This is a genomic window from Streptomyces sp. TOM-9 (assembly GCF_056858595.1).
Genome location: NZ_JBXEQB010000001.1, coordinates 397,452 through 450,545, shown reverse-complemented (window position 1 = coordinate 450,545; position 53,094 = coordinate 397,452). Strand labels below are relative to the sequence as shown.

The window sequence follows — 53,094 nt, the reverse complement described above, 5'->3', positions numbered from 1 at the left end:
CCGAAGCCGGCGTGGACACCGTCGCGCTCGCCGATGACGCCGAAGTCGTACCGGCCTCGTACCGGCGTGCCGTCGACGGTCAACTCCTCGTCGTCGCCCAGCTCGACCACCACATGGCCGTCGGCGACCGACCAGGTGCCGGGGGCGTCCTCGAAGCGTTCCGGTCGCGGTCCCAGCCAGCGCAGGCTGGTGATCGCCAGGAAGCCGTGCGGACCGGCGAGCACCTCCTCCTTGGCGCGGTGCCAGCGCTCCCACTGCTCGGTGAAGCCGGTGCGTTCGACGTCCTGAGCGGTCATGTCCGCTGCTCCCTCGCGTGGCGGTGTACTTCTCCGCCCCGTACAACCGCCGCGGCCCGCGAGGTCATCCCGGCTGCCCCCCGACGCAGCGGCCCGCCCGGTCGGCGTGCGAGGACGACCGGGCGGGCTCCGCTTCCCAGGCTGCCCTGTGGCTGATCGCCGCGCAGGCCGGAAGCCGCCGCGATTGCGCCGGACGGGGTGGGGGCCGCCGCGTGGCGCGAGCGCGGCGTCAGGACGGGCAGGGGCCAACCTCCGCGCCGCGTGGGGAAGGTGCGCGCGGGGGACGTGCGCCCCTCGCGCAAGGACGTCGGATCAGGGGGCGACGAGCTGCCGTACCGACTCCACGACGACCCGCCTGCGCTCCGGTGCCGGGACCAGGGAGCGGACGTCCTCCCCTTGGCGCTGCCACATGTTGGCGACGACGAGGACGAGGGCGAGGAGTTCGCCCGCGCCCATGCGGTCGGTGACGGTGCCGCGCCGCTGCGCGTCCTCGACCGCGGCGACCTTGTCGGCCATGGAAGCAGCCACGACGGGCCGGACCTCGCGGTCGTCGCCGCGTTCGAGGGCGTACCAGGCCACGAAGCGCATGACCTCGGGGTGGTCGAGGCCCGCGTCGTGGAGGCGGCCGGCGTAGCCGGGCAGGTCGTCGGCGTCGATCGGGATGCCGGCCACGGCCTGTTCGACGACGGCGTCATAGACGGCCTCGAACAGGCCCTCCTTCCCGTCGAAGAAGGAGTAGGTCAGGCCGGGGCTCACCCCGGCGCGTCCGGCGATCCGGTCGACCCGCGCCCCGGCGACGCCGTACTCGGCGAACTCGGTAAGCGCCGCCTCCAGCAGCAGCCGCCGCTTCAGCTCCGGATCACGTGTGCGCATGCACGCATCCTCGGCTATTGAACGTTCATTTGACAACTCGGTCAGGGCGGGGCACTGTCGAGCTATTAAATGAACGTTCACTTGATAGGAGCCCGAGCATGCCCGCCACCACCGCCCCCACCCCCCACTGGACCCCCGACGCCATCGCCGACCAGCGCGGCCGCACCGCCCTCGTCACGGGCGGGAACAGCGGCATCGGCCTGGAGACCGCACGCGTGCTCGCAACCCACGGCGCCCGCGTGATCCTCGCCGGACGCCGCCAGGACACGCTCGACGCCGCGGCGGCCGCCCTCGCCGCCGAGCAGCCCGGAGCCGACGTCGGCACGGTCGTCGTCGACCTCGGCAGCCTCGCCTCGATCCGGCGGGCGGGCGAGCGGCTTGCCGCGGGGCCCGGGGCGGTCGACCTGCTGATCAACAACGCGGGCGTCATGAACGTGCCCGAGCGCCGCACCACCACCGACGGCTTCGAGCTGACCTTCGGCACCAACCACCTCGGCCACTTCGCCCTGACCGCCGGGCTCATGCCGGCCCTGCTCCGGTCGCCGGCGGCCCGCGTCGTGACCGTCAGCGCCGTCGCCGCGCGATGGCGCAGCGGCCGGCTCGACGACCTCAACAGCGAGCGCCGGTACGGAGCGATGGGCGCCTACGCCAAGTCCAAGCGCGCCAACGTCGTGTTCACCCGGGAACTGGCGCGCCGCCTGGCGGGCACCTGCGTCGAGGCGGTCGTCGTCCATCCCGGTTCCGCGATGACGAACCTGCAGCGGCACAGCAGCGGCCCGCTCGCCCGGATGGTCGTCGCCGTCGCCTCGCGGGCGCTGATGGGGTCGTCCGAAGGCGCGGCCTGGCCGTCGCTGTACGCCGCCACCAGCCCCGACGTCCGCAGCGGGCAGTTCATCGGCCCCGCCGGGCGCGACCAGACCTCCGGAACCCCCGTTCCGGTCCGGCTGCCGCGCGGCGCGGACGACCCGGCCGAGGGCGAGCGGTTGTGGACGGAGAGCGAGCGGCTCACGGGCGTACGGTTCCCCGCCTGAGCGCCGCCGCGTCGCGCCGTCGGCCCACCGGCGCGTCGCCCGCCGGGGTCCGTCAGCCCGGCGGGTCCTCGCCGACGAGCCCGTCGACGGACTCCCGGATGAGGTCGGCGTGCCCGACGTGCCGGGCGTACTCCTCGATGAGGTCGACGAGGATGCGCCGCAGGCTCGGTGACCGCCCGTCAGCGGTGGTCCAGCGGCCCAACTGCCCGAGGTCGCCCACCGCCAGGGCCTCGCGGACCACGCGGCGGGAGCGGGCGACCGCGCCCTGCCAGAGCGCCATGAGCTGTTCGGGGCCGTCCTGCGCCGCGGAGTGCCAGTCCCACTCGGGGTCGGCGCGCCAGTCCACCGTGTCCCACGGCGCACCCGGCTCCCGCCCGAGGAACTTCCGGGAGAACGTGGCGTCCTCGCAGTGCGCCAGGTGCTTCAGCAGGCCGCCCAGCGTCACCGACGAAGCACCGACCGTCGCCCGCAGGCCCGCCGCGTCCAGGCCGCCGCACTTCCACGCGAAGGTCGCGCGCTGCCGCTCCAGCGAGCCCAGCAGCGTGGCCGCCTCGCCCCCGGCGACCGGCGGCTCCGGCCCCCCGGCCGGGCTCCGGCCGATCTCCCACGTGTCGTCGTCGGTCACGGCAACCGAACCTACCGGGCGCGGGTGCCGCCCGAGAACCCGTTCCCCGGGTGAACTACCGTGGCCGGCCATGGACACCGACGACTGGCTCGCGGACACCCGGACGTCTTACGACACCGTCGCCGAGGACTACGCCGACCAGGTCCGCGGCCTCCTGGACGAAACACCCTACGAACGCGCGGTCCTGGCGCTCTTCGCCGGCCTGGTCGGGAGCAGTGGCGGAGGGCCGGTCGCGGACGTCGGATGCGGACCCGGGAGGATCACGGCCCACCTCAACGGACTGGGCGTGGACGCCTTCGGGATCGACCTGTCGCCCGCGATGATCCAGGTGGCCCGGCGCGAGCACCCCGGCGTGCGGTTCGACGTCGGTTCCATGACGGACCTCGACCTCCCCGACCGCTCGGTGGCGGGCCTGGTCGCCTGGTACTCCCTGATCCACGTCCCCGACGACGCGGTCGGCGCCGTCCTCACGCACTTCCGGCGGGCCCTGCGGCCGGGCGGCCCGCTCCTGCTCGCCTTCCACGCAGGCGAAGGGACGCGACTGAAGACGCAGGGTTACGGCGGCCACCCGATGAAGGTCCGCGTCCACCTGCGCCGTCCCGAGCGGATGGCCGCGTGGCTCGGCGACGCCGGGTTCACCGTGGAGGCGCAGATGACGCTCACCTCGGCCGAGAGCAGGCTCGGGGCGATCCTCTTCGCACGCCGCGACGGGTGAGTTTCAGTGCTCGCGGTTTCCGCACTCGGCGTCGTAGAGGACGCACCCCGGCGACAGCACGCCGGACGGCGCGTGCGCCAGTCGTACGTAGGCCGCGCCGGAGGCATCCGCCGTCAGCGCCTCGATACGCACGGCCGGAAACGTCCTCTCCGGCGCCGTCGTGTGCACTTCTGCTTCGGCCCGTGTGTCGAAGGGCTTGCCTTCGAGGACCGCCAAGGCGGTCGTGGTGCCGTCGGGTTGTGGCTCGGTCTCCTCGACGGCCAGCCGCCAGTGGAGTGCGGCCTGCGCCAGTAGGCGCTTCCCGTGGATGCCGTGCGCGAGGAGGGCGCCGGCACGGCTGCGGATCTGCCGCGCGATGGCGCAGCAGAGCGGGACGTCGGTGCCGTAGGGCGTGTCCACGCGGTTGTGGCCGGCGAGCGGGGAGAAGCACAGTGCGTCGAACACGAGGGAGAGTGCCACGTCTTTGATGCGCGGGCGTCGGCCGTGCTCGACGAGGTCCAGCAGGATCGCCGTGGCGGGGTAGGCCGCGGGGAACACCATGGCGGCGTGGCCGCAGGTGAAGCCGCTGTCCCCCAGTGCCGCCGCCGCACTCCCCGTCTCGTTGGCCGTGGTCGACACGGTCAGTCGCCGCAGTGCGTCGGCCACCCGTGCGGGTTCGTCGCCCGGCCACGACGTCGGGTTGGGTATCGCCGACCAGTCCACGGCGTCGATGGCGTCCAGGATCACGCCCGCATTGTGCCGGACGGGGTGGGGTCAGAGGGACAGCGCACGCTCCAGCGCGGCCCGGTCGGCGGGTGCGCCGTGTGCGGGGAGCACGAGCTCGACCGGGAGGGCGAGCAGCGGCCGCAGGCGCTGGACGACCTGCTCGCGCGTGACGCCGTCCCGCAGCCGGTCGTTGATCTGCAGCCCGCGGCCGAAGTCGACCAGGGTGTCGCCGGGGATGACGGCCCGCACACGGCCGTCGCACAGGACCGTGTCGTTGTGCTCCCTCCCGGCGAACGCCTCGATCCCCGCCGGGAGTCGGTCGCCCGCGGCGTACAGGTGGCCACGGCCGCCGTCGCCGGTGTGCAGCCAGGCGAGGTCGGGGCTGCCGTCACCGGCCTGTTCGCGCGTGACGCCGAACTTCCGCACGAGGTCGCCGGAGGTGTCAGGCGGGGGAGTGAACACCGGTGCGTCGAGGCGCTCGACCAGGCTTCGTGTGTCGCGCTCGTGCCAGGGAGCGGTGAGCACCACGACCGGATCCCGGTCGGCGGCGAGCGCGAGCAGCCCGGCCGGCACGGACAGCGGGTCGAGGAGGAGCAGCCGGGTGCCGTCGTCGACGGCGTACGACGACACCTCCCGCGGCCACCGCTCGTCCGGCGTCCACTCCGGATGCGGCGTCTGCCGGTGCCAGACGCCGGTCGCGACTTCACGCATGCGCGGACCCCACCGGCGCACCCCTCCCGGGCGCCGGGGTCAGTGGTCCGTGGCCGGGCCCAGGTTCCGGGTGAAGAAGCCGGCGAGCTTCTCGACCGCGGGGTCGACGTACCGCTGCCGGTCGTAGAGGTCGACGTGGCCGGCGCCGTCGATCCAGTGCAACTCCTTGGGGCCGGTGGCGCGCTGGAACGCGTCGACGCTCATCCAGGCGGTGACCGCGCGGGACCCCACGACCATCAGCAGGGGGCGCGGGCCCATGAGCGGGACGGGGGCGAAGGCGTCGAAGGCCGCCATCCTGTCGATGCTCGACCAGGTGAAGAAGTCGGCCGCCCTGGGGTGCCGGGCGCGCGGGGTGCGGTAGTAGTCGAAGCCCTCGGCCCCGTGTTCCCCGCCCAGTGCACGGGCCTGGTCCGCGGTGTCGGGGAACAGGGTCAGGACGGGCGGCTCCTCGCCGCGGGCCTCGGCGGTACGTGCGCCGGCAGCGGCCTCCAGCATGCCCTGGAACACGGCCGCGTCCTGGGTCCCGTCCGCGCCCAGGCGGAACTGGCGGGAGACGTCGACCGCGCTGACGGTGCCGACGGCCTTGATCCGCCGGTCACCGGCCGCGGCGGGAAGGACGTAGCCGCCGGAGGCGCAGATGCCGAGGGCGCCGATGCGTCCGGTGTCGACGTCGTCGCGGGTGGTGAGGTAGGAGACGGCCGCCTTGAGGTCCTCCACCCGCTGGGCGGGGTCCTCCAGGCCGCGGGGTTCGCCGCCGCTCTCGCCCTGGTGGGCCGCGTCGAAGGCGAGCGTGACGAAGCCCTTCTCGGCCAGGCGCCGCGCGTAGAGTCCGGCGGTCTGCTCCTTCACGCCGGTGCCGGGGTGGCCGACGACGATCGCGGGCCGCGGGGCCTGCGCGTCGGGGGCGTCGGGGGAGTGGCCGGGGGTGTAGAGGTGGCCGGCGAGCGGGATGCCGGCGCTGTCGAAGGTGACGGTGGTCTTGGCCACAGGGTGCTCCGTGTTCGCTGTCGTGGCGGGCCGCGCCCGTTCGGCGGGCCCTCTGCCGCCCGGGACCGTGCCGGGCACTTTCGACCCTCCGTCCCGGCCGGGGTGGGCAAAAGAGGCGGGTTCCTGCCGGGGGAGAAACGTGCCCCCTCACAGCAGGGGGAGCGCGCGGGAGAATGGGGCACATGACTGCGGCATCTGGTCCTCGCGAACTCGGAGCCTTCCTCAAAGCCCGCCGGGCGCAGCTGGCACCGGACGAATGCGGTCTGCCGCCGGCGGATACCGGGCGCAAGGTCGCGGGTCTGCGCCGTGAGGAGGTCGCGCAGCTCGCCGCGATCAGCGTCGACTACTACACGCGGCTCGAGCAGGGCCGCGTCCGGGCGTCGGCTTCGGTCCTCGCCCCCCTGGCCCGTGCGCTGCGCCTCGACGACGACCAGCAGAGGTACCTGTACGAGCTCGCCGGCAAGGCCGACGCGCAGCCGCGGCGCCGCCGTCCCGCGCAGGGCGTGAGGCCCGCGATGCGGCGTCTGCTCGACCAGCTCACGGCGACGCCCGCCGTCGTCCTCGGCAAGCGGCTGGACGTCCTGGCCTGGAACGACGCCGCCGCGGCCCTGTACACCGACTTCTCGGCGGTCCCGCAGGGCCGGCGCAATTACGTGCACCTGCTCTTCACGCACCCGACCGTCCGCGGCATGCACCGGCAGTGGGAGCACGATGCCCGCGACGCCGTCGCCGCCCTGCGCATGCAGGCCGCCGCGGAGTCCGACGATCCCGAACTGGCTCGTCTCGTCGGCGAGTTGTCGGTCCAGGACGCCGACTTCCGCACCTGGTGGGCGGAGCACCGCGTCATCACCACCAGCTACGGCACCAAGCACTACCGGCACCGCCTGGTCGGTGACCTCACGCTCGACTGCGACACCTGGAGCAGTCCCGACGGCTCGGGTCAGCGCCTCATGGTGCTGACCGCCGAGCCCGGCAGCCCGTCGTACGACGCCCTGCGCATCCTGGCCTCGTGGACGGCCGGGCAGCCGGGCGCGAACGAGGCCGGGGACCGGGCACACCAGCGGGGCGGGATCGACCCGCCCCGGCCAGGGCGCCTCTGAGCCTGCGTCAGCCGTCCGCACCGGACGCACCGGACGCACCCGATGGGCCGGACGCACCGGCGACCGACGCCCGGACCTGCCGGGCGAAGCCCGCGACGGTGTAGTCCGCGGGAAGACCGTCGATCAGCACGAGGTCGGAGATCGCGTTGCGGGTGCGCAGCGGCAGGATCTCCTGGTACTCGGGCGAGTTGTACCAGTCCTGGGCCGCGGCCCGGTCGGGGAACTCCAGCAGGACGACCAGGCCGGGCCAGGCGCCCTCCACCACGGTCGGCTCGCCGTTCGCGAGCCACGTGCCGCCGTAGGGCCGCAAGGTGGCGTCGACGCGCTCCAGGTAGGTCAGGCCCTCGTCGTTCGGGACGTCGCCGGGGATGCGCAGGTGGTTGATCAGGTACGTGCTCATGTCGGGCCTTCCGGGTGGGTGCCGTCGCCGGTCGTCGTGACCAGGCGACGTGACGGACCGGCCGGATCGCCGCGCGACGCGCCGCACGGACGCCGGGATGCGTCCTGGCGGGTGAGGTGGCTGGTCCCCTCACCCCCAGGAACAGCGGGGCACTGCCACCCGCGCCGCACGCCGCGCACAGTGGAGGGCGGCCGGAGCCGGCCGGTTCGTCACTCCCCCCCACACCACTGCGCGAAAGGCGACACATGAGCAATGCCAGGAATCTCCCCGGCGGTGCGCTGCGGCTCGCGGACGACCTCGTCATCAGCCGCATGGGCTACGGCGCCATGCAACTGGCCGGTCCCGGTGTCTTCGGTCCCCCGAAGGACCGCGACCAGGCCCTCGCCGTGCTGCGGGAGGCGGTCGAGCTGGGGATCACCCACATCGACACCAGCGACTTCTACGGTCCCGCGGTGGTCAACGAGCTCATCAAGGAGGCGCTGCACCCCTATCCTGACGCCCTGCGCATCGCCACCAAGGTCGGCGCACGCCGCGACGGCACCGGCGGCTGGATACCCTCCCTGGAGCCCGACGACCTCAAGGTCCAGGTGCACGAGAACCTCCGGCGCCTGCGGCTCGACACCCTCGACGTGGTCTACCTGCGCCTCGGCTCCGTGGAGGGCACCGGCGACGACCCGATCGCCGAGGAGTTCGGCGCCCTCGCGGAACTGCGCGAGCAGGGCCTGATCCGGCACCTCGGCCTCAGCGGGGTCTCCGACGCCCAGCTGACCGAGGCGCAGTCCATCGCCCCCGTCGTGGCCGTGCAGAACCTCTACAACCTGGTCAAGCGGCAGGACGACGCCCTCGTCGACCGGTGCGCGGCCGAAGGCATCGCCTTCGCCTCCTTCTTCCCGCTCGGCGGCTTCACCCCGTTCCAGTCGGGCGAACTCGCGGGCGTGGCAGCCCGGTTGGGTGCCTCGCCGCAGCAGGTCGCGCTCGCCTGGCTGCTCCGCCGGTCGGCGACCACCGTCCTGATCCCGGGTACGTCCTCGCTCGCGCACCTGCGCGAGAACGTCGCCGCGGCCGCCCTGGAACTGCCTGCCGACGCCGTCGCGGAACTCGACGGCATCGCCGGCTGAACGGCACCCCACTCGCGCCACCCCGCCCACCCCCCACCGTTTCCCACCACACCCCCCGACACGCCGGCGCGCGGTCACCCGCGCGTCGCGAGCACCAGCAAGGGAGCACCCCATGACCATCACGCTCGTCACCGGCGGCAACAAGGGCCTCGGCCGCGAGACCGCCCGCCGTCTGATCAAGCTCGGGCACACCGTCTACATCGGCTCCCGGGACGCCGCCCGCGGACGTGCGGCCGCCGACGAGCTCGGCGCGGAGCTGCTCCTGCTCGACGTCACCGACGAGGCCTCCGTGACCGCGGCGGCCGAGGAGCTGCGGCGCCGCGAGGGCCGGCTCGACGTCCTGGTGAACAACGCGGGTGTCTTCGAGGGCATGGTCGGCGCCGCGGAGGCCTCCGGCGCCCACGTGGCGACCGTCCTCGACGTCAACGTCGTCGGCCTGGTGCGCGTGACGCACGCCTTCCTCCCCCTCCTGGGGGAGTCCGCCGAGCCGGTCATCGTCAACGTCAGCAGCGGGCTCGGCTCCTTCGGCACGGTCCTCGACCCCGGGAAGAACGAGTCGCGGTACGTCACGCCCGTCTACTCCGCGTCGAAGGCGGCGGTGAACATGCTCACGGTGCAGTACGCCAAGGGCCTGCCCCACATGCGCGTCAACGCCGTCGAGCCCGGGTTCAGCGCCACCGACCTGCACGGTCTGAGCGGGCACGGCATCCAGACCCCGGAGGAGGGCGCCGAGGCGATCGTGCGCTACGCCACGGTCGGCCCGGACGGCCCGACCGGCACCTTCGGCGACCTGACCGCGCAGTTGCCGTGGTGATGATCTCCGCGCCGGCCGCCGGGGCCGGCGCGGAACCCACGGGCGGTGGGGGCCGCCCGTGGGCCACCCGCCCGCGCCCGGGGTGAGCCGGGGTCCCGGTCCGGCCACGGCCGTCCGGCCCTCGGACGGGAACGAGGTGCGCGCGCGGCGCGCAGTAGCATGCGAGGACGGCCCCGCCGCACGCACCGCCCACCGATCCGGAGATACCGACGCGCACATGGTGACCATCGCCTACCAGGGAGAACCCGGATCCAATTCCGCCGCCGCGGCCCGCAGGCTGTACCCCGAGAGCCGGGAGCTGCCCTGCACGACGTTCGAGCAGGCGCTGGAGGCAGTCGCGGTGGGGAGCGCGGACCTGGCCGTGATCCCCGTGGACAATTCCGCCGCCGGTCGCGTCGCGGACGTCCACCACCTGCTGCCGGAGGCGGACCTCTCGATCATCGCGGAGTACTTCCTGCCGATCCGCTTCGACCTGATGGGCGTGCCCGGGGCCACGCTGGAGGACGTCGTGTGCGTCCGCAGCCATGTGCACGCCCTGGGGCAGTGCCGGAAGATCATCCGCGAGGGCGGCTGGCAGACGCTGGTGAGCGACGACACCGCGGGCGCCGCCCGCGAGGTCGCGGAGCTCGGCGACCCGCGGCACGCGGCGCTCGCCCCGCCCGGCGCGGCGGACCTGTACGGGCTGCAGGTGCTGCGCGGCGGCGTGGAGGACACCTCCGACAACACCACCCGCTTCGTCGTCCTCTCCCGCGAAGCCGTGTTCCCGCCGGACTCGGGCACGCCGATGATGACCAGCCTCTTCTTCTCGGTGCGCAACATCCCGAGCGCGCTCTACAAGGCGCTCGGCGGCTTCTCCAGCAACGCGGTGAACCTCACCAAGATCGAGAGCTACCAGGTGGGCGCGGGGCTGAAGGCCAGCCGCTTCTACATCGAGATCGAGGGCCACCCGGAGGAGAGCAGCGTGGCCCTGGCCCTGGAGGAGCTGCGCTTCTTCTCCTCCGAGGTGCGGATCATGGGCGTCTACCCGGCACATCCGCACCGCTTCCTGGACCACGACTGACGCAGGATCCGGCTCCGCGGCACGAGGACTCCGCCGATGGCGCGGAGCGTCCCGGCGGCCGCGTTGTAGCTGCGCTCCGTTACCGCGATGCGGCGGCCGGCGGTCGACGTACCGAGCAGGAAGAGCGTCGCCAGGCCGGTGCCGCGGCAGCCCCCCGCGCTCCCTCATGTGGCCGGGCGTGAGACGGGAGATGAGATGGACGAGGCCGTCGCCGTCCGACCCGGAACCGCCCTCGCGGCCGGGCCGCGCGGTGCGTCCAGCGGGCCGCACACCCCCTCGGGGCGGCCTTCACCCCGACGGCCCATGGCCGTGACCCGGTCGGCATACGCGGCCGGGCCTGTCGCCGCCGAGCCGTGAACACTCAGGTGCCGTAGGGCCCCCGCCCTGAGCACCGAGGAAAGCGAGATACGGCATGGCGGCAACTCTGGATTCCCGCTCGCGGCGTCGCATACGCCGCGCCCCCGTCGCCGCGGCCGGCTGCGCCCTGGCCTTCTGCGCGTCCGCCGCGGCCCCGGCCGCCGCGGACGGGGACACGACCGGGACGAAGCCGACGGTGGTCCTGATCCACGGGGCGTTCGCGGACGCCTCCAGCTGGAACGGGGTGATCGAGCGGCTCGAGAGCCGCGGCTACCCCGTCATCGCCCCCGCGAACCCGCTGCGCGGGCTGTACAGCGACTCCACCTACATCGCCTCCGTACTGGAGAGCATCAAGGGCCCCATCGTCCTGGCGGGCCACTCCTACGGCGGCGCGGTGATCAGCTCCGCCGCGGCGGGGAACCCCCAGGTGAAGTCGCTGGTGTACGTCTCCGCGCTGATGCCCGACGTCGGTGAGAGCGGGATGTCGCTGTCCGAGCGGTTCCCCAGCGCGCTGGGCACCGCCACCAAGTCCGTGCCGTTCCGGGCGGGCGGGGGAGTCAGCGGTACCGACCTCTACCTCAAGCGCGACAAGGTGCACCCGGTGTTCGCCGCCTGCCTGCCGGAGAGCCAGGCGAACCTGCTGGCGGTCACCCAGCGGCCCGCGGCCACCACCGCGTTCTCGGAGAAGGCCAAGGTCGCGGCCTGGAAGACGATCCCGTCCTGGGCCCTCGTCGGCCGCCAGGACATGACGATCAACCCGGACCAGGAGCGCTTCCAGGCGGAACGTGCCCACTCCCACACCGTGGAGCTCGACACCTGCCACGTGTCCCTGATCGCACGGCCCGACGCCGTCGCCGACCTGATCCTCCAGGCCGCCACCGCCGCCGAGTCCGGTCGCCCGGCGCTGGCCGACACCGGGTCCGGAGAACACCGGCCCGACGTCGGCGCTCTGGCCGGCGCCGCCGGGGGCGCGCTGGCCGCCGGCGCGGCCGCCTTCCTCGGCGCCCGTCGCCTGCGGCGCCGCTCCGGCTGAGGGGCCTGCCGCGAGCCACGCCCGGCGTCAGTGGCCGTGGCCGTGGCCGCCCGTCCCGCCGCCGTCCGTGCCGGCATGGCCGTCCTCCGGGCCGGCCGTGACCGTGAACGCGGCGGTGCGGACGGTTCCTTGGTGCTTGAAGTCGAGGAAGAGCCGGTACGTGCCCGCGCTCGGGGCCGTGGCGGTGAAGGAGACGTCCGGCCCGGGCGCGGTTGCGCCGTCGCCCGGGGCGCCGCCCGGGTGCACGTGCAGGTAGGCCAGGTCGCCGGCGCGCAGGGCGACCAGGTGGCCGTACGCACCGAGGTAGGGCTGCAGGTCGGTGACCTCACGGCCGTCCTTCGTCACCGTCAGCCGGAGCTCCCGCGCGGCGCCGGGTTGCAGGCCGCCGTGGAGCGTCACGGTGTAGCCGTCCACGGTCGCCGTCCGGGAGACCGGCGCGGGGCTGCCGGGCCGGTGGTCCCCGGCCACGGAGAGGTCCGCGCCGAGCGTGAGGTTCCGGCTGCCCTTCGCGGCGGGGGTGAAGTCGGCGAAGATCCGGTGGTCCCCGGCGCGGGGGAGGCTGACGGGGGTGCTCCACGTGCCGTCGGCGGCCCGGACCGGATGCAGATGGCGGTAGGACGTCAGGTCGCGTGAGACGACGATCAGGTGCAGCTCCTTCTCGTGGGCCCGCCGGTACGAGGTGAGCGGGTGGCCGTCGGCGTCGCGTATGAGGAAGCGCAGTTCGGCCGGGCGACCGGAACCGACGTGTGGCGTGCGCAGGTCGAGGGTGTAGCCCGCCTCGCTGGTCGCCAGGCCTCCCGCGGGCTGGGCGGCGCCCTCGTCGTCGGCGGTGTCGTGCGCGTGTCCCGGCCCCGGCGCGTTCGCGCCGGCCGCCGGTGGGCGGACCGGGTCGAAGGCCGCACCCACGCCGTAGGCGGTGCCGAACGAGGCCGCCAGGGCGACGGCGAACGCGGTGATCTTCGTTCCGGTGTTCAAGGCTGCTCCGTGGGTGGCGTGGCGTGGGGGAGGCGTGCCGGGTGGGCGCGTCGCTCCACGCTATACCCCCTAGGGGTATGTGCCAAGGTGCACGAGGGCGGTACCGGGATACGGGGTGGGGGTATGCACGGCCGTGGCCGTCAGGCGGGCGCCAGGACCTGTTCGGTCCAGATCGTCTTGCCGCGCGGATGGTGACGGGTGCCCCACTGCTGGGCGAGCTGCGCCACGAGGAGCAGACCCCGCCCGCCCTCGTCGTACGTACGGGCACGGCGCAGGTGCGGGGTGGTGTTGCTCGTGTCCGTGACCTCGGTGATGAGCGCCGTGTTGTTGTGGATCAGGCGCAGCTGGATGGGCGGCTTGCCGTAGCGGATGGCGTTGGTGACCAGCTCGCTGACGAGCAGTTCGGTGGTGAACGAGGTCTCCTCCAGGCCCCACGTCGTCAGCTGCGACGTGGTGTGGTGGCGGGCGTGCGCGACGGTGGCGGGGTCGTTGGGCAGCTGCCAGGTGGCGATGTGGTCGGAGGGCAGGGTGCGGGTCCGGGCGACCAGGAGGGCGATGTCGTCGGTCGGGCGGTGCGTGATGAGGGTGGTCAGGACCCGGTCGCAGACCGTGTCCAGCGACGAGGTCGGGTGCGCGAGGGCCGTGAACATCTTGTCCAGGGACTGGTCGATGTCGTTGTGGTGCGGGTCCAGCAGCCCGTTGGTGTAGAGGGCGAGGACCGTGCCCTCGGGGAGGTTCGTGGTCATCGTCTCGAACGGGAGCCCGCCCAGGCCCAGCGGGGGGCCGGCGGGGACGTCCAGGAAGTGGACGGCGTGGTCGGGGGTCACCACGGCGGGCGGAGGGTGCCCCGCACGGGCGAGGCTGCACTGGCGCGAGATCGGGTCGTACACCGCGTACAGGCACGTGGTGCCGATCCCGCCCGCGGTCTCCGCGTCCTGGTCCTCCCCGGCGTCGTCGGAGCAGAGGTGGATCACCAGGTCGTCGAGGTGGGTGAGGAGCTCGTCCGGTGGCAGGTCCACGTCGGCAAGGGTGCGCACCGCAGTGCGCAGCCGCCCCATCGTGGCCGACGCGCGGATGCCGTGCCCGACGACGTCGCCGACCACGAGGGCGACACGGGCGCCGGACAGGGGGATCACGTCGAACCAGTCGCCGCCCACCCCGGCGTGCGTCGTCGCGGGCAGGTAGCGCGTGGCGATGTCCAGGGCGTCCTGCTCGGGCAGGGTGTGCGGCAGCAGGCTGCGCTGCAGCGTCATCGTCGTCGTGCGCTCGCGGGCGTAGCGGCGGGCGTTGTGGATCGCGGTGGCGGCCCGGTGGGCGAGCTTCTCGGTGAGGGCGAGGTCGTCGGCGGTGAAGGGGACCGGGTTGCGGTGGCGGCTGAAGACGGCCAGCCCGAGGGTGCCGCCGCCGGCCGTGAGGGGGATCGCGATGACCGAGTGGGTGCCCGCCTCGCGGATCCACGCGGCCCGGGGGTCCTGGGCCGCCCAGCGGGCGAGGGTGGCCTCGGTGATGTCGTACAGCGCGGCCTTGCCGGTGGCCAGCGTCTGCGCGGGAGGGGACCCCGGGGGGTAGGTCGCGGTGTCGCCGAGGGCGATGAGGGCCTCGGGGGTGCCGGGCAGGATGGACCTGGCGGCAGTGCGGGTCACGGTCACCGGACCGTCCGACCCCGCGGCCCGGGCGCCGCTGGAGGGCTCGATCAGGTCGACGGCGGCGTAGTCGGCGAGCTCGGGCACCGCGAGGTCGGTGAGCTCCTGAGCGGTGCGGGTGGTGTCCAGGGTCGTGCCGATGCGGGTCGCGGCGTCGTGCAGGAGCTGCGAACGGCGCCGCACCTCAGGGTCCTCCGCGGCTGGGTGCGTGGTGAGCACCACCCCGCTCACCGTCCCCGCGGGGTCGGTGAGCGGGGTGAGGGTCGCCTGCAGGGCGTGCTCCCCGCCGGCGCCGTCCCCCGGCGCGGTGCCCGGGCGGCCGTCGTCTCCGGTGGCGATGGAGCCGTCCGCGGTGAAGGGGGCGGGGGCGTGCTGCGGGCGCCCGCTCGTCAGGACGCTCCGCATGTGGGCTTCCGTCTGCCGGGCCGTGTCACCGGGGGCGAGGTCGGCCGGCCGCAGGCCGCGCATCTCGGCCTCGCGCAGTCCCAGGGTGTCCTCGAAGGCGGCGTTGGCCCGCGTCAGCCGCAGCCCGGTGTCGAAGACGGCCTGCGGGCAGGGGGACTGGGTGAACGCCCAGCCGCACACCGCGTCGTGCGCCGGCGGGTCGCCGGTGGACCCGGGGACCGCCGCGACGACGAGCCAGCCGCTCTTGTCGTGCCCGTCGCCGTTGTTCCCGGGCCCGGTGTCGCCCGGCGGCCGGCGGGCCGTCTCGCGGTGGTGGGCGAGCAGGCGCAGGCGCAGGGTGTGTCCGTCCCGGTGGCGGAGCGCGAGGGTCCCGGCCCAGCGTGGCGTGGAGGGGGGCGGCGCGTGCGGCGGGGGTCCGGCGAGCAACAGCGTGGCGGGATGACCGATGATCTCGGCGGGCGCGTGGCCGAGCAGGTGGTGGGCCTGGGCGCTCCAGCCGGTGACGATCCCGTGGTCGTCGAGCGTGGCGGAGGCGGTGTAGGCGGTGGCGCCGTCGGTCCCCAGGGATTCCGGCTGTCCACCGGCGGCGGTGGGAAGTGGCTCCATGGCTGTCATCTCGCCCTCGCTAGGTTTCTTTCCCCCGCGGCGGCGGGGGAACCGGGCTCGGCCAGGGCATCCACTGACCAGCATCGTGCCTGTGACGGGTGAGCACCAACGCAACGGGCGGGGCGGGCGCCTGGAGGGACGTCGGGAGGGACCTCGGAAGGCGTGCCCCGGCATGAGAGCATCGCGGGCATGTTCCCGGAGACCTCCCGGCTGCGCGTACGCCGATTCCGCCCCGCCGACGCGCCGGCCCTGGCCGTCTACCGGTCCGACCCCGCCGTCGCCCGCTACCAGGGCTGGAGCGAGCCGGTGTCCCCTCAGGCGGCCGCGGACCTCGTCGCGCGGTTCGCCGCGGGGGATCCGGAGGAGCCCGGCTGGTTCCAGTACGCGGTGGAGCTCGCCGCCACCGGCGAGCTGATCGGCGACATCGGCGTGTGCCTGCACGACAACCGGATGCAGGCCGACCTCGGTTTCACCCTGGCCCGCGCGCACCAGGGCCACGGCTACGCCACCGAGGCCGTCACCGCGCTGCTGGACCGGCTCTTCACCGTGAGTAGCCTGCACCGCGTCTCCGCCGAGTGCGACGCGCGGAACACCGCCTCGGCGCGTCTGCTGGAGCGTGTCGGGTTCCGGCTGGAGGGCCGTCGCGAGGCCCACACCTGGATCAAGGGGGAGTGGACCGACGACCTGCTGTTCGGCCTGCTCGCCACCGACTGGGAGACGCCTCACCCGGGCACCGGACGCGACGGGGAATGACGACGGGGAATGACCGCTTCCGGTTCACGGTTGGACCAGGCGCGGGAGACCTGTCGCAGGACTCCACGGGGACGCGGAGCGGTCCGCCCCCACGGGGTGCTGCCGGGCAGGAGAACGGCCCCGCTTCGATCCGGCGCCGGCCTGGCCCCCCTTCCCGGCCGGCGCCGATCGTGTCAAAGAACCTCGCCGCGCCGAGTGACCCGGGACACCCCGTCACGCCGCTTGTGGCCGTGCCCGGTTGAGCCCGGGTGGGTCAGTCCGGCTCGCAGGAACCCCTCGACGGGTGTCTGATGTGGTCAGCGGCCCGGGGCCCCGGAGTGGCCCCCGATGAACGGCCCCGGGCCCGCTTTGTGTGTCATGCCCGCATCCCCGGGCGATTACGCCACGGAAGAAGCCTCCTGACGGATCGTCATGCGGCGATGGGCTGCCGGGCCTCACTGATCGCCCAGGCGGCGTTGACCAGGCCGATGTGACTGAACGCCTGCGGGAAGTTGCCGAGCAGTTCACCGGTGGCCGGGTCGATCTCCTCCGCCAGGAGGCCCACGTCGTTGACGTACGCCGCCGCCCGCGCGAAGACGTCGCTGGCCCGCTCGGCCTGGCCCGACAGGGCCAGCGCCTGGGCCAGCCAGAAGGTGCACAGCAGGAAGGTGCCCTCCTCGCCGGCGAGGCCGTCCACCCCCTCCGCGGTGCGGTACCGGTAGACCAGCCCCGCGGCGTCGGTGAGCCTCCGCTCCGTCGCGTCGATGGTGGCGCGGATCCGCGGGTCGTCGGCGGGCAGGAAACCGACGATCGGCATCATCAGGTTCGACGCGTCGAGGGCGGTCGAGCCGAAGTACTGCGTGAAGGCGCCCGCCTCCTCGTTCCAGCCCTCCCGCAGCACGGTCCGGTGGATCTCGTCCCGGGTCCTCCGCCAGGCCGCCACCTTGTCCCGGCGCGCGCCCAGGTGCTCGGCGAGCCGCACGGCCCGGTCCAGCGCCGCCCAGCACATGACCTTGGAGTGCAGGAAGTGGCGGGGCTCGCCACGGACCTCCCAGATGCCCTGGTCCTTGTCGGTCCACCGCTCCGCCGCGGCGTCCGCGCACGCGACGAGGAAACGCCGGGTGTCGTCGTCGATCCGGTGCAACTGGTCCGCGAGGCGGTAGGCGGCCTCGAGGAGCTCCCCGTAGACGTCGATCTGCTGCTGGCACCACGCGCCGTTGCCCACCCGCACCGGCCGGCTGTTCCGCCATCCGCGCAGGTGGGGGAGGGTGCGCTCGCTCAGGTCGTGCTCGCCGCCCACCCCGAACATGATCTGCAGCGTCCGGTCCTCGCTCAGCGACGGCGCGGCGGTCGCCAGGAAGGCGAAGAAGTCGTGCGCCTCGTCGGGGCAGGCCGCCACCCACAGGGCCTCCATGGTCAGGCAGGCGTCCCTGACCCAGGTGTAGCGGTAGTCCCAGTTGCGCTCGCCGCCCACGCCCTCCGGCAGCGAGGTGGTCGCGGCGGCGACGATGGCGCCGCTGGGCTGGAACGACAGCGCCTGCAGCACCCGGCCGCTGTGGTGCACCAGGTCGCGCCAGGGCCCGTCGTAGGCCTGGTGCATGTCCGACCACGACTGCCACGCGGCGATCGTGGAGTCCAGGCGGCCGGACAGGTCCTCCTGCGTCCAGACGTGAGCCGGGGGCTCCTCGAGCGTCGAACGGTGCAGGCCGAAGCAGACGGACTCGCCGGCCCGCAGGGTGAAGGCCCCGTGGGCCGTGGCGTCCGCGAAGTCCATGCGGTACGGGGTGGTCAGCACCAGCCACTCGGCCCCTCCCCGGGACGTGACCCCGCCCGCGGTCCCCGACAGGATCGGCGCGACGAGCCCGTACTCCGGTCGCGGGCGGTACTCCGTCTCCACCGGCACCTCGCCCTCGGCGCAGGCCAGCCTGCGGGCCAGCAGGTGCGGTGCGCCGGCCCCGAGGCTGTGCTCGTCGCCGTCGGGGCCGGTCAGCAGGGCGTCCGTGAGCGTGACCGTTCCCGAGTCGGTGCGGAAGGTGGTCTCCAGCACCATGGACCGGTCCACGTAGGTCCGCGTCGCCTCGTACGGGACCGACGGCCGGACCGACCAGTGACCGGCCGCGCCGTCCAGCAGCCGCGCGAAGACCGAGGGGCTGTCGAACCGGGGGAAGCACAACCAGTCGACGGAGCCGTCCCGGCTCACCAGCGCGGCGGAGTGCCGGTCGGAGATCAGTGCGTAGTCTGCGATCGCGGTCGAACTCATGGCGGCTCCCACGGACGGTGGCTCCCACGGACGGTGGCTCAGCGGACCGGCCGGCCGTTGCCGTACGCCGCGCGCGGCTCGAACGCCTCGCCCCGCGCCGCGAGTTCGGCGGGGGCCCTCCCGATGTCCCCGGCCTGCCACGACATCCGGGCGGAGGTCCGGGCACAGGCACCTGCGGGCCCGGCCGTCACGCGGTCGCCGGCCGGACCGGCCCCGCCGTCTGCGTCCCTGCCTCCAGTGTGCCGCGGACGGCGACGCGCGACGGGTCCGGGGTGTGCGGGGGTCCGTGGTGTCTGAATTCGCCGGTCGGGGGGTGTGGGGGGATGCTGGTGTATATGAGTACGCGCGTTCCTGCGGATTCTGTGCCTCGGGCGGAGTTGCCCGGGTGGTCGCCGATGCTGGCGGTGGCGGGGCCGTTGCCGGGGCCGGGGGCGGAGGCGGAGTACGGTTTCGAGCCGTTGTTCAACGGTGCCCGGGTGCTGGTGTACCTGCCGGGGGACGGTGAGGTGCGGTTGGTGTCGGGGATCGGGCAGGACGTGACGGCGGGGTATCCGGAGTTGCGGGGGTTGCCGGGGTCGTTGCCGCCGGGTCTGGTGGGGGTGCTGGACGGGGAGATCGTGGCGTTGGGGAAGCATGGTGGGGTGTCGGTGGAGCGGTTGCAGCGGCGGATGAGTCTGCGGCATCCGGCGGCGGTGGCGGAGGCGGCCGAGGCGATGCCGGCGCAGTTGGTGGTGTACGACATCCTGCACTTGGGGGAGCCGGTGTTGCATTCGCCGTACACGGCGCGGCGGGCGTTGCTGGATGATCTGGGGGTGTCGGGGCCGCATGTGGTGGTGCCGCCGTACTGGCCGGCGATGGCGAGTGAGGCGTTGCACTACATCCGTCAGGAGGGGTACGACGGTGTGGTGGCGAAGCGGTTGACCAGTACGTACCTGCCGGGTCGCCGCAGCCGTGACTGGATCAAGGTCAAGAACCTCCACGCCGACGACTCCTGACCCCGGCGGATCCTCCTGCCGCCAGGCCTACTTGGCGGCCCGCGGCAACCCGCGTCGGGGTCGCGTGGAAGCGAGGCGGCATGCTCGAACCGGATCCGCCGTTCCGGCAGGTGCGCAGGCACGACGGCTACCTGCCGCTGGAGGACTTCGGCCTCATCGATGACGGCAGGACGGCGGCCCTCGTCGGCCTCGACGGCTCCCTCCTGTGGCTGTGCCTGCCCCGGTTCGACGCCGCACCCCTGTTCTGCGGCCTGCTCGACCCCGCTCGCGGCGGGCACTTCACCGTGGCGCCGGAGGAACTGCGGGAAGCCCGCCAGCGCTACGAGCCCGACACCGGCGTCCTCGTCACCGAACTGCGCTGCCCCACCGGCACGGTGCGCGTCACCGACGCGCTGGTGCTGCGCTCCGGCGCCGACCTCACCGACGACGCCCCCGCCGACCGCGGCGAACTCGTCCGCTCGGCCGTCGTCCTCGACGGCCGCGTACGCCTGCGCGTCGACGTCGAGCCGCGCGGCGGTGCGCAGGCCCAGGCGCTGTTCAGCGGACTGGAGGTCCGCGTGCCGCGCCGGCCGGACCTGCGGCTGCACCTGCGCTCCAGCCGTCCGCTGGAATCCCTGCACAGCGCCCATGGCCTGCGGCAGGGCGAGCGCCTCGACCTTGTGCTGTCCTGGGGCCGCTTCCACCGGCGCCACCGGTTCGACGCCGAGGCGATGGTGGCCGGCACCGCCGACGCCTGGCGGCGCTGGATGACCGACTTCGGCTACGACGGCCCTGAGGAACCCCTGGTCCGCCGGTCCGCGATCACCCTGAAGCTGTGTGACGACTGGGCGAACGGCTCCCTCGTCGCGGCGCCCACGTCCTCCCTGCCCGCGCCCGCCGGCGGGATCCGCAACTGGGACTACCGCTACACCTGGATCCGCGACGCCGCCTTCACCGTGTTCGCCATGCGCCGCATCGGCTTCCGCGGCGAGGCGGACGCCTTCCTCGGCTGGGTCCTGGACGCGTTCGAGCACAGCCGGCGGCCCCGCATCATGTACGACGTCGACGGCTGCCCGGTGCCCGGCGAGGTCGAGGACCCCGGGCTGGAGGGCTACCGGCGCTCGGCCCCCGTACGGTGGGGCAACGGAGCCGCCGACCAGCGTCAGCACGACGTCTACGGCGAGGTGCTGGACTGCGCGGACCAGTGGCTGCTCGCCGGCGGCGCCCTCGGGCCCGCCCTGTGGAGCGGCCTGTGCCGGCTCGCGGAGACCGCCGACCGGGCCTGGCGGGAACCCGACCAGGGCATCTGGGAGGTGCGCAGCGAAGGCCGGGTGTTCACCTACTCCGCCGGGATGTGCCAGGTGGCCCTCGACCGGGCGGCTTCGATCGGCGAGCGGCTCGGCCTGCCCGGGCGGACCGCGGCGTGGCGGGCCTCCGCGGACGCACTGAGCCGGCTGATCCTCGAGCGGTCATGGGACGAGGACGCGCGCACCCTCGGCCGGTACCTGGACGGCGGCGGTGGACTCGACGCCAGCCTGCTCGCGCTCCCGCTGCGGCAGGTCGTCCCCGTGAGCCATCCTCGGATGGTCGCCACCGCCACGGCGATCGCCGACCGCCTCTCGGCCGGCGGCGGACTGCTCCACCGCTACCTCCACGACGAGTCGCCGGACGGCCTCCCCGGTGACGAGGGGGCCTTCGTCCTGTGCAGCTTCTGGCTCGTCGACAACCTCACCGGCCAGGGCAGGGTCGAGGAGGCCGAGGAGCTGTACGCCTCGTTGTGCGGCCGGGCGAGCCCGCTCGGGCTGATGTCGGAGCAGATCGACCCCACGACGGGGGAGTTCGCGGGCAACCACCCGCAGGCGTTCAGCCACATCGGGATCATCGCCAGCGGCGTCAACCTGGCGCGTGCGCGGCGTCGCGCGCGCGAGGAGGTGGGTGCGACGTCGTGATCCGTGGTGCCGGCGCGGTCGCGGGGTCGGTGCATCGGCGGCGGTACCGCGCCTGCCGCGCCGGGTGCGGTCACCTTCCGTGCGGACGAGGTCACAGTCCGAGGGCGATGGCGGTGCGGGTGAGTTCGGCGGTGCTGTAGATGCCGAGCTTGGCGCGGATGCGGCGGAGGTAGGCGTCGACGGTGTGCTTGGACAGTCCCATGTGGCGGGCCGTCTGGAGGTAGGTGCGGCCCGCGGCGATGTGGCGGAGGGTCTCGCGTTCGCGGGGGGCGAGTTCGGGGACGTCGCCGCCGGTGTCGGCGTCGGGGCTGGGGTCGGCCTGGGGCGTGGCGGGTGCGGAGCTCATGGCGGTGTCCTTCGACGGTTCGGCGGCTGCGGTCCCTGCTCACGCCCTCGGTAGCAGGAGATGGATGTCCGATTAGGGCGTTTTGCCCCCTATGGACCACTTTCGCGCTGCGAGGTCATGACCCCGTCCGCCGACTGTCACAGACGTGTCACGAGGCGAGGACCTTGCCCGCTGTGCGAGGCCGGGGGACGCCGTCGACCGCCGTACAGATCCCGTGGACCCGGCCGTATCCGGTCCAGCCGTTGACATGGCCCCGGTTGTTGCTGATCTGCACCCGCTTCCTGGCCGGCTCCACCGCGGACACCAGGTGCAGGTACACCGTGCCCGCGACACGGGCGAGCACGATGTCGCCGACCTCGAGCTTCGACGGGTCGACCGGGGCGACGGTCACCAGAGCGCGGCTGCGTATCAAGGGGACCATCGAAGAGCCGCTGGGCCGGAACTCGACGCTCGCCCCGCCGGCCAACCTGCCCGCAACCGCGTCCAGTGCTCCCATGGGGCGATGGTGGCGCATGCCGCTCCGTTGGCCAACCGGATATTTCCGCGCCGTGGATGACGTGCGGTCGGTCGATGATCCGGCGGCGGCATGCCGGAGGGCGCGGTTCACCTGCCGGGTGAAGCGCGCCGTGTGGGGGGAGGGGGCGTGGCATGGGCGCCGTCGGGTCACGTTGTGGGCCGGCGAGCGGGGAACGGCGGTGGACGCGGCCGGAAGGAAGGCCCCACCGGGTCCCCGCCGTGCGGGGCGGGCGGTCAGGGGGTGGTGCGGGTGTCGGGAAGGAGGAGTCCCAGCCAGTCGCCCATGAGCAGCTGCGACTTCCAGGTCGCGACCCGGTCCTCGGAGACCCTGTACTGTGCCGCCACCTCGGAACCCCGGGCCTCGCCGGTGGCCATGAGCACCACGATCCGGGTCTTGTCGACGGCGGAGAGCCGGTCCTCGGGCTTGTCCGGCAGGGCGCCGGGCACGGCGCATCCGGACGCGGCCGCCGCTACGGGCAGGCCGGGCAGGCCGCCCGGACCCGCATCGCCCTTGTCGCCCCCGGGAATCCCCTCCCGTGAGCACGGTGCCGGGCGGTCGGCGGAGGTGTGGGTCAGGTGCGCGGCACCCGTGGTGGCGGCGGCGACCGCCAAGGCGGCCATCACCAGGGCGACGGGCCGCTGCAGTGTGTGCCTGGACATGGCAGGTGCTTCTTTCCGGGAGGTGTGCGGGGAGGGGGTGTCGCGGAAGGGCGGAGGTCCGAGGAGGGCGTGAGGACCTCCGCCCCCGTCCGCGGCGGGCCGTTGCGGCCCGTGCCTCCGGCCGGCACTGCCGGGCCGACGCCGTCGCTGACGACGTCGTGCTCTTGCGCGAGCCGGAGAAGTGGCGATGTCTCCAGTAGGCCCTACGGCCGCTCACGCGTCACGTCGCTGGATTTCGGGACTTGACAGGAGCGTCGCCGGTCGGGATGCCCGCGGTCCGTGGCTCAGTCGGCGCGCCGGTAGTGGGCGGCGACGGCGGGCTGGCCGGTGTAGTTGGGTCCCGCATCGGGGTCGGCGCCGACGTAGCGCAGGGGGAGGCGGACGGTGCGCGGCCCGGTGAGCGTGAGGCGGTGGTGGCGCGCGCTGTAGGCGAACCCCTCGGCCCGCAGGGCGGCCAGGGCGAACCGCCCGGCAGGGCCGCCGTCCGCCCAGCGGATCGAGGCGGGGTCGAGGTGGGCGGTCAGCAGACCGCCGGGCCGGAGCCACCCTGCGGCGCGGGTGAGCGTTGCGAGCCGGTCGCCGACGTAGTGGAGGCCGTGCACGCAGGTGATCAGGTCGTACGGGGCGGTGGGCTCCCAGTCCGTCACCGATGCCGTGACCAGCTCCACGGTGGGCGGCAGGGGCACCGGTGCCAGGGGCCCCACCAGGTCGACGCCGGTCAGCCGTGCCGTCGCCGGCAGCCGGCCCGCGGCCTCCCGCAGGGCCAGCCCTTCCCCGCTGCACAGGTCGAGCCAGCGCGGCCCGGGGGTGCGTGCCAGCAGATGGCCGACCGGGTCGAAGCCGAGTTCGCGGGCGTAGCTGTTGGCGCCGGTCAGACCCCGCTCGCGGTTCATGGTGCTGTTGGCGACGACGGCGGTGCGCTCGAGCCGGTGGCCGGGCAGTAGATCGGGCGAGGTCATCGAGCCATTCTCGGTGTCGATCCGCCTGTTCCCCAAGTGGGTTGGGGGGATTGTGACGGCCGACTCAAATATGCAGCCCAAATGCAAATTTACGCTAGGGTGACGGCATGGACCTTCACCGCATCCGACGGCATCCCGTGCGCACCGCCCGGCGCCACCCCGAGCGGAGGGCCCGGTGAACGCCGGCGCCGTCCTGGCGCAGGTGGCTGCGGTCTTCGTGTGGCTGGGGATGGTGCTCGGGATCTCGTTCCTGGAAGCGCCCCTCAAGTTCCGCGCCGAGGGGATCACCGTGCCGCTGGGCCTGGGCATCGGACGGATCGTCTTCCGCGCGCTGAACCGCGTCGAGGCCGTGCTCGCGGCGATCGCCGCCTTGGCGGTGGCGTGGGAGGTGCCGGGGCCCGTGGCGCTGGGCCTGGGCGCGGGGGCCGTCGCCGTACTCCTGGCACAACTGCTCGTGGTCCGGCCCGCGTTGAACCGCCGCACGGCCGCCGTCCTCGCCGGGGAGACCGGCCCGCGCAGCCGCGCGCACCTGCGGTACGTCGCGCTCGAGGTGGTCAAGGCACTGTGCCTGGCAGGATGCGGCGCGGCGCTCGTCCTGGGGCGGCTGTGAGCGCGCCCGGGCCCGTCGCCGTGGAGGGCGGGACGGGTCGTGACCTCGCGGACCGTGCGGACGTCGAGGGGCTGGTGACCGCCTTCTACCGCCGGGCCTTCGCCGATCCCCTGATCGGGCCGGTCTTCACCGAGGTGGCCCGGATGGACCTGGACGCGCATCTGCCGGTCATGTGTGACTTCTGGGAGTCGGTGCTGTTCGCGGCCGGCCGGTACCGGCGCAACGCGCTGGCCCCGCATCTGGCCCTGCACCGCATGGCCCCGCTGGGCCCCGCGCACTTCGCCCGCTGGCTGGCGCTGTGGACCCTGACGGTGGACGGGCTCTTCCACGGTGAGAAGGCGGAACTCGCCAAGCGGCAGGCCGGCCGCATCGCCGGATCCCTCCAGCGCCGCCTGGCCGGCCGCGACGCGAGCGAGTACGTCACCATCCGCCGCCACGGGGGCGGCGAGGCGCTCTAGGCGTATTGACCCCGCTGCGGGCGCCCCCGGATCAGGCTGTCGTCGGCCGGGGACTTGTCGTCTCGGTCTCCGAGGAACCCCAGGTGCAGGTGCTGTCCGTCGAGGACCCTGGTCGAGACCGGCCGGCTCAGGCCCCCGGACGACCCCACGCCTGGCGCGAGCCCCGATCGTGCCGCTCTCGCAGCGGACCTGGAGATTGATCACGGTCAGAGCCCAAGGCTGCGAGAGCTGCCGTGGCGGCGCCGCAGAAGTGCCGCGTCCGCCGCCGGGGAGGCGTCAGCGGGTGACGACGACCTTGCCGATGGTCCGGCCGGATTCCACCATCTCGTGGGCGCGGCGCAGCCCGGCGGCCGAGAAGTCCTCGATGGTGGTGGTGACGGTGCTGCGGATGCGGCCGTCGTCCACCAGGGTCGCGATCTTCTGCAGCAGGTTCTTGTGCTCGATCATGTCGGGGGTCCGGAACATCGGCCGGGTGAACATCAACTCCCAGTGCCACGCGATGCTCTTGGCCTTCAGCGGCAGCAGGTCCAGCCCCTCGGGCTCGTCGATCGCCGTGATGTGCCCGCCCGGACGCATGATCCGGGCGTACGTTTCGATGTTGCCGGCGGAGTGCGGGGAGAGCAGGTAGTCGACGCCCTCCGGGGCCGCCGCGGCGGCGGTCGCGGCGAGGTCGTGGTGGTCGACCACGGCGTCGGCCCCGAGCCCGGTGACCCACTGCGCCGTCTCGGGGCGGCCGGCCGAGGCCAGCACCCGCAGGCCGGTCAGCTGTTTCGCCAGCTGGATGAGGATGGAGCCCACACCGCCGGCGCCGCCCAGCGCCAGCAGGGTGCCGGTGGACCTGGCGTCGAGGGTGAACCGGTCGAAGAGGGTCTCCCAGGCGGTGATGCCGGTCAGGGGCAGGGCGGCGGCCTCCGCGAAGCCGAGGCTGCGCGGCTTGCGGGCCACGAGGCGCTCGTCGACGACCTGGAACTCGGCGTTGCTGCCGGCGCGGGTGAGGTCCCCGGCGTACCAGACCTCGTCCCCCACCTGAAGGGTGGTCACCCCCTCACCCACCGCCTCGACCACGCCTGCGCCGTCGAAGCCGAGGATGCGGGGCCGGTCGGAGGCCGGCAGCCCGGGGCGGACCTTGATGTCGACGGGATTGACCGACACCGCCTGCACCCGCACCAGTACGTCACGGGGCTCGGGATCCGGCACCGGCACCTCGACGTCCACGAGGCTCTCGGGGTCCTCCACGGGCAGGCCCCGGTAGGAGGCGACGGCCCGCATCGTCCGTTCGGTCATGCCGCAGGCTCCCTCGGTGCGCTGACGGGTTCCGGCCAGCCTGTCACGCCCGTCCGTGCCCGGCAGCGGCGGCCGGACCATCCGGGTGCCGTTCCCGGGGCGCCGCCCGGCGGCCGGGATGCGGGGCAGGGCCGGACGGGTCATCCTGAGCGCATGCAGCGTCGCGTCATCGTGATGCCGCCATCGACGGGCGGCGGCCGGCGCGTCCGCGTGGACGGCGAGATCCTGGGGATCGCGTACCACCTCCGCGACTTCCAGGAGTTCCTGCGGCGCGCCGGCCTCGATCCCGACGCCATCGACCTGGCCGACCCGGACCTCGTCGAATGGCGCGGGGCCGGCCCCGGCGTGTGGACGTGAGGTCCCCGCAGCGAAGCGGCAGGCCACCGGCTACGGCAGCTCCTCGCGGCGCAGCGCGCACCAGTCGACGAGCACCAGGCCGAACTCCCGCATGAGCTGGGCCAGTCCCGGCACCGCCGCCACTGTTGCCCGCGCCGCCGGGGTCAGGCCCAGGGCGACGACCCGGTCGCCGGCGCAGCGGCCGTACACCGTGACCGGCCCGACGCGGGCTGCGAACGAGTCGGCGACCCGCCCCTGTCCGTCCCGCAGTGCCACCCCCGCGTACATGTGTGATGCCGGGAGCACGTCGAACAGCCGCTGCCGGGTGAGCGCGCCCGTCAGCGGCTCGGCCGGTGTCTCCCGCAGGTGCAGCTCGTCGAACACCTGGACGGCCTCGTCGCCCTCCCCGACTGTTCGTGCGTGCTCCCGGAAGATCCGCGTGATGTCCGCCAGTTCCGCCTCGACCTGGGTCGCGCAGCGGCGTTCCACCAGTTCGGCCTGGCGCCATTCGTCCTCGTGGATCTCCCGGTCGTCCGCGGCGAGGTCGGGCGGGGCCAGCGGCGGAAGTTCCGCGCAGAGCGTCGGCAGGGTGTAGGCGACCTGCCGCGGGTCCACCGTCCGCAGGCGCCGGAGCGTCAGGACGAGCCGCCCGGCCGCGAGGTAGGCCGTGCGGTCGGCGGGCTGCGCCCGTACGACCTGCCACACCGCCCCGCCGAGGTCGAGCCGGGTCTCCGGCGCGAAGGACTCCGGGAGCTGTCCTGCGGGTAGTTCCGAGCGGCCGAACGGCAGTCCGTCCGCCGCGTCGACCAGCGTCACTTCGATCAGGCCGTCCTCAGGCATGCGCGCATGCTATCGAGGTGCAACCGGGCCGCGGTGGGGGCCTGTTCGGGCTCGACGTCGAGTCGAAATGTCATGGGCACGTAAATTTCCCCTACCCCCTCTACCCGCATAGACAACGGGCCGCCATCCTGATCCGCGACACCCCCCACGAGAGGACGATCCATGAGGAGCGTGACCAAGACGCTGGCCGCCACCGCCGCAGCGGCGGCGTGCGCACTGATGACGCAGCCCGCGCGCGCCGCGGTGCCGCCCGAGCACGCGATCATCGTGTGCCAGAGCGCCAGCTTCTACGCCAACTACGACAGCGCCTCCGGGCCCCACGGGCTGATCCGCGTCCTGGGCTACGGCAACAAGGTCGGCCACACCCGCGGCGCCCACCCCGTCTACAACGGCTGGGCCGCCACCTTCGACTTCGGCAAGGGCGACTGGGGCTACGTCCGCGTCGAGTGCCTCGGCGGCTACGGCTCCTGGTGACCCGCTCCCGCACCGCCACCCCCACCCCCCCCACGACAGGAAGGACCACCCGCATGCCCGCACCCCGGATGCTCCGCGCCGCCACCGCCGTCGCGGCCCTGACCGCCGCCGTGCTGACCACCGCCGCGCCCGCCCGGGCCGCCGACGGGACGATCGGCCGGCGCGAGACCGTCTGCGCCCAGGACCTGTACGTCCGCACCGCCCCGCTGGGCGCCTGGATGGGCACCCTCTACAAGGGCCAGACCTTCACCGTCGAGAGCAAGCAGGGCGCCTGGGCCTACGGGTTCGCCTACGGCGACATCAACCGCCACGGCTGGGTCCAGGACGGCTGGTTCTGCTGACGCGCCGGCCCGGGGCGCGCCCCTTCGACGGACACCGCGGGGCGCGCCGGGTCCGGGCCGCCGTCCGGCCGGGCGGGATGTGGCACGGTGAGGGCGCAGCGCCGAAGATCACCGAGAAGGAGTTCCCGTGTCCAAGCCCCCGCTTCCCCCGGCCGCGATCGAGATGCTGAAGAAGCCCAACCCGGCCGTGATCACGACGCTGATGGCCGACGGCCAGCCGGTGTCCACGGCCACCTGGTACCTCTGGGACGACGGCCGGGTCCTGGTCAACATGGACGGTGGCCGCAAGCGTCTGGAGCACATGCGCAACGACCCCCGGGTCACCCTCACGGTCCTGGACGAGGGGAACTGGTACACCCACGTCACCGTGGTCGGGCGCGTCGCCGAACTGCGCGAGGACAGCGGCCTCGCCGACATCGACCGGCTGGCCCAGCAGTACCTGGGCCGCGCCTACCCGCAGCGGGACCGCGACCGCGTGAGCGGGCTGATCGACATCGAGCGCTGGCACGGCTGGGGCACGCTGAAGGACAGCAGCCAGCCGGGCTGACCGAGGGGCCGATGCGTCAGCCCTCGTACGGCTCCGACGGCGCCCGCACCGGCCGGGCCCGGCTCACGTCCAGGAACGGGATGGGACCGTCGTTGACCGGGTCCTTCGCCCGGCGCGCGGTGTAGGTCCCGGTGACGTCCAGCCAGGCGTCCGGCCGCAGGACGGGCGGCACCTGCCCGGTCAGGCCGATCTTGACCGGGCGGGCGTCGGCCGCGCAGCAGTTCAGCACCATGCGGGTCAGGTACGGGGTGCCGTCGCGGCCGATGCTGACGAACCCGGTGAGGGTGACCTGACGGCCGCCCAGGGACCGTCCGTGGTCGTAGACCGCACGGCCGGCGTAGTCGGCGGTCTCCATCCGCAACGGGTCCCCCGCGGGCAGGGCGGGGAAACCGAAGGGGCGCGGGACGGACGTGCCGGTCCGGGCGGCGGAGTAGGAGCCCAGGGCGGGCGGGGCGACCAGGACGAGTGCGACGAGCGGCAGCACCAGCAGCCACGCGACCTTCGGCTCGCGGTGCGGGTGCGCATGCCCCGCGTCGTGCGCGTGCCCCTCGTCCGAGCCCGCCCCGGTGGGGCGAGCGCGGCGGGGGCGGCGCAGTTCGTACCAGACGGTCGCCAGGGCGGCGACGACCAGCACGGCGCCCGCCGCCAGCAGCAGCGGCTGCAGCCCGGCCTTGACGTAGCGCAGGTAGAGGTCGCTGAGCCCGGCGTGGAGCATCGCCACCCCGGTCAGGAGCAGCACGGCGGCCTGTGCTTCCCGGTTCACAGCAGGACCGCCCCGGTCAGGGACGCCACCACGACGGCCACGGCGAAGGTGGCGGGCGCGAACCGCACCGCGAACGCGCGTCCGAACGCGCCCGCCTGCAGCGCGAAGAGCTTCAGGTCGATCATCGGCCCCACGACGAGGAACACCAGCCGGGCGGTGAGGGAGAACTGCGACAAGGACGCGGCCACGAACGCGTCGGCCTCCGAGCAGATCGACAGCACCACCGCGAGCACCGCCAGCGCGAGCACGGACACCAGCAGGTTGCCCGACGCCAGCCGCAGGACGTCCTCGGGCACGAAGGACTTGAGCGTGGCCGCCGCCATCGCCCCGACCACCAGGAACCCGCCGGCGTGCATCACGTCGTGCCGTACCGAACCCCAGAACGCCGCACCCTTGCCCTGCCCCTCGGCCGACGGGTGCGCCGCGGGGCGCAACCGGTCGGCGTGCCCCAGACGCTGCCACAGCCAGCCCATGGCGCAGGCCACCAGCAGGCTCGCGACGAACCGGGCGACCACCATGCGCGGTTCGTTCGGGAAGGCCACGGCCGTGGCGGTCAGCACCACCGGGTTGATCGCCGGCGCGGACAGCAGGAACGTCAGCGCCGCCGCCGGAGCCACCCCCCGCCGCACCATCGCCCCCGCGACCGGCACCGACGCGCACTCGCAACCCGGCAGGACCGCCCCCGCCATGCCCGCCACCGGCACCGCCACCGCGGTCCGGCGCGGCAGCGCCCGCGCGAAGAACGACGGCGGGACGCACACCGCGAGCACCGCCGAGAGCACGACGCCCAGCACCAGGAACGGCAACGCCTGCACCACCACCGCCACGAACACGGTCATCCAGCTCTGCATCACCGGCGCGGACAGCGCCCCGCGCACCGGTCCCTGCAGCATCAGGGCGACGAGCAGCAGCAACGTCAGCACCAGCGGCGAACTGACCCGCCACCCCTGTTCCGGATCCGGCCGCCCGGCGTCCTGCCGTGCGGTCCCGGCCGGCGCCGGGGCATCCTTGGTGACGGTCACGGGCGTGCTACCTCCGGCGGGCAGGGGGACGTGAAGAAGGAACTGCACCCTCCATACGCCGTGGCCCGTCACGCCGTCTCATGCCCCGCCAGGACTTTGCGCAGCCTTGGTGCGGGCAGTCCTACGATGGCGGCGAAGCAACGCAGCGGGGGAGGGGCGGCGACCGCCGTGAAGGTGAGTTTCATCGTGCACGCGGGCGCGGCGCTGGCCCTGGGGGCCTTCTGCGAAGTGGCGGGGCTGCTCACCTTCCTGCCCGGACCGTCATGGCCGGGCGACGGCGGCCCGGTGCTGGGCGGTGTCCTCGCGTTGCTGCTCCCGCTGCTGCTCGGTGCGGCCGTACGGGCGCTCGCCCTGACCGCGCGCGGGGTGGATGTCCGGGGCAACCGCGCGCTGCAGTGGCTCGCCCTGCGCTGCCTGCCGGGGATCGTCCAGGTGGCCCTGGCCGGGGTCTTCGCCGCGGGGGTCGCGCTCATCGTGGCGACGGTCGTCGTCCAGGGCTCCCTGCGGGCCGGAGAGGCGGTAGACGGCCGCTACCACGCCGTGCGGACCGACAGGCCGGGTCACGAGGTCGTCGAGGTGTCCCGAGCGGAGTACGAGGACCTGCTCGAACAGGACCATCGCTTCCTGGTGGCCGCGCTGGGGATGCCGGCAGGCGCCGCGGCCGCCGTCACCCTCGTCACCGGGCAACTTCACCCGGGCACCCCGCTGCAAGGGACGCCGGAGCCGGGCCGTATCCCGGTGTGAGTCCGGCCCGCGCCCGGCCCGGCCGCCGGGTCACAGCACGTGCTGGCCCTTGCCCAGCGCGATGACGCCGTTGGCGGAGGCGTGGTAGAGCTCGCGGTCACGTTCCGGGTTGACGCCCACGGTGGCGCCGGCGGGCACGACGACGTTCTTGTCGAGGATGGCGCGGCGCACGACCGCGCCGCGCCCGATGCGGACGTTGTCGTGCAGCACCGACCCCTGCACCACCGCGCCCTCCTCCACCACGACCCCCGGCGACAGCACGGACTGCGTGACCTGCCCGGAGATGATGCAGCCCGGGCTGACCATCGACTCGCCCGCGATCCCGCCGGCCACGAACTTCGCCGGGGGCAGCCGCAGCGAGTGCGTGTACAGCGGCCACTGGTCGTTGTAGAGGTTGAAGACCGGGTGGACCGAGATCAGGTCCTGGTGGGAGTCGTAGTAGGCGTCCAGGGTGCCCACGTCCCGCCAGTAGCCGTGGTCGCGGGCGGTCTCGCCGGGCACGTGGTTGTCGTCGAAGTCGTAGACCTGCACCTGCCCCTTGGCGGTCAGCAGCGGGATGATGCTGCCGCCCATGTCGTGGACGGAGGAGTCGTCCTCGGCGTCCTGGGCCAGCGCGTCCAGCAGCACCTTGGTGGTGAACACGTAGTTGCCCATCGAGGCGTACACCCGGTCGGGGTCACCGGGCAGGCCCGGCGGATCGGCGGGCTTCTCCAGGAACCGCTCCACCCGCACCCCACCCGGTCCCGGGGTGATGATCCCGAACGAGGAGGCCTGGTCACGCGGGATGCGGATGCCCGCCACCGTGGCCCCCGCGCCCGCCTCGATGTGCTGGCGCAGCATCTGCCGGGGGTCCATGCGGTACACGTGGTCGGCGCCGAACACGACGATGTAGTCGGGCTGCTCGTCGTACACCAGGTTCAGCGACTGGTAGATGGCGTCCGCGCTGCCGAGGAACCACCGCGGGCCCAGCCGCTGCTGCGCCGGGACGGGGGTGACGTAGTTGCCCAGCAGGTTCGACATCCGCCAGGTGGTGGTGATGTGCCGGTCCAGGGAGTGCGACTTGTACTGCGTCAGCACGCAGATGCGCATGATGTCGCCGTTGACGAGGTTGGACAGGACGAAGTCCACCAGCCGGTAGGCGCCGCCGAACGGCACCGCCGGTTTGGCGCGGTCGGCGGTCAGCGGCATCAGCCGCTTGCCCTCGCCGCCCGCGAGCACGATTCCCAGCACCGAAGGTCCGCCGCGCATCCCTGCCCCCTTTGCCGCTACCGCCCTTGCGACTTGCAGATCTCCTCGTACACGCCCACGGTGCGGCGGGCCACCGCGTCCCACCCGAACTCCGCCACCGCCCGTTCGCGTCCCGCCGCCCCCATCCGGGCCGCCGCCGTGGGATCGCCGGCCAGCGCGCCGACCGCCGCGGCCAGCCCCGCCTCGAAGGCTTCCGGGTCCTTCTCCTCGTACGGCACCAGGAGCCCGGTCACCCCGTCCTCCACCACCTCGGGGATCCCGCCCACCGCGGAGGCGACCACCGGGGTGCCGCACGCCATCGCCTCCAGGTTCACGATGCCCAGCGGCTCGTACACCGAAGGGCACACGAACACCGCGGCGTGCGTGAGCAGTTGCACCACCTCGGGCCGGGGCAGCATCTGCGGGATCCAGATCACCCCGCCGCGTACGGCCCGAAGGTCCTCCACCAGCTCGCGGAACTCGCGGTCGATGGCCGGGGTGTCGGGCGCCCCGGCGCACAGCACGATCTGCAGGTCCGGATCGATCCGCCGGGCGGCCCGCAGCAGGTGCGGGACCCCCTTCTGCCGTGTGATCCGGCCGACGAACAGCGCGTACGGGCGGCCCGGGTCGACGCCGTGCGCGGTCAGCGCCTCCGTGGACCCGTCCGGCCGGTACAGGCGCGTGTCGATGCCGTTGTGGACGACGTGCACACGCGCCGGGTCGAGCGCCGGGTAGCTGCGCAGGATGTCCGCGCGCATCCCGTGCGAGACGGCGATGACGCCGTCGGCGGCCTCGACCGCCGTCCGCTCCGCCCAGCTGGAGAGCGCGTAGCCGCCGCCGAGCTGCTCGGCCTTCCAGGGGCGCAGCGGTTCGAGGGAGTGGGCGGTCATCACGTGCGGGACGCCGTACAGCAGTTTGGCCAGGTGGCCGGCGAGGTTGGCGTACCAGGTGTGCGAGTGCACCAGGTCCCGGCCGGCCAGCGCGGCGGCCATCGACAGGTCGACCGACAGGCTGCGCAACGCCTCGTTCGCGCCCCCGAGCTCCGCGGCGGCGGCATGCCGGCTGACGCCGGGGCCGCCCGCGTCATCCGTGCCGCCCGCGTCGTCCGTGCCGCCCGTCGCGTCCGCGCCGTCCGCCCCGGCCCAGCAATGGACCTGAAGGTCCGTCAGGGAACGTAGCTCGCGCGCCAGGAACTCCACGTGGACGCCCGCCCCGCCGTAGACGTACGGCGGGAACTCCCGCGTGAGCAGTGCCACCTTCACGGGCGCCTCCCCGGGTCCCGTCGCCGTGTTGGGACATCCATGCCCCGCAGAACGGTGTTCGATCCGTCTTCCCCGGCTTTCGCCGTGTGATGCCCCGCGCGGAATTCCTTCGACTTCGCCGCCCGCTTGGTGGATCGTCGGGTGCATGCGACAGGACGAGATCTGGGACGAGGAGACCGCCCGGAACTACGACACCCCCGGCACCGGCATGTTCGCCCCTGACGTACTGGGCCCGGTGGTGGACCGCCTTGCCGCACTCGCCGACGGCGGACGGGCGCTCGAGTTCGCCATCGGCACCGGCCGCGTGGCCGTGCCGCTCGCGCGGCGAGGCGTACCCGTCAGCGGCATCGAGCTGTCACAGCCCATGACCGACCGACTGCGCACCAAGGCGGACGACGCGACGATCCCGGTCGTCACCGGCGACATGACCGCCGCCCGCGCCCCGGGCACCTTCCGGCTCGTGTACCTCGTCTACAACACCATCTCCAACCTGCTCTCCCAGGCCGCACAGGTCGCGTGCTTCGCCAACGCCGCCCGCCACCTCGCGCCGGGCGGGCGCTTCGTGATCGAACTGTGGGTCCCCGAGCTGCGCAAGCTGCCACCCGGCCAGCAGGCGGTCGTCTTCCACTCCGAATCCGGCTACATCGGCCTGGACACCTACGACGTCCTGCGGCAGCAGGTCGTCTCGCACCACTTCCGGTTCGCCGACGGCGAGCCGACCCGGCTGTTCCGTTCCCCGCACCGTTACATCTGGCCCTCGGAGCTCGACCTCATGGCCCAGCTGGCCGGATTCACGCTGGAGTCCCGCCACGCCGACTGGAACGGCGCCGAGTTCACCGCCGAGTCACGCTCCCACGTCTCCGTCTACCGGCTCCCCGCCGCCGAACGGTGACCGGGTCGCCCCCCACTGCCCCGGCACGGTTCAATGCCGGAATGGTGGACTGGGCGCACATGCCTGACTGCCGGTTCGACGTCGATCGCGTTCCGGAACTCCTGGCGCGGGTGGAGCGCCGGGACGATCCCGAAGCGTGGAAGGAACTGGGATGGCGCCTCGTGCTCGAGCACGACCTGGTGTCCCCGGCGAGCTTCGCGTCCCTGCCACGCCTCGTGCGCCTCGCGGCGCACAGCGCGCAGGCACGCGGCCTGGCCGGGAGGATCCTGGCGCGCGCGGCGGGTCGACACGGCTGCGACGACCTTCTGGCCGGTTGCGCGGCCGTGATCGCGGAGTACGGCGAGGTGCTCGACCGGCACCTGCGGTCGAGGCCCGCCGACTACCTCGCGTCCTTCCTCGCCCTCCTCGCGGTGAGGGGGGAGTACCACTGGGCCAACGTCCTGGAGGGCTTCACGGACGACATCATCAGGGTGGAGTGTCCGCACTGCGGTGTCGAGGTGACGATCGCCGTCGGCGGCTTCGGATGCTACGCCCAGGTGTGGGACGGGGGTGAGGAGATCCGGCGCGACCTGCGTCCGGCGGCCGCAGGCGAACTCACCGGAACGGGCCGGTGGATGCATCGGATCTGCGTCCGCGACGGTCAGATGGCGCTCGCCGACGGGATCGCCCACTTGTTCGGTGTGGCGCAATGCCCCGGCTGTGCCGCCGTCTTCAACGTCGCGGACGAGTACACCCGCGCCAATCGTCCGGTCATGTGGTGACCGGCGTTCCTAGTCCTCCTCGCCGCTGAGGGAGCCCGCGGTGGTGAGGGTGGCGGTGTCCGGGGCCGGGGCCGGAGCGGGTGAGGCGGCCGGGTCAGGGGCGGTGGCCATGGGCGGGGTGGGAGCAGGGGTGGCGGCCGACGGGACGGGCCGGGCTTCCGCGGCGCGCTTGGCGGTGGCGCGGGTGAGGGAGACCGTCGGAGGAGCGGGGGGCGGCGCGAGGGAACGGGCGAGGTCGCGGTCGAGGCGGCGCAGCTGGGACTGCATGTGGGCGGTCAGGCGGGTGCGGTAGGCGTTCTCGAAGGTGCGGAGGTCCTCGACCTTGCGTTGCAGCGCGGTGCGGGCGGAGGCCAGGGTGGTCATCGCCTGACGGTGCTTCTCGCGGGCCTCGTGCTCCAGGGCCAGGGCCCGGTCGCGGGCGTCCCGGCGCAGGCTCTCGGCCTGTCCGAGGGCCTCGCCGACGATCTTGTGGGCCTCGGCGCGGGCCTCGGCGACGGCCTGCTCGGCGGTGCGTTCGGCCAGGGCGAGCAGGCGGGCCGTGCTGTCGGCGGCGAACCCGGGCTGCACTTCCGTGGCCTCCTCGGCCTCCTCGGCCTCCTCGGGCTCCTCGGGCTCCGCGACCTCGGCGGCGGGGACGGGGACGGGTTCGGGCTCCGCCTGGGGTTCGGGCTCCGGCTCCGGTTCGGGGGCCGGGTCCGGTGCCGACGCCACCTCGAGGTCGGGCTCCTCGTGCTGCCGGTCGGCGGACTCGACGGCGGAGAGCGCGGCGCGCAGGTCCTGGTTGAGCCGCAGCAGCCGGGTCAGCTCGGACTGCACCTCGTCCAGGAAGTCGTCGACCTCGCGCTCGTCGTAGGCCTCGCGGAGGCGGACGGTGGTGAACTGCATCCTGCGCACGTTCTCGGCGGTAATCGGCGTCTGTGCCATCTGCTCACCTCGAGGTCTTCGTCGACAAGTCCTGACCGCATCCGTCAACTCCAGCTTGGGCGGCGGGCCGGGCCGGGGCAGCCCGGGAACACCGCGCAGGGGCGGTGCGGGCGGTGTCACCTGCGCCGATCGTGGGACCCGGGCGAACGGCGTGGATGGCGCAACTACGGGCGGCGCAGTGGCAACTGTGATCATCCGCGTTGTCACCGCGTCCGCAGACAGCGTGGATTTCCCTCCGCGCCCGGCGAAAGGGCCGGACGGGTGAATACGGGCCCCCGGGGCCGGGGTACGGGATGCGCATGGAGACGCCGGGTGGGGGCGAAGGGGCGCGGTTCTTCCCCGTCGGGATGGGCCGGACGGTGTACCAGGCGCTGCACGGATCCGCCTGCGGTCGGGACCGTTCCGCCGTCGCGATGACCGACGGCCGGATCCGCGACGAACTGCGCGCCCCTGTGGCAGCACCCGGCCCCTGACCGGCCCGCGCGAGCCCGGGACTAGGCTCGCGACGACGTCGTACCAGCTCGTGCCGGGTGCCGGGCGCCCGGACGGCCCGACCGACCAGCGAAGGGAATCCCAGGACGCAGCCCGTCATCATCGGAAGCGAGCGCAGCGAGGCCGGCCTGCCGGCCGGGATGGACGTCCTGCGGCGCGGCGGGACGGCGGTGGACGCCGTGGAGGCGGCGATGCGCCGCTGCGAGGACAACCTCACCGACCACTACGTCGGCACCGGTGGGCTGCCCAACGCGCAGGGCGTGGTCGAGCTGGACGCGTCGGTGATGACGGGCTCGGACCGCAGGTTCGGCGCGGTCGGCGCGCTGCGCGGGTTCCCGAACCCGATCTCGGTGGCGCGCGCGGTGATGGAGCGGCTGCCGCAGCACTGCCTGCTGGTGGGGGAGGGCGCGGCGCTGTTCGCGCGGGAGAACGGGTTCGAGGGCGCCGAGCTGCTGACCGAGGAGTCCCGGGCCATGTGGCGCGAGCAGCTGCTGACCGCTGCCGAGGCGGTGGAGGGGGAGAACACCCCGGCCGTGGACGGTGACCACCGCTACCGGCGGGCGGCGCTGGAGCTGGTGCGGCGGATGGCGCCGCACGAGGGGCCGTGGGGGACGATCAACATCATCGCGCTGGACGCGCACGGCGAGATGTGCGTGGGCGTCTCGACCTCCGGCTACCCCTTCAAGTACCCGGGACGGGTGGGGGACTCCGCCGTCCCGGGGGCGGGCAACTGGTGCGACCTGCGCGGTGGCGGGGCGGCCTGCACCGGCCGCGGCGAGCTGAGCCTGCGCGGCGGGACGGCGCGTACGGTGGTCGACCTGCTGGCGCTGGGCAAGGAGCCCGCCGACGCGTGCCGGGTCGCGCTGGAGGAGGCGGCCGGCCTGCCCGACGAGTACCGGTCCGAGCTGCGGGCACTGGCGCTCACCCCGGACGGGCGGCACGGTGGCGCGGCCGGGCAGGAGGGCAGCGTCTACGCCGTGATGACCGACGCCTCCACCGAGCCGGAGCTCCGCCCGCGCACGCTGGTCTGAGGGCCGTCCGGGCCTACGGCTGGGGCGCGATCAGTTCCCCGCTGGTCGCGTCCCGGATGGTGATGGCCTCCACCGGGCAGGACTCCGCGGCGTCGACCAGGAGCTCGTCCGGTTCGGCCGTCGGGTGCCTGGGGCAGGACTTGCGGTCGTGGAGCTCGAAGTGCTTGGGGGCGATCCCGGCGCAGGAGCCGGTGCCGATGCAGGTCTTGCGGTCCACCTCGATCTGCCAGGTCATGATGCGTGTCCTCCCGTGTCGTCAGGTCCGGTCCCAGATGACCGGCATCCGTTCGGGCCCGCGCAGGGCGACTCCGGACTTCCACACGACGCTCTCGTCGGGTCCGGCGAGGCGCAGTCCGGGCAGCCGGTCGAGCAGGGTGCGCAGGGCCACCTGCAGTTCCATGCGGGCCAGTTGGGCGCCCAGGCAGTGGTGCGGTCCGTGCCCGAACCCGACGTGGGAGGCCTCCTGGCGCAGCACGTCGAGCCGGTCGGGGTCGGTGTACACCGTTTCGTCGCGGTTGGCAGAGACGGGGCAGACGACCACCGCCTCCCCGGCGCGTACGGTGCCGCCGCTGAGTTCGACGTCGTCCAGCGCGTAGCGGGGCATGCCCGCGCCGTTGCCCAGGGGGACGTAGCGCATGAGCTCCTCGACGGCGCCGGGGACCAGACCGGGGTCGGCGCGCAGTGCCGCGAGCTGCCCGGGGTGGGTGAGCAGCGTGTAGACGAAGTTGGGGATCTGCGAGGCGGTGGTCTCGTGACCCGCGACGAGCAGGGAGATCGCCAGGACCTGCAGTTCCCGTTCCGACAGCCGCTCGTCGTTGTCGCGGGCGTCGACGAGGGTGCCGAGGAGGTCGTCGTGCGGCGCGGCGCGGCGTTCGGCGATCAGGCCGGCCATGTAGGCCATCAGGGCGTCGGTGCAGTCCTGGACCTCCCGCGGGGTGTACTTCGTGGTGGACAGCAACGCGTCGGACCAGGTGCGGAAGTCGGCCCGGTCGGCCAGGGGGACGCCGAGCAGTTCGCAGATGACGGTGACCGGCAGCGGCAGGGCGAAGTCCGCCACGAGGTCGGCCGGCGCGCCGCGTGCGACCATGCCGTCGGCCAGTTCGGCCGCGATCTGCTCGGTGCGGGGCCGCAGGCCTTCGATGTGCCGGGCGGTGAAGGCCTTGGCCACGATCCGCCGCAGCCGGGTGTGGTCCGGCGGGTCGAGGTCCAGGATGCTGCCCTCCAGGCCCCGGTGCGGCCGCAGGCGCGGCTCGTCGCGGTGGACGGCCTCGGCCCGGCTGAACCGGGGGTCGCCCAGGACGGTCCTGACGTCCTCGTACCGGGTGACCAGCCAGGCGGCCTCCCCGTAGGGGAACCGGACCCGGCACAGCGGCTCGTCCTTGCGCAGTTCGGCGAAGGCCGGGTCGACGGTCAGCCGGTCGGCTTCGGTGAAGGGGTAGTTCCGGGGCTCGGTCGCGGCCATGGCGCATGCCTCCAGTGAGCTCGGGGAGTCGGGTCCGTTCCTCACGTCGGCCCGCGGGGACGCCGGGGCGCGGCGGGCCGGTCGGCGAGGGCGGGGCGCAGCAGGTGGCACAGGTCGTCGGCGAGGAGTTCCAGCGGGTCGTCGGTGTCGACCGGCAGGCCGCCGGCGATCCAGGCGGTGAGGAACGACCCGGTCTGGAGCACCGCCATCAGGGCCCGCTGCCGTGCCTGCGCGGGGGTGACGCCCTGCCAGCGCCGGGGCGGGGCCGTCAGCAGGGTCACGTAGCGTTCGTGCGCCGCCAGGTAGCGGTCGCGGGCGCTGCCGTCGTCACCGGCCGCGGACGGGGTGGCGGCCAGCAGGACGCGGATGGTCGGCGCGAGCGCCCGCCAGCTCGCCGCCGCGTGCTCCAGCCAGTCGCGGACGCCGGAGCGGGTCCACTTGGGGACGGCGGCCAGCTCGGCGTACAGGCCGTCGGTGGCCTGGTACACCCGGTCCGTCAGGGCGGCGATGACCTCCGCCTTGCCGCGGAAGTGCGCGTACACCGTGGCCCGGGTGACCCCGGCCGCGCGGGCGATGTCCTCCATGGTGGCGGCGACGAACGACTTGGCGGCGAAGACCTCGACCGCCCCGTCCAGGACCCGGTTGTGGGTCAGGTGCCGCTGCTGCGCGCGCAGGCTCACCCGCGGTGCGCCCACCGTGGTCGCGGATCCGGCATCCGCCGGCCGACGACGTTCCATGAGGAAAGTCTACAAAACGATATCAATCTGTACATTTTGTGTACGGCGGCGGTGGGCCCGCCGCGGCCGGTCAGCCGTGGTTGCGGGGATGGCCGCGGGCGGTGCGCTCGTTGCCCCGTTTGTAGTTGCCGGTCCAGCGGGCCATCACCAGCTGGGCGTCACCGCGCTCCACTTCCTCCAGGAAGCGCTCCGCCCGCTCCCCGCGCAGCACGGCGGCGGTGTGCGCGCCGTGGGTGACGACCACGGTGCCGTCGCCGCGCCGGCGGTAGGAGAATCCGTGAGGTCGGGGTATGGCGGTGAGCGTAGGGCCGGGCCGCGTCCGCGCGACAGCGATTTACGGGGCGTCGCGGGTCACGACGTGCGGCGAGCGCAGGGCCAGGGCGGCGATGTCGTCCTCCAGCCGCCCGCCGCTGTAGTGCACCAGTTCCCGGTGCAGCCGGTCCAGCAGTTCGCGGGGCGCTGCCGGGCTCTGCCGCCGCAGCCAGTCCGGCAGCGCGAAGAACGCCCCGGCGCGGTCGCGGGTCTCGGTGACGCCGTCGGTGTAGAGCAGCAGCTGGTCGCCGGCGGTGAAGGCGTGAGTGTCCACGACGTACGTGTCCCCGATGAGCTCGGCGAGGTTCAGTGGTGCGGAGGCGGCGGTCGGCTCCAGCACCCGGATGCCGCCGGCGTGCATGAGGATCGGCGGCGGATGCCCGCAGTTGAGCAGTCGCAGATGGCCGCCGCCGTGCGGGATCTCGGCGAGCACGGCGGTGGCGAAGCGCTCCGGCAGGTCCGGGCCGGGATAGCCGGAGCTGTGGCGGATGATGCTGGTCTCCAGACGGCGGACGATGCCCCGCAGGTCAGGCTCGTCGTGCGCCGCCTCGCGGAAGCAGCTGCTGAGCGCGGAGGCCGCGCCCACGGCGGACAGCCCCTTGCCGCGCACGTCGCCGATGAGCAGCCGCACCCCGTGGGACGTGTCGGCCACCTCGTAGAAGTCGCCGCCGATACGCGCCTGCTCCTGTGCCGCCAGGTACAGCGACTCGATCTCCAGACCCTGGATGCGCCGCGGCAGCGGCCGCAGCAGTACCGTCTGCGCCGCGTCGGCGACCATCCGGGCGTGGAAGAGCGCCTCCTCGCGCTGGATCCGCACGTGGCTGGCGTACGCCGCCGCCAGGGTGACTGCGACGATCGCGGCCCCGGTGTACGGGGTGCCCAGGTCGGTGTAGACGAAGCTCAGGCCCACCATGACCAGCAGGCAGAACGCGCCCAGCAGCACGGTCGGCAGCACCGGCCACATCGCGGCGGCCAGGGCGGGCGCGACGGGCAGCAGGCGGCTGATCGCGATCTCGCGCGGGGTGGCGAACGCCAGGGCGGCGATGAGCACGGTCAGGATCACCGGGGACAGCCAGGGAGCCTCCCAGCGGCCGTCGAGGCGGGCGCGTCGGCGCCGCGGCCATCCGGACATGATCACGAGGCGCATCATACCGGGGCAAAAGGGAAGGAAGGTCGACCTTCCGGCCGGACGGACCAGCCGACCACCCCGGAGCGAGGCCCGGGGTGGCCGGAGGTCGTCAGGGGCGGCCTGGCGGTGCCGGCCCGTGTCAGTCCTGGCCGCGGCGACCCGGCAGGACCTGGATCGTGTCGCCGACGGCGCGCTCGCCGGTCGCGTCGGAGGGGACGTTGACCAGGGCGCCCTCGACCACCATCGCCGAGGAGCCGCCGCCGTCCAGGTTGAGGGCCTGCACCGCGCCCAGCGACCGCATGAACCGCGCCGCCTCGCCGAGGGTGAAGCCCTCGCTCACCCCGGGCTGCCGCCCGTCCACGGTGACCAGCAGCAGACGGCCCTGCCGGTCGATGCCGGCCATCGTCCGCGGCTGGCGCACGTTGGACCACGCGAAACCGAACGACAGGTCCAGCGGGTCCAGGGTGCCCTCGGTGGCCGCGTCGATGTGGACGCGGCCGTCCTCCACCAGGGTGGGCGCCGCGCTCACGATGCTGTCGCCGGGGCCCAGCTTGACCTGGCGCCCCTCGGCGTCCCGGACGATCTCCCGCACGACCAGCCGCTTGCCCGTCCGCGCGTGCTCGGTCAGCCACGCCGCCGCCGCGCCGGTGCCCTGCAGCACCGTGCCGTGCTCGGGGACGGAGCCGCCGCGGGCGCCGGTGGAGAGCACGGCCCCGTGCGCGTCGAGCACCACCTGCACACCGCTGCCCGTGGGCAGTGCCGTGCGGAAGGCGGGGGTGAACTCCACCAGGTCGTCGGCCAGGGTGCAGGTCGTGTCGTGGCGGGGCTGCTCGGTCGGGACGCCGCCGGGGCGGCCGCAGTTGCGGACCTTGCCCGGCACGCGGTTGATGCCCTGCACCGCGTACCGGGCGGACCCGGCCCGCACGGTGACCGTGGTGGACAGGTCCGCGATCCGCGGCCGCCGCCCGCCGTCGCCGAGGACGAGCGCCGCACGCGAGCCGACCGCCATCGACTCCAGCCGGCCGTCCACCGCGGACAGACCCGCGACGGTGCCCTGGACGCCGTCGGCGTCCGAAGTGATGAAGAAGCCGCCGTTCACGCCGAGCAGCGACCCCAGCCGGCCGGCGACCGCCGAGGTCTTCTCCCGGTCGGCGACGTTGCCGCCGTCGCTCACCTCGACCGACCCGCGCAGCCGCGCCGGGTCCACCACGGCCACGTGGATGCGCTCGCCGTCGGCGGCCTGCCGTCCGTCGTAACCGGTCCACTCCGTCGACGTACGGAAACCGGCGGCCACGACCGCCGCGTTCGCCGGGCCCGCCTCGGCCTGCGTGGCGTACCGGCCGACCCGGACCTGCCACCCCATCACACCGCGCGGGGTGTCGGCGTAGGTGTCCCACTCCACCGCCTCAAGCCGCGGCTCGAACCCGGCCTCCCGCAGCCGCGTGGCGGTCGCGTCGGCCCAGGCGCGGTCGCCCAGCGGAGCCCACGTGGCGGCGCCCGTCAGCCGGTTGACGGCGGGGGCCTGCACGGTCACCGTCCACACCCCGGCGGCCGAGGGGTCCCGCAGCTCGCCGCTGCGGACCTGCAGGCCGGGCGCCACCTGCTGCGTCGTCCACACGATCCCGTGCGTGCCGGAGGCGGTGGGCGACTGCGCCCCCGCGACGGCCGGCGGGACGACGGCGACCATGGTGAGGGCGGCGGCGAACACCGCCCCCCTCCGCGCGGCCTGCCCCACCCGGCGCGCCCTGTCGCGCGGTTCGGCGGCTGTGACGGACATTCGCTCTCCTGACGTTCGGTTCCACCGGGCGCCGCCTGGCGCCGCCCGGTCCTTGATCGCCATCCCAGACGCGCACGGGGACGGGCAGCCCACGCGGTGACGGCCCCCGGGGGAACCCTCGGTGACAACCGGGCGCGACCAGGGCGAAGTCGCGCGCGGCCGGGCCGCCGGACCCACCCCGGTAGCGACGGCGGGGTGGCGGCCAGGTAAGAACATGGCGTGACTTTCGTACCCTCCGTCCCCCGGCGGCCCTGATGCCCTCGCTCGAACCGGCGCAGTGGGCCGTGGCGCTGCTCGCCCTCTTCCTCGTCGGCTACTCCAAGACCGGGGTGTCCGGGGCCGGGACGGTGGGGGTGGCGCTGTTCGCGCTGGTGCTGCCGGCCAAGCTGTCCACCGGCGTGCTGCTGCCGCTGCTCCTGGTCGGCGACGTGGTGGCCGTGGCCGCCTACCGCCGGCACGCCGACTGGGGGCGGCTGGTGCGGCTCTTCCCGTGGGTGGTGGTCGGGGTGCTGCTCGGCGCGGTGGTCGTCGACCGGATCGACGACACGCGGATGCGGGAACTCATCGGCGCGCTGCTGCTGCTGATGCTCGCCGTCCACTGGTGGAGCCGGCGCCGGGGCCCGGACGACTCGGCAGCGCAGCACAGGGCCGTCGCCGCGGGTGCCGGGATCCTCGCGGGCTTCGCCACGATGACGGCCAACGCGGCGGGCCCCATCATGGCGCTGTACTTCCTGGCCGTGGGGTTGCCGATGCTGGGCTTCCTCGGCACCAGCGCCTGGTTCTTCCTGCTGCTCAACGCCTTCAAGGTGCCCTTCAGCGTGGCCTTGGGGCTGATCACGCCCGACACGCTGGCCTTCGGCGCGATGGCCGCCCCGGCGGTGCTGGCGGGGGCCGCCGCCGGCCGCGCGACCATCAGCCGCATCAGCCCGAAGGTCTTCGAGCGCGTCACCGTCGCCCTGACCCTCCTCGCGGCGGTACGGCTCGTCACCCTCTGAGCGGTCCGCGTGGCGGAGGCGGGGCGTGGCGGCTCAGGTGACGATCGCGGTGATCAGCCGCCGGCAGCGCTCCGCCATCGCCTGCGCGGACTCGTCGGGATGGTGGATCCACCAGGTGACCAGGGTGCTGACGGTGCCGGTCCACAGGTGCTTGAGCGCGTCGGAGTCCAGCGGGTCCCCGATCCCGCGGGCGGCGAGGAACTCCGCGCTGCCCGCGGCCGCCAGCCCGTCGATGGCGGTGCGGTGGCGTTCGGCCGCCGCGCGCAGCGGACCCGTGGCGGGCAACGTCCGGTCGTAGAGCACGAACCAGGCGTTGCGCTGCCCCTCCAGCGTGGTGAAGATCGCACGCAGCACGGACAACGGCGTCCCCAGCGACGTGACGCCCGGGACCAGCGCGTCGGTCAGCGCGCGCGTCAGCGAACCGGCGACCCGCTCCAAGGCCGCGGCGTAGAGCGCGTCCTTGGACCCGAAGTACTGGTACAGCAGCGGCTTGGTGACCCCGACCCGCTCGGCGATGGCCGCCATCGATGCACCGCCGTAGCCACGGCGGCCGAACTCCTCGACGGCCGCGGCCAGCAGTTGCTCCTCGCGCTCGGCGCGGGGCACGCCCTTGGTCCCGGCGGTACGGGTTCTCGCGCTCGTCACGCCCGTGATTGTAGGCAAGGAACTGACCGCGAGGTCAGTTCAGCCCTCCCCGAGGATATGACCCAGTGGTAATTTACCCACCGGTCATATCGAGCTGAGGCGAAGGGCGGGACACGCATGACGCGTACGGGCACACGGTCGTGGTGGGGATGGGGCACCGTCGAGGACGCGGTGCGGGGCGCCGAACGTACCGCGCTGACCGGCCGGGTGGCCGGACTGCTCCCGGACGCCGACCTCACCGTCCACCTCCCTCCGGACGTCGCCTTCCTCGCCCTGCCGCCGGTACGGGTCAAGGCGCCGCCGTCGCTGGCCCACCTGTGCTCCGACACCCCGCACGACCGCGCCGCGCACACCCACGGCAAGGCCTTCCGGGACGTCGTCCGCAACCTCCACGGCGACCTGCGCCACGCCCCCGACCTCGTCGCCCGCCCCCGCACCGAGCAGGACGTCGTCGACCTCCTCGACTGGTGCTCCCGCGAGGCGATCGCCGTCATCCCCTTCGGCGGCGGCAGCTCCGTCGTCGGCGGCGTGGAACCCCGCCTCCCCGACGGACGCCCGGCGGTGACGCTCGACATGGAGCGCCTCGACCGCGTCCTGGAGACCGACCCCGTGAGCCGGTCGGCCCGCATCCAGGCCGGCGTGCTCGGCCCGCACCTGGAGGACCAGTTGCGGCCCTCCGGCCTGACGCTACGCCACTTCCCGCAGTCGTTCGAGTACTCCACCCTCGGGGGCTGGCTGGCCACCCGGGCGGGCGGCCACTACGCCACCCTCTACACCCACATCGACGACCTGACGCAGGCGCTGCGCGTCGTGACCCCGTCCGGCACCGGCGAGTCGCGGCGCCTGCCCGCCTCGGGCGCGGGGCCCTCGCCCGACCGGATGTTCCTCGGTTCGGAGGGAACCCTCGGGATCATCACCGAGGCCTGGATGCGCCTTCAGCGGCGCCCCCGGTGGAGGGCGAACGCCTCCGTCCACTTCGCCGACTTCACGGCCGCCGTCACCGCCACCCGCGCCCTGGCCCAGTCCGGGCTCCACCCGTCGAACTGCCGCCTGCTGGACCCCGCCGAGGCACTCGTCAACGCGGGCGTCACCACGGGCGGCAGCGTCCTGATCCTGGCCTTCGAGTCCGCCGACCACCCGCTGGGACCCTGGATGGACCGGGCCCTGGAACTGTGCCGCGACCACGGAGGCCAGGTGCCCGAGCCGGCCCGCCACACCGACACCGGCGCGGGCGGCGACGCCGACGCGGGCGGCGGCGGGGGCGCCGGGACAGACCGGTCCTGGCGCTCGTCCTTCCTCCGCATGCCCTACCAGCGCGACGCCCTGGCCCAGCAGTCCCTGGTCGTGGAGACCTTCGAGACCGCCTGCACCTGGGACCGGTTCGAGGAACTCCACGCGGCGGTCACCCACGCCGCGAACGAGGCGATCCGCACCACCTGCGGCACCGGAGTGGTCACCTGCCGGTTCAGCCACGTCCACCCCGACGGGCCCGCCCCCTACTTCGGCATCTACGCCGCGGGCCGCTGGGGCAGCACGGTCGCCCAGTGGGACGACATCAAGTCCGCCGTCTCCCAGGCCATCGCCGACCACGGCGGCACGATCACCCACCACCACGCCGTCGGCCGCGACCACCGCCCCTGGTACGACACCCAGCGCCCCGAGCCCTTCGCCGCCGCGCTCGGCGCCGCCAAGTCCGCCCTGGACCCGGCGGGCATCCTCAACCCGGGAGTCCTGCTGCCCGCACGCTGACAGCGGCGGGCCCGGCGGTGCTCGACGCCGTGTCCGGTCGGCTGGTCGGGAGCGGGTTCACCCGCCCCAGTGGCTCACCGCGTGGGCGCCGTCCCGTGCCCGGGCGGCGCCGCCGGGGCCGGATCGGCGGGCGTGGCGGCCGGGCGGCCGTGGGGGAGGCGGCGTACGGCCGCGGAGGCCATCGGGGCCAGGGCCGCGGCGGCGTACACGACTCCGGCGGCCGCGGCGACCCGGAACCCCCCGATGCGGTCGGCGAGCGGCCCCACGCTGAGCTGGCCGATGGGAATGGCGACGTAGGACAGCAGGTCGTCGAAGGACGACACACGGGACAAGGTCTCGGACGGAACGTGCTCCTGGAGGGAGGTGTCCCAGCCGACGCCCGCGACCGACGAGCCCAGCCCGGCGGTGAAGGCGGCGGCGATCAGCCACGGGGCACCCAGGTGCGCACCGAGCGCGAGCAGGGGCAGCGCGCCGAGCACACCCGCCAGCACACCCAGCCGCAGCAGGTGACGGGCCGCCAGCCGGTACATCAGCGTGCTCATCACCAGCAGTCCGGCGCCGCGCGCGCTGAGCACGAAGCCCCAGGCGGCCTCGTCGGCGAGCTGCCGGGTGAGCACCGGGCCCAGGATCTGCCAGGTGCCGACCTGCACCAGGTTGACCACGCAGAAGCACAGCGACACCGTCCACACCCAGCGGATCCGGCGGTACGCGGCCCAGCCCTCGCGGATGTCGGCCAGCAGACCCGGGGGACGGCGTGCGGCGGTGGGGGCGGCGAGGGACGACAGGCGGGTGAGGCACCCGGCGGCGAGGAGGTAGGTCAGCGCGTCGAAGGCGATGGCCGGTCCGCCGCCGACGGACGCCGCCAGGACGCCGGACAGGCTCGGCCCGATGATCTTCGTGGCGTTGCGCACCGAGCCCAGCAGCGCGTTCGCCTGCCTGATCCGGTCCCCGGGGACGAGTTCGGGCACGATGCCGCGCAGCGCGGGCGTGGTGAAGGCGGCGAGGACGCCGTTGACGAACCCCAGCGCGGCCACCGGCCACAGGGCGTACCGCCCGGTCAGCAGCAGCGCGGCGACGGCGCCCTGGGTGACGGCCGAACCGAGGTTCGCCGCCACCAGCACCGTGCGGCGCGGCAGACGGTCGGCCGTGGCGCCCCCGACGAGCAGGAACACCAGCAGCGGCACCATGTACGCGGTGAGGACGACACCGAGGTCGCCGAGGCCGGCCGAGGCGTCGAGGACCGCGAACGCCAGGGCGACCGGGGCCATCGCGGTGCCGAGCAGGGACACCGTCTGGGCGGTGAGGAACCAGCGGAAGTCCCGGTGCGGCGGAAGGGATGCGAACACGGGCGGAGTCTGCTGGAGGCGCCTGGCGGGGCACTATCGTTTCGGCGGGAGGCGAAAGATGACCTTGTTGCGGCTGAGTCCGCTGGCCCTGTCGCGGTCCCGGTTCGCCCTGTCGCCGCTGGCCGAGACCCTGGCGTCGCTGCTCGTGCTGGGCTCCGGGTACTGCGACCCGTGGCTGGCCTCCTGGTACGACCGCCACCATGGCGCGTTCCGCGCCGCGCTCGATGCCGACCCCTTCGCGGAGGGCCTGGTGCGGCTGCTGGGGTCCACGAAGTGGATGCCGGCGCACATCGTCCTGCCGCCGGCGGGAGGCATGCGGACCGCGATCGACGGCGAACTGGCCCAGGTGGCCCGGATGCCCGACGCGCAGGTGCGCGCCGAGCTGGAGAAGTCGGTGGCGCACAGCTGGAAGGAGCACGACCTCGGCTGGCTGACCGGACGCCTCTGGGCCGCCAGGACCGCCGAGCTCTTCCGGCGCACCTGGACCGAGCACGTCGCTCCCGACTGGCCGCGCCGCCGTGCCCTGCTGGAGCGGGACGTCACCTACCGGGCAGGGCTGCTCGCCGCCTACGGCTGGCCCCGCGCCCTGGAACACATGAGCCGGCACAGCGCCTGGGTCGGCGCGGACGCGATCCGCTTCAGCCATTGGGGCTCCCCGGACCGGGTCGTCGGCGACGAGGGGATGCTGTTCGTACCGGTCGCCGCCGTGTCCCGGGGCACATGGCTGTGCGAGGCGCCGCCGGCGTCGTACGCGCTGGTCTACCCGGCCCGCGGAGCCGCCGCGGCCGCGGGACGCGCGGAACCGGGGCCCGCTCTGGGACGGCTGATCGGCACCGGCCGCGCGGCGATCCTCCACGAACTGGAGCGCCCCGCCACCACCAGCGAACTCGCCGCCCACCTCGGCCTGTCCCTCGGCACCGTCGGCGGCCACCTGTCGGTGCTGCGGGATGCCGGACTGGTCACCGGCACCCGTGTCGACCGGCGCGTGGTCTACCGGCGCACCGCCTCCGGGGACCTCCTCGCCGGAGGTGCGGACGGCTGAACGAGGCACTCCCCAGGCCACGGGGGGAGACCTGGGGAGTGTGCGGAGATCATCGTCCCCCGAACGGCCGTACGTCAAGTCGGGGACGCGGACGGGTGGTTGGTCCCGGTCCGGGTACGTCGTCCGAGGCGGGCGGTGATCACCGGACCTGGCAGGGTTGATACGGTCCAGGCTGCCGGGGGACGGCAACGACGGGTGCCTGGAGGGGAGACGCGGCCATGCGGGGCGTAGGCGTACCGGAGGAGGAACTCGAGGCGTACGCACGCGTGCTGGGGGAGGTCTCGGGGACGGGACGGCGGCTGCGACGGGACGAACTGGACGCGCTTCGCACCTGCGGCGAGCGCGCGGGCGGTCGGGGGTACGGGCTGCGCGACCTCGTCGGCGCCTACCTGACGGCGACCCGCGACGCGTGGGGCTCGCTGCGGAGCGTGGCTGCCGCCGACACCGCCACCGAGGTGCAGCGGGCCGGCGAGGCGGTGCTGACCGCCCTCGACGCCGCGGTGGTCGCGCTCGGCGAAGGCCACGAACGCGCCCAGCGGCTCCTGGTCCGCCAGGATGAGGCGGCCCGAAGGGAGTTCGTCGACGACCTGCTGTACGGGCGCAGCGACCCGGGACGGCTCGCCGAGCGCGCCGAACGGTTCGGGCTGCGGCTGGGCCGCGGGCACGCGGTGGCGGTGGCGCGCGGCGTGGACGCGTACGAGGACGGCCAGCCCGCGGTGCGGCGCATCGAACGGGAACTGGCGGGCCGCTTCGGCGACCGCGACGTCCTGGTGGCCGGGAAGGACGGCCGGCTGGTGTGCATCGCCCCCGGCAGCGAGCGTGCCGTCTTCGAGGCGTTCGCCGACACGGCGCTGCGCCCCGGGCCCGGGTACGGGGCGGCCCGCCGGGTGGCGTTCGGCCGCACCCACTCCGGCACGAGCGGCATCGTGCGCAGCTACGAGGAGGCCCTCGGGGCGCTGGACGTCGCCGACCGGCTGCGCCTGCATCCGCCCGTGCTGCGCGCCGAGGAACTGCTGGTCTTCCCCGTGCTGATGCGGGACCGGGCCGCCATGGCCGACCTCGTCCGCACCGTGCTGGGGCCGCTGGAGCAGGCCCGGGGCGGGGCCGGACCGCTGCTGGAGACCATCTCCGCGCACGCGGAGGCCGGGCACGTCAACGCCGAAGCGGCGCGTCGACTGGGCCTCGGGGTGCGGACGTTCACGTACCGCCTGGAGCGGATCAAGGTCCTGACCGGCTACGACCCGGGCGATCCGCTGCACCGCTACACCCTGGAGACCGCGGCGATGGGCGCCCGGCTGCTCGGATGGCCCGACCAACCGCTCTAGCGCGGGAGGTTGCACCGTCAACAGGCCGTCAACAAGGCGTCAAGACTGCCGGGAACCGGCAATGTGTACCGGCCACCTGCCCTGCCAGCATCGTCACGGCGCCGGGAACGGAGCCAGTGCACGAAGCGGGAGAGGGCGGGGACGCCCCGTCCTGTCCGGCTTCGCGCTCGTGGGCCATCAGGGACCGGGGGAGCGTCCCGATCGATGGCTTGGACGTCGACGCCCTCGACGGGGGACACGGGGGTTCGGGGGAGAGGGTGTCGACGCCCACCACGGCGACCACGAGGACACGGGCCTTCGGTGACCCGTCGCCGTCGCGCGCCGTTCAGCCCCGCATGCGGGCGGAGGCGCCGGGCCGGGTGTAGGCCTGCCGGGGGGCGAGCGCGTCGTGGCCGCCGGCGCAGACGACGACCGCCTCGACGGGCTCGTCGCAGTCGCGGTGGCGGACCTCCAGCGGCGGGCCCTCCGGGTCGGCGGTGTAGCGGTCGCCCCACTGCTTGAGGGCGATCATCGCGGGCCACAGGTCCCAGCCCTTGGACGTGAGCCGGTACTCGTTGCGGGTACGGCTGCCGGGCTCGCGGTACGGGACGGTGTCCAGGATCCCCGCGGCGACCAGCTTGCGCAGCCGGTCCGCCAGCACCGCCTCGGACAGCCCCATGTGACGGCGGAAGTCGTCGAAGCGGCGCACGCCGTTCATGGCGTCGCGCAGCACCAGCAGCGACCATTTCTCGCCGACGAGGTCGAGGGTGCGCTGCACCGTGCAGTTCTCGGTACCGGTCTCCAGCCAGGTCATGCGGTCATCGTAGGCTGGCTTCGGCATTGACATCCAGAGGTGCGACTGGCTAACTTCGGATGTCGAAGTCAGTAGGTCAGGGAGGGCACGTCCAATGGCGAGGTCGCGTACGTTCGAATGGGGGGACCCCAAGGTCTCCGCGGCCGCGGTCGGCCGCACGAGCGGTCTGGAGTTCCTCCGCGACGTGCTGGCCGGGCGCCTTCCCGCACCGCCCATCGCCTCGACCCTCGGATTCACCCTGGAGGAGGTCGAGGAAGGCCGCGCGGTCTTCGCCATGGAACCGGGGGAGGAGCACTACAACCCCATCGGCAGCGTCCACGGCGGCGTCTACGCCACCCTGCTCGACTCGGCCGCCGGCTGCGCCGTGCAGTCCGTGCTCCCGGAGGGCATGGGCTACACCTCGCTCGACCTGAACCTGAAGTTCCTGCGCCCGGTCACCGTCGACACCGGCAAGGTCCGCGCCGTCGGCACCGTCCTCAACCAGGGCCGCCGCACCGCCCTCGCCCAGGCCGAGTTGTTCGACGCGACGGACCGTCTGCTCGCCCACGCCACGAGCAGCTGCATGCTCTTCCCCGTCCCCGCGCGCTGAGCGGCACGCGGGCCGGGAACGGCGGGCGTCGCCCTGCCGGCTACCCGACCCGGCAGTAGACGCCCTCGCCACGGCGTCCGGCCTCGCCGACGAGGGCGGCCACATCGTCCACGATCGCCCGGGCGACGTCCGGGTCGATGACCTCGCCGTCCGCCGCGCGCCGCTCGGCCCATGCCACGGCGACCTCCCACAGCCGGGACGGCTCGGCCCCGGCGAGCGCCGCCGACAGCCGCGGCGAGAGCGCGAAGACGACGTGCTCACCGTGATCCGCGCCGGCGACGACGCGGGGCTCACCCGCCTCGGCCAGTTCTTCGAAACTGCCGCCGGTGAGAAGGCTCTCCCACTCGACCACGGCCTCTTCGGGGTCGAAGTTCCCGAGCGGGAGCGACGCGAACCCGCGCACCGACCCGGTCTCCAGCACGGAAGCCGCCGCCGAGTCGTCCGGGGCCGCGAAGAAGTCCACCACGATGCTCACCAGGGCATGATGCCCGACCCGGGGCGGCGGGGCGATCCCGCGGTCACGGCGCCAACGAGGCCTGCAACGAGCCGAACAGAGCACGGAGCTCGCCGGCGTCGACGGGATCGATGTCCATCCGCAGGAGGCACACGTTGTCGTCCCCGTGCGGAGTCAGCGTCGCGTAGAAGGCGTAGCCGTGCTCGACGGGATCGGCCGTCAGCCGCAGCGGATTGTTGCGGCCCGGAGTCACTTGCTCCGAGAACCCGTGGCCCGAAGGGGCGGACAGCCGGGAGAGCATGCGGGCGGCGAAGTCCGCGATTTCCTGGAAGGTGAGAAAAGCCGTGAAGTCGGCGGTCAGCACCGAGGACCAATCGGCTCTGACCCGCCAGTCGTCCCCGCCGGTGTGAACCGGTCAGGCCTCCGGGTCGGTGCCGCGGGCGGCGCCGGCCGATGCGGCCACCACGCACAGCACCGCGATCCATTGGACCCAGTGCAGGGACTCGTGGAGGACGACGAAGCCGATGAGGGCCGCCATCGCCGGTTCGAGGCTCATCAGGATGCCGAACACGCGCGGTGGGATCCTGCGCAGGGCCTCCAGGTCGAGCGAGTACGGGACCACCGACGACAGCAGTGCCACGCCGAGCCCCGCGGCCAGGACCCACGGCTGGATCAGCGCCGTTCCGCTGTCGGCCACGCCGAACGGCACGGCCACCAGGGCCGCGACGGCCATTCCCAGGGCCAGGCCGTTGCCTTCCGTGGTGTGGCGGCCCAGCGCCGCGCCGACCAGGATGTACAGGCCCCAGCACGTCCCCGCGGCGAGGGCGAACAGGAAGCCGGCGGGGTCGAGTTCGCCGCGTCCTTCCATCAGCAGGACCACA

At 73.8% G+C, this 53,094-nt stretch carries 59 protein-coding genes (2 of these 59 running past the window's edge); 26 read left to right on the top strand and 33 right to left on the bottom strand.

Features of this window, described 5'->3' with window-relative positions:
• On the bottom strand, window positions 1–296 hold the start of the coding sequence (locus AC1VWI_RS02095; RefSeq protein WP_499509155.1) for a DUF1684 domain-containing protein. It extends 526 nt beyond the left edge of the window; 296 of the gene's 822 nt are visible here — the first part of the coding sequence; its start codon is at window positions 294–296; the stop codon falls past the left edge of the window.
• Window positions 297–608: 312 nt separating this feature from the next.
• On the bottom strand, window positions 609–1,169 hold the full coding sequence (locus AC1VWI_RS02090; RefSeq protein WP_499509154.1) for a TetR family transcriptional regulator: 561 nt from the start codon (window positions 1,167–1,169) through the stop codon (window positions 609–611).
• Between the two features lie 98 nt (window positions 1,170–1,267).
• On the opposite strand from AC1VWI_RS02090, the gene AC1VWI_RS02085 reads away from it, so the two are divergent.
• Complete coding sequence (locus AC1VWI_RS02085; RefSeq protein WP_499509153.1) at window positions 1,268–2,200, top strand: oxidoreductase; 933 nt, start codon at window positions 1,268–1,270, stop codon at window positions 2,198–2,200.
• Between the two features lie 52 nt (window positions 2,201–2,252).
• On the opposite strand, the gene AC1VWI_RS02080 is transcribed toward AC1VWI_RS02085, so the two are convergent.
• Window positions 2,253–2,825: a DinB family protein gene (locus AC1VWI_RS02080; protein WP_499509152.1), complete on the bottom strand. Its 573-nt coding sequence runs from the start codon at window positions 2,823–2,825 to the stop codon at window positions 2,253–2,255.
• Window positions 2,826–2,895: 70 nt separating this feature from the next.
• Here AC1VWI_RS02080 and AC1VWI_RS02075 point away from each other — a divergent pair, with 70 nt between their 5' ends.
• Entirely contained in the window at window positions 2,896–3,540 is a 645-nt protein-coding gene (locus tag AC1VWI_RS02075; protein WP_499509151.1) for a class I SAM-dependent methyltransferase, read from the top strand.
• 3 nt (window positions 3,541–3,543) lie between these two features.
• Here AC1VWI_RS02075 and AC1VWI_RS02070 read toward each other — a convergent pair whose 3' ends face one another.
• Genes AC1VWI_RS02070 through AC1VWI_RS02060 form a run of 3 tightly spaced genes read right to left on the bottom strand, consistent with a single transcriptional unit; the run spans window position 3,544 to window position 5,943 of the window.
• The gene (locus AC1VWI_RS02070) at window positions 3,544–4,266 is read right to left on the bottom strand and encodes a hypothetical protein (protein WP_499509150.1); all 723 of its coding nucleotides are present in this window, start codon (window positions 4,264–4,266) and stop codon (window positions 3,544–3,546) included.
• A 27-nt stretch (window positions 4,267–4,293) separates the two neighbouring features.
• On the bottom strand, window positions 4,294–4,956 hold the full coding sequence (locus AC1VWI_RS02065) for an MBL fold metallo-hydrolase (RefSeq protein WP_499509149.1): 663 nt from the start codon (window positions 4,954–4,956) through the stop codon (window positions 4,294–4,296).
• Window positions 4,957–4,995: 39 nt separating this feature from the next.
• Window positions 4,996–5,943: an alpha/beta hydrolase gene (locus AC1VWI_RS02060; protein ID WP_499509148.1), complete on the bottom strand. Its 948-nt coding sequence runs from the start codon at window positions 5,941–5,943 to the stop codon at window positions 4,996–4,998.
• 182 nt (window positions 5,944–6,125) lie between these two features.
• Between AC1VWI_RS02060 and AC1VWI_RS02055 the strand changes: the two genes are divergently transcribed.
• Window positions 6,126–7,043 (top strand): helix-turn-helix domain-containing protein, encoded by a 918-nt coding sequence (locus AC1VWI_RS02055; protein WP_499509147.1) that lies wholly within the window; start codon window positions 6,126–6,128, stop codon window positions 7,041–7,043.
• A 7-nt stretch (window positions 7,044–7,050) separates the two neighbouring features.
• Here the strand turns inward: AC1VWI_RS02055 and AC1VWI_RS02050 are convergent, their stop codons facing one another.
• Complete coding sequence (locus AC1VWI_RS02050; protein WP_499509146.1) at window positions 7,051–7,443, bottom strand: DUF1330 domain-containing protein; 393 nt, start codon at window positions 7,441–7,443, stop codon at window positions 7,051–7,053.
• Between the two features lie 245 nt (window positions 7,444–7,688).
• Between AC1VWI_RS02050 and AC1VWI_RS02045 the strand changes: the two genes are divergently transcribed.
• The 4 genes from AC1VWI_RS02045 to AC1VWI_RS02030 all read left to right on the top strand — a co-directional run bounded on the left by AC1VWI_RS02045 (window position 7,689) and on the right by AC1VWI_RS02030 (window position 11,825).
• Window positions 7,689–8,561: an oxidoreductase gene (locus tag AC1VWI_RS02045; protein WP_499509145.1), complete on the top strand. Its 873-nt coding sequence runs from the start codon at window positions 7,689–7,691 to the stop codon at window positions 8,559–8,561.
• A gap of 112 nt (window positions 8,562–8,673) precedes the next feature.
• Entirely contained in the window at window positions 8,674–9,375 is a 702-nt protein-coding gene (locus AC1VWI_RS02040; protein WP_499509144.1) for an SDR family NAD(P)-dependent oxidoreductase, read from the top strand.
• Between the two features lie 217 nt (window positions 9,376–9,592).
• Entirely contained in the window at window positions 9,593–10,435 is an 843-nt protein-coding gene (locus AC1VWI_RS02035; protein WP_499509143.1) for a prephenate dehydratase, read from the top strand.
• Window positions 10,436–10,847: 412 nt separating this feature from the next.
• Complete coding sequence (locus AC1VWI_RS02030) at window positions 10,848–11,825, top strand: alpha/beta fold hydrolase (protein ID WP_499509142.1); 978 nt, start codon at window positions 10,848–10,850, stop codon at window positions 11,823–11,825.
• A gap of 27 nt (window positions 11,826–11,852) precedes the next feature.
• Here the strand turns inward: AC1VWI_RS02030 and AC1VWI_RS02025 are convergent, their stop codons facing one another.
• Window positions 11,853–12,800, bottom strand: a complete 948-nt coding sequence (locus AC1VWI_RS02025) for a DUF8832 domain-containing protein (RefSeq protein WP_499509141.1) — start codon at window positions 12,798–12,800, stop codon at window positions 11,853–11,855.
• Window positions 12,801–12,940: 140 nt separating this feature from the next.
• Window positions 12,941–15,454, bottom strand: coding sequence for a SpoIIE family protein phosphatase (locus AC1VWI_RS02020; protein WP_499509140.1), 2,514 nt, complete (start codon window positions 15,452–15,454; stop codon window positions 12,941–12,943).
• A 189-nt stretch (window positions 15,455–15,643) separates the two neighbouring features.
• Between AC1VWI_RS02020 and AC1VWI_RS02015 the strand changes: the two genes are divergently transcribed.
• Complete coding sequence (locus AC1VWI_RS02015) at window positions 15,644–16,207, top strand: GNAT family N-acetyltransferase (protein ID WP_499509139.1); 564 nt, start codon at window positions 15,644–15,646, stop codon at window positions 16,205–16,207.
• A gap of 409 nt (window positions 16,208–16,616) precedes the next feature.
• Here the strand turns inward: AC1VWI_RS02015 and AC1VWI_RS02010 are convergent, their stop codons facing one another.
• Entirely contained in the window at window positions 16,617–18,446 is a 1,830-nt protein-coding gene (locus AC1VWI_RS02010) for a glycoside hydrolase family 15 protein (protein WP_499509138.1), read from the bottom strand.
• A 395-nt stretch (window positions 18,447–18,841) separates the two neighbouring features.
• Between AC1VWI_RS02010 and AC1VWI_RS02005 the strand changes: the two genes are divergently transcribed.
• A complete protein-coding gene (locus AC1VWI_RS02005; protein ID WP_499509137.1) occupies window positions 18,842–19,441 on the top strand; it encodes an ATP-dependent DNA ligase in 600 nt (199 codons plus the stop codon).
• Between the two features lie 80 nt (window positions 19,442–19,521).
• Window positions 19,522–21,369 (top strand): glycoside hydrolase family 15 protein, encoded by a 1,848-nt coding sequence (locus AC1VWI_RS02000; protein ID WP_499509136.1) that lies wholly within the window; start codon window positions 19,522–19,524, stop codon window positions 21,367–21,369.
• Between the two features lie 91 nt (window positions 21,370–21,460).
• Here the strand turns inward: AC1VWI_RS02000 and AC1VWI_RS01995 are convergent, their stop codons facing one another.
• The 4 genes from AC1VWI_RS01995 to AC1VWI_RS01980 all read right to left on the bottom strand — a co-directional run bounded on the left by AC1VWI_RS01995 (window position 21,461) and on the right by AC1VWI_RS01980 (window position 23,850).
• Window positions 21,461–21,715: a response regulator transcription factor gene (locus tag AC1VWI_RS01995; RefSeq protein WP_499509135.1), complete on the bottom strand. Its 255-nt coding sequence runs from the start codon at window positions 21,713–21,715 to the stop codon at window positions 21,461–21,463.
• Window positions 21,716–21,863: 148 nt separating this feature from the next.
• Window positions 21,864–22,211 (bottom strand): S24/S26 family peptidase, encoded by a 348-nt coding sequence (locus AC1VWI_RS01990; protein ID WP_499509134.1) that lies wholly within the window; start codon window positions 22,209–22,211, stop codon window positions 21,864–21,866.
• Between the two features lie 254 nt (window positions 22,212–22,465).
• Window positions 22,466–22,891, bottom strand: coding sequence for a hypothetical protein (locus AC1VWI_RS01985; RefSeq protein WP_499509133.1), 426 nt, complete (start codon window positions 22,889–22,891; stop codon window positions 22,466–22,468).
• Window positions 22,892–23,175: 284 nt separating this feature from the next.
• Window positions 23,176–23,850, bottom strand: coding sequence for a class I SAM-dependent methyltransferase (locus AC1VWI_RS01980; protein ID WP_499509132.1), 675 nt, complete (start codon window positions 23,848–23,850; stop codon window positions 23,176–23,178).
• Window positions 23,851–24,025: 175 nt separating this feature from the next.
• On the opposite strand from AC1VWI_RS01980, the gene AC1VWI_RS01975 reads away from it, so the two are divergent.
• Window positions 24,026–24,460: a hypothetical protein gene (locus AC1VWI_RS01975; protein WP_499509131.1), complete on the top strand. Its 435-nt coding sequence runs from the start codon at window positions 24,026–24,028 to the stop codon at window positions 24,458–24,460.
• Complete coding sequence (locus AC1VWI_RS01970) at window positions 24,457–24,918, top strand: group III truncated hemoglobin (RefSeq protein WP_499509130.1); 462 nt, start codon at window positions 24,457–24,459, stop codon at window positions 24,916–24,918. The genes AC1VWI_RS01975 and AC1VWI_RS01970 overlap by 4 nt, the downstream gene beginning before the upstream one ends.
• 276 nt (window positions 24,919–25,194) lie before the next feature.
• Here the strand turns inward: AC1VWI_RS01970 and AC1VWI_RS01965 are convergent, their stop codons facing one another.
• Window positions 25,195–26,202 (bottom strand): zinc-binding alcohol dehydrogenase family protein, encoded by a 1,008-nt coding sequence (locus tag AC1VWI_RS01965; protein WP_499509129.1) that lies wholly within the window; start codon window positions 26,200–26,202, stop codon window positions 25,195–25,197.
• Between the two features lie 153 nt (window positions 26,203–26,355).
• Here AC1VWI_RS01965 and AC1VWI_RS01960 point away from each other — a divergent pair, with 153 nt between their 5' ends.
• A complete protein-coding gene (locus tag AC1VWI_RS01960) occupies window positions 26,356–26,559 on the top strand; it encodes a hypothetical protein (protein WP_499509128.1) in 204 nt (67 codons plus the stop codon).
• A 30-nt stretch (window positions 26,560–26,589) separates the two neighbouring features.
• On the opposite strand, the gene AC1VWI_RS01955 is transcribed toward AC1VWI_RS01960, so the two are convergent.
• Window positions 26,590–27,378 carry a hypothetical protein gene (locus AC1VWI_RS01955; RefSeq protein ID WP_499509127.1) on the bottom strand — a complete coding sequence of 263 codons (789 nt, stop codon included), beginning with the start codon at window positions 27,376–27,378 and terminating at the stop codon, window positions 26,590–26,592.
• A gap of 162 nt (window positions 27,379–27,540) precedes the next feature.
• Here AC1VWI_RS01955 and AC1VWI_RS01950 point away from each other — a divergent pair, with 162 nt between their 5' ends.
• The 3 genes from AC1VWI_RS01950 to AC1VWI_RS01940 all read left to right on the top strand — a co-directional run bounded on the left by AC1VWI_RS01950 (window position 27,541) and on the right by AC1VWI_RS01940 (window position 28,740).
• Window positions 27,541–27,852 (top strand): hypothetical protein, encoded by a 312-nt coding sequence (locus AC1VWI_RS01950; RefSeq protein ID WP_499509126.1) that lies wholly within the window; start codon window positions 27,541–27,543, stop codon window positions 27,850–27,852.
• A gap of 53 nt (window positions 27,853–27,905) precedes the next feature.
• Window positions 27,906–28,193 carry a hypothetical protein gene (locus AC1VWI_RS01945; protein ID WP_499509125.1) on the top strand — a complete coding sequence of 96 codons (288 nt, stop codon included), beginning with the start codon at window positions 27,906–27,908 and terminating at the stop codon, window positions 28,191–28,193.
• A gap of 127 nt (window positions 28,194–28,320) precedes the next feature.
• Window positions 28,321–28,740 carry a PPOX class F420-dependent oxidoreductase gene (locus tag AC1VWI_RS01940; protein ID WP_499509124.1) on the top strand — a complete coding sequence of 140 codons (420 nt, stop codon included), beginning with the start codon at window positions 28,321–28,323 and terminating at the stop codon, window positions 28,738–28,740.
• A 16-nt stretch (window positions 28,741–28,756) separates the two neighbouring features.
• Here the strand turns inward: AC1VWI_RS01940 and AC1VWI_RS01935 are convergent, their stop codons facing one another.
• Together AC1VWI_RS01935 and AC1VWI_RS01930 are read right to left on the bottom strand one after the other, a co-directional pair.
• Window positions 28,757–29,503 carry a TIGR03943 family putative permease subunit gene (locus AC1VWI_RS01935; RefSeq protein ID WP_499509123.1) on the bottom strand — a complete coding sequence of 249 codons (747 nt, stop codon included), beginning with the start codon at window positions 29,501–29,503 and terminating at the stop codon, window positions 28,757–28,759.
• Window positions 29,500–30,525 carry a permease gene (locus tag AC1VWI_RS01930; RefSeq protein ID WP_499509122.1) on the bottom strand — a complete coding sequence of 342 codons (1,026 nt, stop codon included), beginning with the start codon at window positions 30,523–30,525 and terminating at the stop codon, window positions 29,500–29,502. The genes AC1VWI_RS01935 and AC1VWI_RS01930 overlap by 4 nt, the downstream gene beginning before the upstream one ends.
• Before the next feature lie 126 nt (window positions 30,526–30,651).
• Between AC1VWI_RS01930 and AC1VWI_RS01925 the strand changes: the two genes are divergently transcribed.
• Window positions 30,652–31,269: a hypothetical protein gene (locus tag AC1VWI_RS01925; RefSeq protein WP_499509121.1), complete on the top strand. Its 618-nt coding sequence runs from the start codon at window positions 30,652–30,654 to the stop codon at window positions 31,267–31,269.
• 30 nt (window positions 31,270–31,299) lie between these two features.
• Here the strand turns inward: AC1VWI_RS01925 and glgC are convergent, their stop codons facing one another.
• Both glgC and glgA read right to left on the bottom strand, forming a co-directional pair.
• On the bottom strand, window positions 31,300–32,517 hold the full coding sequence (gene glgC, locus AC1VWI_RS01920) for a glucose-1-phosphate adenylyltransferase (protein ID WP_499509120.1): 1,218 nt from the start codon (window positions 32,515–32,517) through the stop codon (window positions 31,300–31,302).
• Window positions 32,518–32,534: 17 nt separating this feature from the next.
• Complete coding sequence (glgA, locus tag AC1VWI_RS01915; RefSeq protein WP_499509119.1) at window positions 32,535–33,758, bottom strand: glycogen synthase; 1,224 nt, start codon at window positions 33,756–33,758, stop codon at window positions 32,535–32,537.
• 145 nt (window positions 33,759–33,903) lie between these two features.
• On the opposite strand from glgA, the gene AC1VWI_RS01910 reads away from it, so the two are divergent.
• Complete coding sequence (locus tag AC1VWI_RS01910) at window positions 33,904–34,650, top strand: class I SAM-dependent methyltransferase (RefSeq protein ID WP_499509118.1); 747 nt, start codon at window positions 33,904–33,906, stop codon at window positions 34,648–34,650.
• A 59-nt stretch (window positions 34,651–34,709) separates the two neighbouring features.
• Window positions 34,710–35,411 carry a hypothetical protein gene (locus AC1VWI_RS01905; RefSeq protein WP_499509117.1) on the top strand — a complete coding sequence of 234 codons (702 nt, stop codon included), beginning with the start codon at window positions 34,710–34,712 and terminating at the stop codon, window positions 35,409–35,411.
• A 9-nt stretch (window positions 35,412–35,420) separates the two neighbouring features.
• On the opposite strand, the gene AC1VWI_RS01900 is transcribed toward AC1VWI_RS01905, so the two are convergent.
• Window positions 35,421–36,335, bottom strand: coding sequence for a DivIVA domain-containing protein (locus tag AC1VWI_RS01900; protein WP_499509116.1), 915 nt, complete (start codon window positions 36,333–36,335; stop codon window positions 35,421–35,423).
• A gap of 299 nt (window positions 36,336–36,634) precedes the next feature.
• Here AC1VWI_RS01900 and AC1VWI_RS01895 point away from each other — a divergent pair, with 299 nt between their 5' ends.
• Entirely contained in the window at window positions 36,635–36,808 is a 174-nt protein-coding gene (locus AC1VWI_RS01895; RefSeq protein WP_499509115.1) for a hypothetical protein, read from the top strand.
• A gap of 159 nt (window positions 36,809–36,967) precedes the next feature.
• Window positions 36,968–37,858, top strand: a complete 891-nt coding sequence (locus AC1VWI_RS01890; RefSeq protein ID WP_499509114.1) for a glycosylasparaginase — start codon at window positions 36,968–36,970, stop codon at window positions 37,856–37,858.
• 13 nt (window positions 37,859–37,871) lie between these two features.
• Here the strand turns inward: AC1VWI_RS01890 and AC1VWI_RS01885 are convergent, their stop codons facing one another.
• The 6 genes from AC1VWI_RS01885 to AC1VWI_RS01860 all read right to left on the bottom strand — a co-directional run bounded on the left by AC1VWI_RS01885 (window position 37,872) and on the right by AC1VWI_RS01860 (window position 43,275).
• Entirely contained in the window at window positions 37,872–38,093 is a 222-nt protein-coding gene (locus AC1VWI_RS01885; protein ID WP_499509113.1) for a ferredoxin, read from the bottom strand.
• 21 nt (window positions 38,094–38,114) lie between these two features.
• Window positions 38,115–39,320 carry a cytochrome P450 gene (locus AC1VWI_RS01880; RefSeq protein WP_499509112.1) on the bottom strand — a complete coding sequence of 402 codons (1,206 nt, stop codon included), beginning with the start codon at window positions 39,318–39,320 and terminating at the stop codon, window positions 38,115–38,117.
• 41 nt (window positions 39,321–39,361) lie between these two features.
• Complete coding sequence (locus tag AC1VWI_RS01875; RefSeq protein ID WP_499509111.1) at window positions 39,362–40,057, bottom strand: TetR/AcrR family transcriptional regulator; 696 nt, start codon at window positions 40,055–40,057, stop codon at window positions 39,362–39,364.
• Between the two features lie 70 nt (window positions 40,058–40,127).
• Window positions 40,128–40,349 (bottom strand): hypothetical protein, encoded by a 222-nt coding sequence (locus AC1VWI_RS01870; RefSeq protein WP_499516695.1) that lies wholly within the window; start codon window positions 40,347–40,349, stop codon window positions 40,128–40,130.
• 42 nt (window positions 40,350–40,391) lie between these two features.
• Window positions 40,392–41,507 (bottom strand): PP2C family protein-serine/threonine phosphatase, encoded by a 1,116-nt coding sequence (locus AC1VWI_RS01865; RefSeq protein WP_499509110.1) that lies wholly within the window; start codon window positions 41,505–41,507, stop codon window positions 40,392–40,394.
• 130 nt (window positions 41,508–41,637) lie between these two features.
• On the bottom strand, window positions 41,638–43,275 hold the full coding sequence (locus AC1VWI_RS01860) for a phosphodiester glycosidase family protein (protein ID WP_499509109.1): 1,638 nt from the start codon (window positions 43,273–43,275) through the stop codon (window positions 41,638–41,640).
• Window positions 43,276–43,529: 254 nt separating this feature from the next.
• On the opposite strand from AC1VWI_RS01860, the gene AC1VWI_RS01855 reads away from it, so the two are divergent.
• On the top strand, window positions 43,530–44,270 hold the full coding sequence (locus AC1VWI_RS01855) for a TSUP family transporter (protein WP_499509108.1): 741 nt from the start codon (window positions 43,530–43,532) through the stop codon (window positions 44,268–44,270).
• Window positions 44,271–44,303: 33 nt separating this feature from the next.
• Here the strand turns inward: AC1VWI_RS01855 and AC1VWI_RS01850 are convergent, their stop codons facing one another.
• Window positions 44,304–44,915, bottom strand: coding sequence for a TetR/AcrR family transcriptional regulator (locus AC1VWI_RS01850; RefSeq protein WP_499509107.1), 612 nt, complete (start codon window positions 44,913–44,915; stop codon window positions 44,304–44,306).
• A gap of 117 nt (window positions 44,916–45,032) precedes the next feature.
• Between AC1VWI_RS01850 and AC1VWI_RS01845 the strand changes: the two genes are divergently transcribed.
• Complete coding sequence (locus AC1VWI_RS01845; RefSeq protein WP_499509106.1) at window positions 45,033–46,664, top strand: FAD-binding oxidoreductase; 1,632 nt, start codon at window positions 45,033–45,035, stop codon at window positions 46,662–46,664.
• A gap of 74 nt (window positions 46,665–46,738) precedes the next feature.
• On the opposite strand, the gene AC1VWI_RS01840 is transcribed toward AC1VWI_RS01845, so the two are convergent.
• Window positions 46,739–48,010, bottom strand: coding sequence for an MFS transporter (locus tag AC1VWI_RS01840; RefSeq protein WP_499509105.1), 1,272 nt, complete (start codon window positions 48,008–48,010; stop codon window positions 46,739–46,741).
• Between the two features lie 58 nt (window positions 48,011–48,068).
• Between AC1VWI_RS01840 and AC1VWI_RS01835 the strand changes: the two genes are divergently transcribed.
• Together AC1VWI_RS01835 and AC1VWI_RS01830 are read left to right on the top strand one after the other, a co-directional pair.
• Window positions 48,069–49,052 (top strand): helix-turn-helix domain-containing protein, encoded by a 984-nt coding sequence (locus tag AC1VWI_RS01835; RefSeq protein ID WP_499509104.1) that lies wholly within the window; start codon window positions 48,069–48,071, stop codon window positions 49,050–49,052.
• A gap of 218 nt (window positions 49,053–49,270) precedes the next feature.
• The gene (locus AC1VWI_RS01830; RefSeq protein WP_499509103.1) at window positions 49,271–50,377 is read left to right on the top strand and encodes a PucR family transcriptional regulator; all 1,107 of its coding nucleotides are present in this window, start codon (window positions 49,271–49,273) and stop codon (window positions 50,375–50,377) included.
• A 325-nt stretch (window positions 50,378–50,702) separates the two neighbouring features.
• Here AC1VWI_RS01830 and AC1VWI_RS01825 read toward each other — a convergent pair whose 3' ends face one another.
• Window positions 50,703–51,170 carry a winged helix-turn-helix transcriptional regulator gene (locus tag AC1VWI_RS01825; RefSeq protein WP_499509102.1) on the bottom strand — a complete coding sequence of 156 codons (468 nt, stop codon included), beginning with the start codon at window positions 51,168–51,170 and terminating at the stop codon, window positions 50,703–50,705.
• Between the two features lie 94 nt (window positions 51,171–51,264).
• Here AC1VWI_RS01825 and AC1VWI_RS01820 point away from each other — a divergent pair, with 94 nt between their 5' ends.
• The gene (locus AC1VWI_RS01820) at window positions 51,265–51,759 is read left to right on the top strand and encodes a PaaI family thioesterase (protein WP_499509101.1); all 495 of its coding nucleotides are present in this window, start codon (window positions 51,265–51,267) and stop codon (window positions 51,757–51,759) included.
• A gap of 40 nt (window positions 51,760–51,799) precedes the next feature.
• Here AC1VWI_RS01820 and AC1VWI_RS01815 read toward each other — a convergent pair whose 3' ends face one another.
• The 3 genes in view from AC1VWI_RS01815 to AC1VWI_RS01805 are tightly spaced (at most 51 nt apart) and all read right to left on the bottom strand, a layout consistent with a single transcriptional unit that may run on beyond the window.
• Entirely contained in the window at window positions 51,800–52,234 is a 435-nt protein-coding gene (locus tag AC1VWI_RS01815; protein ID WP_499509100.1) for a hypothetical protein, read from the bottom strand.
• Between the two features lie 43 nt (window positions 52,235–52,277).
• Window positions 52,278–52,577 (bottom strand): hypothetical protein, encoded by a 300-nt coding sequence (locus tag AC1VWI_RS01810; RefSeq protein ID WP_499509099.1) that lies wholly within the window; start codon window positions 52,575–52,577, stop codon window positions 52,278–52,280.
• A gap of 51 nt (window positions 52,578–52,628) precedes the next feature.
• Window positions 52,629–53,094, bottom strand: the 3' portion of a protein-coding gene (locus AC1VWI_RS01805) for an EamA family transporter (RefSeq protein ID WP_499516694.1). Its footprint extends 437 nt past the window's final position; only the last 466 of its 903 coding nucleotides appear in the window; its start codon lies beyond the right edge, outside the window — the gene reads right to left on this strand; its stop codon occupies window positions 52,629–52,631.

Excerpts from the sequence above, each read along its gene's own strand:
- AC1VWI_RS01855 (WP_499509108.1), top strand. The coding sequence starts at position 43,530 with ATGCCCTCGCTCGAACCGGCGCAGTGGGCCGTGGCGCTGCTCGCCCTC.
- AC1VWI_RS01995 (WP_499509135.1), bottom strand. The coding sequence starts at position 21,715 with ATGAGCTCCGCACCCGCCACGCCCCAGGCCGACCCCAGCCCCGACGCC.
- AC1VWI_RS01965 (WP_499509129.1), bottom strand. The coding sequence starts at position 26,202 with ATGACCGAACGGACGATGCGGGCCGTCGCCTCCTACCGGGGCCTGCCC.
- AC1VWI_RS02010 (WP_499509138.1), bottom strand. The coding sequence starts at position 18,446 with ATGAGTTCGACCGCGATCGCAGACTACGCACTGATCTCCGACCGGCAC.
- AC1VWI_RS01925 (WP_499509121.1), top strand. The coding sequence starts at position 30,652 with ATGGCGGCGAAGCAACGCAGCGGGGGAGGGGCGGCGACCGCCGTGAAG.
- AC1VWI_RS01830 (WP_499509103.1), top strand. The coding sequence starts at position 49,271 with ATGCGGGGCGTAGGCGTACCGGAGGAGGAACTCGAGGCGTACGCACGC.
- AC1VWI_RS02055 (WP_499509147.1), top strand. The coding sequence starts at position 6,126 with ATGACTGCGGCATCTGGTCCTCGCGAACTCGGAGCCTTCCTCAAAGCC.
- AC1VWI_RS01955 (WP_499509127.1), bottom strand. The coding sequence starts at position 27,378 with ATGCCTGAGGACGGCCTGATCGAAGTGACGCTGGTCGACGCGGCGGAC.
- AC1VWI_RS01860 (WP_499509109.1), bottom strand. The coding sequence starts at position 43,275 with ATGTCCGTCACAGCCGCCGAACCGCGCGACAGGGCGCGCCGGGTGGGG.
- AC1VWI_RS02065 (WP_499509149.1), bottom strand. The coding sequence starts at position 4,956 with ATGCGTGAAGTCGCGACCGGCGTCTGGCACCGGCAGACGCCGCATCCG.
- AC1VWI_RS01845 (WP_499509106.1), top strand. The coding sequence starts at position 45,033 with ATGACGCGTACGGGCACACGGTCGTGGTGGGGATGGGGCACCGTCGAG.
- AC1VWI_RS02005 (WP_499509137.1), top strand. The coding sequence starts at position 18,842 with ATGCTGGCGGTGGCGGGGCCGTTGCCGGGGCCGGGGGCGGAGGCGGAG.
- AC1VWI_RS01910 (WP_499509118.1), top strand. The coding sequence starts at position 33,904 with ATGCGACAGGACGAGATCTGGGACGAGGAGACCGCCCGGAACTACGAC.
- AC1VWI_RS02075 (WP_499509151.1), top strand. The coding sequence starts at position 2,896 with ATGGACACCGACGACTGGCTCGCGGACACCCGGACGTCTTACGACACC.
- AC1VWI_RS01980 (WP_499509132.1), bottom strand. The coding sequence starts at position 23,850 with ATGACCTCGCCCGATCTACTGCCCGGCCACCGGCTCGAGCGCACCGCC.
- AC1VWI_RS01890 (WP_499509114.1), top strand. The coding sequence starts at position 36,968 with ATGGACGTCCTGCGGCGCGGCGGGACGGCGGTGGACGCCGTGGAGGCG.
- AC1VWI_RS02090 (WP_499509154.1), bottom strand. The coding sequence starts at position 1,169 with ATGCGCACACGTGATCCGGAGCTGAAGCGGCGGCTGCTGCTGGAGGCG.
- AC1VWI_RS01960 (WP_499509128.1), top strand. The coding sequence starts at position 26,356 with ATGCAGCGTCGCGTCATCGTGATGCCGCCATCGACGGGCGGCGGCCGG.
- AC1VWI_RS01900 (WP_499509116.1), bottom strand. The coding sequence starts at position 36,335 with ATGGCACAGACGCCGATTACCGCCGAGAACGTGCGCAGGATGCAGTTC.
- AC1VWI_RS01905 (WP_499509117.1), top strand. The coding sequence starts at position 34,710 with ATGCCTGACTGCCGGTTCGACGTCGATCGCGTTCCGGAACTCCTGGCG.
- AC1VWI_RS01875 (WP_499509111.1), bottom strand. The coding sequence starts at position 40,057 with ATGGAACGTCGTCGGCCGGCGGATGCCGGATCCGCGACCACGGTGGGC.
- AC1VWI_RS01895 (WP_499509115.1), top strand. The coding sequence starts at position 36,635 with ATGGAGACGCCGGGTGGGGGCGAAGGGGCGCGGTTCTTCCCCGTCGGG.
- AC1VWI_RS02035 (WP_499509143.1), top strand. The coding sequence starts at position 9,593 with ATGGTGACCATCGCCTACCAGGGAGAACCCGGATCCAATTCCGCCGCC.
- AC1VWI_RS01825 (WP_499509102.1), bottom strand. The coding sequence starts at position 51,170 with ATGACCTGGCTGGAGACCGGTACCGAGAACTGCACGGTGCAGCGCACC.
- AC1VWI_RS02045 (WP_499509145.1), top strand. The coding sequence starts at position 7,689 with ATGAGCAATGCCAGGAATCTCCCCGGCGGTGCGCTGCGGCTCGCGGAC.
- AC1VWI_RS02020 (WP_499509140.1), bottom strand. The coding sequence starts at position 15,454 with ATGGAGCCACTTCCCACCGCCGCCGGTGGACAGCCGGAATCCCTGGGG.
- AC1VWI_RS01945 (WP_499509125.1), top strand. The coding sequence starts at position 27,906 with ATGCCCGCACCCCGGATGCTCCGCGCCGCCACCGCCGTCGCGGCCCTG.
- AC1VWI_RS01885 (WP_499509113.1), bottom strand. The coding sequence starts at position 38,093 with ATGACCTGGCAGATCGAGGTGGACCGCAAGACCTGCATCGGCACCGGC.
- AC1VWI_RS02030 (WP_499509142.1), top strand. The coding sequence starts at position 10,848 with ATGGCGGCAACTCTGGATTCCCGCTCGCGGCGTCGCATACGCCGCGCC.
- AC1VWI_RS01950 (WP_499509126.1), top strand. The coding sequence starts at position 27,541 with ATGAGGAGCGTGACCAAGACGCTGGCCGCCACCGCCGCAGCGGCGGCG.
- AC1VWI_RS02015 (WP_499509139.1), top strand. The coding sequence starts at position 15,644 with ATGTTCCCGGAGACCTCCCGGCTGCGCGTACGCCGATTCCGCCCCGCC.
- AC1VWI_RS02050 (WP_499509146.1), bottom strand. The coding sequence starts at position 7,443 with ATGAGCACGTACCTGATCAACCACCTGCGCATCCCCGGCGACGTCCCG.
- AC1VWI_RS01820 (WP_499509101.1), top strand. The coding sequence starts at position 51,265 with ATGGCGAGGTCGCGTACGTTCGAATGGGGGGACCCCAAGGTCTCCGCG.
- AC1VWI_RS02000 (WP_499509136.1), top strand. The coding sequence starts at position 19,522 with ATGCTCGAACCGGATCCGCCGTTCCGGCAGGTGCGCAGGCACGACGGC.
- AC1VWI_RS01985 (WP_499509133.1), bottom strand. The coding sequence starts at position 22,891 with ATGTCCAGGCACACACTGCAGCGGCCCGTCGCCCTGGTGATGGCCGCC.
- AC1VWI_RS02085 (WP_499509153.1), top strand. The coding sequence starts at position 1,268 with ATGCCCGCCACCACCGCCCCCACCCCCCACTGGACCCCCGACGCCATC.
- glgC (WP_499509120.1), bottom strand. The coding sequence starts at position 32,517 with ATGCGCGGCGGACCTTCGGTGCTGGGAATCGTGCTCGCGGGCGGCGAG.
- AC1VWI_RS01990 (WP_499509134.1), bottom strand. The coding sequence starts at position 22,211 with ATGGGAGCACTGGACGCGGTTGCGGGCAGGTTGGCCGGCGGGGCGAGC.
- AC1VWI_RS01835 (WP_499509104.1), top strand. The coding sequence starts at position 48,069 with ATGACCTTGTTGCGGCTGAGTCCGCTGGCCCTGTCGCGGTCCCGGTTC.
- AC1VWI_RS02040 (WP_499509144.1), top strand. The coding sequence starts at position 8,674 with ATGACCATCACGCTCGTCACCGGCGGCAACAAGGGCCTCGGCCGCGAG.
- AC1VWI_RS01880 (WP_499509112.1), bottom strand. The coding sequence starts at position 39,320 with ATGGCCGCGACCGAGCCCCGGAACTACCCCTTCACCGAAGCCGACCGG.